The organism is Acuticoccus sp. MNP-M23 (genome assembly GCF_031195445.1).
Taxonomy (GTDB): domain Bacteria; phylum Pseudomonadota; class Alphaproteobacteria; order Rhizobiales; family Amorphaceae; genus Acuticoccus.
This window is the reverse complement of record NZ_CP133480.1, coordinates 2,332,617-2,387,661: the sequence shown is the minus strand read 5'-3', so window position 1 is coordinate 2,387,661 and position 55,045 is coordinate 2,332,617. Positions and strand designations below refer to the sequence as shown.

The window sequence follows — 55,045 nt, the reverse complement described above, 5'->3', positions numbered from 1 at the left end:
GCTCGACCCCGAATTCGACGGCATGCCGATCCTGCGGGAACGCCGCGACAACGCGAAGCTTGAGACCGTGCTATCCAACGCATTCGGTTTCGGCGGCACCAACGCGTGCCTGGTTCTGGCGCGCTACGATGGGTGAGACGATGTTGAAATCCTCCGGCCTGCTTGCTGGCAAGCGCGGCATCGTCATGGGTATCGCGAACGACCACTCCATCGCCTGGGGCATTGCCCGGCAGCTTCATGCCGAGGGCGCGGAGCTGGGCCTGACCTACCAGAACGACCAGTTCGGCAAGCGCGTCCGCCCGCTTGCGGCGCAGGTGAACGCCGCCTTTCTGGAACGGTGCGACGTGGAAGACCTTGCCACCGTCGACAACCTGTTCGACGCCGCGGCAAAGCACTGGGGTTCCATCGACTTTTTCGTCCACGCCGTGGCATTTTCCGACAAGAACGAGCTGAAGGGCCGCTACGCCGACACCACGCGTGAGAATTTCTCGCGCACCATGGTCATCTCGTGCTTCTCCTTCACCGAGGCGGCCAAGCGTGCCGCAGCGTTGATGCCCAACGGCGGCGCAATGCTGACGCTGTCCTACGGCGGCGCGGTCAAGGTCATGCCGAACTACAACGTGATGGGCGTTGCGAAGTCTGCGCTGGAATCCTCCGTGCGCTATCTCGCCGCCGATTTCGGCGCAGGCGGCGTGCGGGTCAACGCCATCTCGGCCGGCCCGGTGCGCACCCTTGCGGGGGCCGGCGTCACCGATGCGCGGCTGATGTTCAACTACCAGCGCAAGCACTCCCCGCTGGAACGCACCGTGGACATCGAGGAAATCGGCCGCGCGTCTGCCTACCTCCTCTCGGATTATTCGTCAGGCGTCACCGGCGAAATTCACTATGTCGATTCCGGCTACAACGTGATGTCCATGCCCAAACTCGATGAATTGCGGGCGGAGGAGCGGCGCGAAATCATCGAGGAAAAGGTCGAGGAAGTGCGGCCCGACATGATCCCCGGCAAGGCCTGAGGTGGCAGGGCCGCTGTTCGGCTGGCCCGCTGCACGCGCGGTCCCGCTGATCAAGATCTGCGGGATCAGGACCCCGCAGATGGCCGTCCACGCGGCCGAAGCCGGTGCCGACATGATCGGCGTCGTCCATTTTGCACCGAGCCCCCGCCACCTCGATGCTGCGGGCGCGGCCACGGTCGCAGACGCCGTGCGCGGCTCAGCGATGGTCGTCGCCCTTGTGGTCGATGCCGAGGACGCCGCGCTGGACACGTTGGTGGAGACCGCAAGGCCAGACGCGATCCAGCTCCATGGCAAGGAAACACCCGAGCGGGCCACCGCTATTGCCGCCCGATATCGCCTCCCCGTCTCCAAGGCCCACGGGATCGGGACTGCGGCCGATCTCCCCGCTATCACGACGTTCAACGCCCTTCCCGTGCTGGACGCCAAGCCCCCCAAAGGGGCCGACCGCCCCGGCGGCCACGGCGCCGCATTCGACTGGTCGATCCTCACCGAAATCGACCGCGCGCGGCAATTCATGCTGTCCGGCGGTCTGACGGCGGAAAATGTCGCAACCGCCGTTGCCACGGTCCGGCCCTATGCGGTTGACGTGTCGTCGGGTGTGGAGATTGACGGCGAAAAGGATGCAGGCCGGATTGTTGCCTTCATCGACGCGGTTCGGCGCGGCAGCGCTTCAGCGGGATAAAGACGTCGCTTCGCGCCGGAGTCTCACTTGAGGGTGCGAGGGCGTTCCCCCTCGCGCTCCTCCCGTTCGCCACGTGGCAGGGGTCAGATCAGTCGGGCGCTGCGCGACCGGCTGTTCTGACCCCTGGTTGGAGCGTGTACCGGGCTCGGCACGCGTCAAGGGTGAAGGCTTCGCCCGCTTGGCAGCGCCCTTGACCCGTGCCGATCCCTCGATAACCGCTCTTCAGCGGCGCCAGATGGTGAGGTCGACCTTCGCTGCGGTGTCGATGATCCGGGGCGGGGTGGCACCGAGGCCGCCATTGGCCAGGATTTTCGCGGCCGGGGTGCCGGTCTCGCAGGCGGCGAACAGGCCGCGGCCGTGCGGGAGGATCACGGCCGGATTTCTGGCAAGATGGAACTCGGCAAAGCCGCTGGCGCCCACAAGATCGAAAACACCCTGGCCGCCCGGCACGGCAACCTCGCCGCCACAAGGCAAGAGCGTCGCCAGGGCATCGGCAAGCGCAATGGCAGCGGGATTCAGCCACCATCCGTCCTCGCGCTGGTCAAGCCCGTTCGCCTGCGACGAAACGATGAGGCGGCGGCGGCCCCTGGTGTTGGGCGCAGCGTCGTGGCTGGTCCGGCCCAGAAGGACGAGATCGGCCCGGTCGAGCGCCGACTGGAACAGCGCCCAGTCGGCCTCGTTGCGCAAGTCGTCCGGGTAGGCGCCGGCAGAATCGGCGATCCGGTCGTCCGCCGAGACGATGGCGTGCCCGATCAGCCGGTGTGTCACACCGGTTGCCGCGGCAGCACCTGCCGTGCCGCTTGACCCCACGAGATCCTTCATGCTTTCAAGCCATCGGTAGGAGACGCGCCCGCCGGCGCCCATTTGCGCCCGGCTTTTAGCGCGTGCCGGCCCCCCAAGCCAAACCCCAGAGGTTTAATCGTGAGCGAGCGCCCCAATTCCTACCGCAACGGCCCGGACGAGCGCGGCCGCTTCGGCATCTTCGGCGGCCGCTTCGTCGCCGAAACCCTGATGCCGCTCATCCTCTCGCTGGAAAAAGCCTACGACGATGCGCGCGCCGACCCCGCCTTCGCCGCCGAGATCGAGAGCCTCGGCAAGGGGTACATCGGCCGCCCCTCGCCGCTTTATTTTGCCGAGCGGCTGACCGAGGAACTGGGCGGCGCGCAGATCTACTTCAAGCGCGACGAGCTCAACCACACCGGCAGCCACAAGATCAACAACTGCATCGGCCAGATCCTGCTCGCCAAGCGGATGGGCAAGACGCGGATCATCGCCGAGACCGGCGCGGGCCAGCACGGCGTTGCAACCGCCACGGTCTGCGCGCGCTTCGGCCTGCCGTGCGTCGTCTACATGGGCGCAAAGGATGTGGAGCGGCAGGCGCCCAACGTCTTCCGCATGAAACTTCTGGGCGCAGAGATTGTGCCCGTGGAAGCCGGCGCCGGCACCCTGAAGGACGCCATGAACGAGGCGCTGCGCGACTGGGTCGCCAACGTTGATGACACCTACTATCTCATCGGCACCGCAGCGGGCCCCCACCCCTACCCGCGGATGGTGCGCGACTTTCAGGCCGTGATCGGCACCGAGACCCGCGAGCAGATCCAGGAGATGACCGGGCGGCTGCCGGACCTCGTGGTCGCGGCAGTGGGCGGCGGCTCCAACGCCATCGGGCTGTTCCACCCCTTCCTCGACGATCCGGTGGACATCGTCGGCATCGAGGCTGGCGGGCTCGGGTTGGAAGCGGACGAGCACTGTGCCTCGCTGACCGCGGGGGCGCCCGGCGTCCTCCACGGCAACCGAACATACCTCCTGCAGGACAGCGACGGACAGATCCTCGAAGGCCACTCGATTTCCGCAGGGCTCGACTATCCGGGCATCGGACCGGAGCATTCGTGGCTGAAGGAGATCGGCCGCGTGTCCTACCTGCCCATCGGCGACGAGGAGGCGTTGTCGGCCTTCCAGCTTCTGGCGCGCACGGAAGGCATTTTGCCCGCGCTGGAGCCCGCTCATGCGCTCGCCCATGTCGCCAACGTTGCGCCGAAGATGGCGCGGGACAAGATCATCGTGATGAACCTGTGCGGCCGCGGCGACAAGGACGTGCACACCGTCGCCACCGCGCTCGAAGCGCGCAACGCGAAGGGCCACTGATGAGCCGGATCAAAGCCCGCTTCGACGCGCTTGCCCGTGAGGGCCGCGCGGGGCTCGTCACCTTCATCACCGCCGGCGATCCGGATGCCGCCACCACCGCAGAGGTGCTCGAAACGCTCCCCGCAGCCGGCGCGGACGTGATCGAGCTCGGCATGCCGTTCACCGATCCCATGGCCGACGGGCCGGCCATTCAGGCCGCCTCGCGCCGCGCGCTCGACGCTGGCGCCACCATGGACGGCACGCTGGCGCTGGTGCGCGGCTTTCGCAAGAAGGACGACACCACACCGCTGGTGCTGATGGGCTATTACAACCCCATCTACCATCGCGGCGTCGACAAGTTCATTGCCGAAGCCGTGGAGGCCGGGGTCGACGGACTGATCGTGGTCGACCTGCCGCCCGAGGAGGACGACGAACTGTGCCTCCCGGCGCGCACTGCCGGGCTGGACTTCATCCGTCTGGCAACACCCACCACCGATGCAGCCCGGCTTCCGGCGGTTCTCGCCAACACTTCGGGCTTTCTTTACTACGTCGCCATTGCCGGGATCACGGGCACGCGCTCGGCCGATGCCGCCATGGTCGGCACGTCGGTTGCGGCACTGAAAGCGGCCACCAGCCTTCCGGTGGCGGTGGGTTTCGGTATCAAGACGCCGGAGCAGGCGGCAGCCATTGCGCAAGTTGCCGACGCCGTGGTGGTAGGATCTGCGATCATCGACATTATTTCACGCAAGGAGCCCGATGTTGCGGGGCGCGTCCACGAGTTCGTGAGCGCGCTGGCCGCCGGCGTAAAACGGGGCAAGCGCGAGGCCGCAGCATGAACTGGATCAGCTCAGTCGTCCGTCCGAAGATCTCTTCGTTCTGGACCAAACGGGACACCCCGAAGAACCTCTGGATCAAGTGTCCCGAGACGGGCGAGATGGTGTTCCACCACGATCTGGAGAGCAACGGCTGGGTCGTCCCCGGCTCGGGCTTTCACATGCGCATGCCCGTGCCGGCACGCCTTGCAGCGCTGTTCGATGCCGGTGGCTTCGAGGCCATCCCCACCCCGCAGGTGGTGCAGGACCCGCTGAAGTTCCGCGACGAACGCCGCTATCAGGACCGCCTGAAGGATGCGCGCGCCAAGACCGGCCGCGAGGATGCGGTGACGCTCGCCAAAGGCACGATCGAGACGCTGCCTGTCACCGTTGCGGTGCAGGATTTCGGCTTCATGGGCGGTTCGCTCGGCATGGCGGCCGGCGAGGCCATTGTCACCGGGGCAGAGACAGCGCTGGCGTCGCGCACGCCCTACGTGCTGTTCGCGGCCTCCGGCGGCGCGCGGATGCAGGAAGGCATCCTGTCGCTGATGCAGATGCCGCGGACCACCGCTGCCATCATCGCACTGCGCGAGGCGGGGCTGCCATACGTGGTCGTCCTCACCAACCCCACCACCGGCGGCGTCACTGCGTCCTACGCCATGCTGGGCGACGTGCATATTGCCGAGCCTGGTGCGCTGATCGGCTTTGCCGGCCCGCGGGTGATCGAGCAGACCATTGGCGAGAAGCTCCCCAAGGGGTTCCAGCGGTCCGAATATCTGTACGACCACGGCATGGTCGACATGGTGGTGCACCGCCACGAGCTGCGCGCGACGCTTGCCCGGCTCCTGCGTGTCATGATGCATCAGGACCCGCCGCAGGACGGCGCGGTTGCGCTGCCTTCGCCTGAGACCATCCCCGAGCAGGCGTCGGAAGACCCGGTGGAGGCGATGGCGGACAACAGCGAGCCCGCACCGGCCAAAGCCTGAACCATGGACGCCAACAGTCCGATTCTGGAGCGCGTCGCCGCGCTCCACCCCAAACGCATCGACCTGTCGCTTGGCCGGCTGGAGCGGTTGCTGGACGCGCTCGGCAACCCCGAAGCGCGGCTGCCGCCGGTCATCCATGTGGCCGGCACCAACGGCAAGGGCAGCGTCACGGCGATGCTGCGCGCCATGGCCGAGGCCGACGGCAAGCGCACCCACGTTTACACCTCGCCGCATCTGGTGACCTTTAACGAACGCATCCGCCTGGCGGACGATGCCGGGGGCAACTACGTCTCCGATGAAGTCCTGACAGCGGCGCTGCAGACGGTGGAAGAGGCCAACGCCGGGCACGAGATCACCTTTTTCGAAATCACCACCGCGGCAGCATTCTTGCTGTTTGCCGACACGCCGGCCGACCTTCTGGTGCTCGAAACCGGCCTTGGCGGCCGGCTGGATGCCACCAATCTCGTCGAAAGGCCCATCGCCAGCGTCATCACCACCATCGGCTTCGATCACATGGGCTTTCTCGGCCAGTCGCTGGGAGAAATTGCCGCCGAAAAGGCCGGGATCATCAAGCCCGGCGTGCCCGTCATCTCTGCACCGCAAAAGGACGAGGTGGTCGCCGTCATCGAGCGCCACGCCGTCCGCGCGCGTTCACGGCTGCAGCTTGGCGGCACGGACTGGACCGTGGTCCAGGAAAGCGGACGGCTCGTCTATCAGGACGAGGACGGGTTGATCGACCTGCCCGCGCCGCGCCTGCCGGGACGGCATCAGGCGACCAACGCCGGCGTTGCCGTTGCAACCATGCGCGCGACAGGGTTTGTCACCGACCCTGCTGCACTGGAAGCCGGCGTTGTCGGCGCCAACTGGCCGGGCCGCCTTCAGCGCCTCACCAAGGGCCGGATTGTGGAATTTGCGCCGAGCGAGGCCGAGGTCTGGCTGGATGGTGGGCACAATGCCGACGCCGGCGAGGCCGTCGCCACCGCCATGGCCGACCTTGAAGACCGGGTGTCGCGCCCGCTCTTCCTCATTGCAGGAATGCTCAGCACCAAGGAGCCGGCGTCCTATTTCCGATCGTTCGAGGGGCTGGCGCGGCACGTGTTCACCGTCCGGGTGCCGGGTTCCGAAGCGTCCATCGACCCGGCGGCGCTGGCCCGCATCGTGGAGAACGGCGAACTCTCCGCCGAACCCGTGGCGTCGGTCAAAACGGCGCTGAAGCTCCTGTCGGAGAACTGGCGCTTCGAGCCGCCGCCCCGCATTCTGATCTGCGGCTCACTCTACCTCGTTGGCGATGTTCTGGCCCAGAACGGCACGCCCCCCACCTGAGCGGGATGTGCTAGCATTCATCCAAATCCAAAAGGAGACCCGCCATGGCGCTCGACGTTGATGCAGTGATCGACAGGCGGCGCCTCACGCGGCGGGTGGCCTTGTGGCGTGCACTGGCGGTTCTGGTGGTGCTGGGCGCCATTGGCGGCGCCTTCGCGGTCAAGGGCGACCTTGGCGGACCGCACGTGGCGCGCCTGGCGGTGACCGGCGCCATCACGTCGGACCGGCCGCTTCTCCAGTTGATCGAAAAGCTGCGCAAGGACGACAGCGTGGCCGGCGTTCTGGTTTCCATCGATTCGCCGGGCGGCACTTCGGTGGGCGGCGAGCGGCTTTACAATGCGCTGCGCGAAGTGGATGCGGTGAAGCCCGTGGTGGCCCACATCAACACGCTGGGCGCATCGGCAGCCTACATGACGGCGCTCGCCAGCGACCACATTGTCGCCCAGCGCACCAGCCTCACCGGCTCCATCGGTGTTCTCATCCAGTTCGGCCAGATCAGCGAGATGCTGAAGAGCCTCGGCATTGAGGTGCGGAAGGTGGATTCCGGCCCGCTGAAGGCTGAGCCCAACCCGTTCGAGCCCACCGATCCTGCGGCCATCGCCGTGCTGCAGGACGTGGTGAACGACACGTTCGACTATTTTCTCGGCCTGGTGATCGAGCGCCGCAACATGCCCGAAGCCAAGGCCCGCTCGCTTGCGGACGGGCGGATCTTCACCGGCGGACAGGCGCTCGCCGACGGTCTGGTGGATGAGATCGGCGACGAAGACGCCGCTGTCGCGTGGCTCGTCAAAGAAAAAGGATTGCGTCCCGATCTTCCCGTGCGAACCTACGCTCCCGATCGGGACAGTGGCCTGCCACTGGTCTCCCAGATGACCAACGCCGTGGTCGATCGCATCTTTGCGACTCTCGGGATCGCAATTCCTTCAAATGTTCCAATGGGTTCGGTTGACGGTCTGTGGTCCATTTGGCAGGGTTCCCCCTCCCCAGAGGGCAAGGTTTTCACAAAATGATAAAATCCGAATTGATAACCTTAGTTTCTATGCGCAACCCGCATCTTCTCCACAGGGAGGTGGAGGCGGCGGTGAATTGCGTGTTCGGCGAAATCAGCACGGCAATGAAAAATGGCGACCGCGTGGAGATCCGCGGCTTTGGCGCCTTCTCCATTCGCAAGCGCGATGCTCGCACAGGCCGCAACCCGCGCACCGGCGAGTCCGTCGATGTGGACGAGAAGGCCGTGCCCTTCTTCCGGCCCGGTAAGGAGCTGCGCGACCGGATCAACGATTTTGCTCTCAACGCCAAGCCGAAACCCCGCAAACGCGCTGCAAAGAAGTAGGCGATGATACGCGCCGTCCTCGGCGCTGCAGCATTGATGCTGGCACTGGCGGTGGTGGTCCTGTCCGCCGCCAACCGTCAGCCGGTCACCTTGACGTTGGACCCCTTCGGCAGCGATCCGGCCCTTGCCCTCACCGCCCCGCTCTATGCTTGGCTGTTCGGCGCCGTGGCCCTTGGCGTCGTCCTTGGCGCGTTGTCCCGCTTCGCCGCGCGCCGCAAGCGCGAAAAATGAAAACGGCGCGAGGGCCTGACCCTCGCGCCGTTTGTCGTTCCACCAGCCCGCAGGCGGGCGCGATCACATGTGGATCGCGTTACCATCCACGGCAAGGGCGGCTTCCTTCACGCTCTCGCTCAGCGTCGGGTGGGCATGGCAGGTGCGGGCAATGTCTTCCGCCGCAGCGCCGAATTCCATGCCGAGCACCGCTTCGCCAATCATCGTGCCGGCATCCGGGCCGATGATGTGCACGCCGAGCACACGGTCGGTCTTCTTGTCCGCCAGAATTTTGACGAACCCTTCGGTGGTGCGGTTGACCTTGGCGCGGCCGTTGGCCGTGAACGGGAACTTGCCGACCTTGTAGGCGGTGCCCTCTTCCTTCAGCACCTCCTCGGTTTTCCCGACCGACGCAACCTCAGGGTAGGTGTAGACCACGTTGGGGATCGCATCGTAGTTCACGTGGCCGGCCTGGCCTGCGATGATCTCCGCCGCCGCGACGCCCTCGTCCTCGGCCTTGTGAGCGAGCATCGGCCCGTCCTTCACATCGCCAATGGCGTAGACGCCTTCCACGTTGGTGCGGAAGTAATCGTCGGTCTTGATCCGGCCCTTGTTGTCCATCTCGACGCCGGCGGCCTCAAGGCCCAGCCCTTCGGTATAGGGCTTGCGGCCGATGGAGACGAGCACCACGTCGGCCTCGACCGTTTCCGCATCGCCGCCGTCGGCCGGCTCCAGCGTAACCTTCAGGACCGAGCCTGAGGCATCCACGCCCGCAACCTTGGTCTTGGTGCGGAAGTTCATGCCCTGCTTCTTGAGGATCCGCTCGAACTGGCGGGAGATTTCCTTGTCTTCCAACGGCACGATCCGGTCGAGGAATTCCACCACGGTCACGTCGGCCCCTAGGCGGCGCCACACCGAGCCGAGTTCAAGCCCGATCACGCCGCCGCCGATGACCAGCATCCGCTTGGGAACCTCAGGCAGCGTCAGCGCGCCGGTGGAGGAGACCACCCGCTTCTCGTCAATCTCGATGTTGGGCAGCCGCACAATGTCGGAGCCGCTGGCGAGGATGATGTTCTTGGCATCCAGTTCCTGCGGCTCACCCTCGTCCGGCGTCACCTTCACCTTGTTCTTGCCCGAAATGGCGCCGGTGCCGATGAAGGTGTCGATCTTGTTCTTCTTGAACAGGAACTCGACGCCCTTGGTGTTGCCCTCGACACCTTCGTCCTTGAACTTCAGCATCTTGGCGACATCGAGCTTCGGATCGACGGCGATGCCCATTTCGGCAAAGCCGTGCCGGGCTTCCTCGTACAGCTCGGATGCGTGCAACAGCGCCTTGGACGGGATGCACCCGACATTGAGGCAGGTGCCGCCGAACGTCGCCCATTTTTCGACAACAGCGGTTTTCAACCCGAGCTGGGCTGCGCGAATCGCTGCCACGTAACCGCCGGGCCCGGTGCCGATCACCACCACGTCGTAGGCCGCCATCATAGTGCTCCTTCGATAGATTGTGCGCCTGACGAGCCCATCGGCCCGGTTGCGCGAAGTGTCTGCCCCCTCAGGGAGCGGTGCCCCTCAGGGGACGATGCTGCGCCCGCCGGATACATCGACGATCGCACCGGTGGAATAGGACGCCGCGTCCGACATTAGCCAGGCAATCGCTTCGGCCACCTCTTCAGGTGTTCCCGCGCGGCCAAGCGGCAGCCCCGGCCCCACTTCGGCCGGCCGGTTCGGCACGCCCACATTGGCATGAAAGTCGGTGGCGATCACGCCCGGACGCACGGCATTGACCCGAATGCCCTCACCTGCCCACTCCAGCGCAAGCCCCACGGTGAACGTGTCGATGGCGCCCTTGGTGGCGGCGTAGTCGACGAACTGGTTGGCCGCCCCAAGCTTGGCCGCCGCCGACGAGATGTTGATGATCACGCCGCCCTTGCCGCCATTCTTGCGCGCCATGCGCTTGATGGCCTCCCGCGAGGCGATGATGACCGACGTGACGTTGAGGCGCATCAGCCGCTCGACCCGCTCGAACGTGAATGTCTCGATGGTGCCCACCTGATCGCCGACGCCGGCATTGTTGACGAGCGCGGTGACGGGGCCGAGCTTTTCCGCCGCTGCGAACACAGCATCGATGCCGGCTTCGGTGGACACGTCCGCCTGCACCGTGGTGCCGGTGCCGCCTGCGGCTTCGACGGACTTGAGCACGCTGTCGGCAGCGTCGGCACTGCTGTTGTAGTTGATGACCACAGCCCAGCCATCGGCAGCGATGCGGCGTGCGGCAGCAGCGCCGATCCCCCGCGACCCACCGGTGACGATGCAAACTCCACGCGCGCTCATTGAACCACTCCCGCACTGCCGGCCAGAAGCGGCCAGGCGACCATGAAAATTCCCGCCAGCGCCGCAGCCCAGATGACCGAGCGCACATACGCGATACCGAGGACATAGACCGGCAGATAGGCAATCCGCGCGATGATGTAGATCTGGGCCCCGAGCGCCGTGGTGGCATCCGCCACGCCGGCAACCACAACGGCAATGGCAACCGCGGCAAAAACCGGGAACGTTTCCAGCACGTTACGGCAGGCCCGGTCGGCTCGGCCGCTCCACACCGGCGGCTCACCTGGAACGCTGTCGCGCGGCCCTGCCCCCCATGCCGGACCGAATGCCAGAAGACGCGAACCACCCGCCAGCAGCAGCTGAACCACAACCAGCACGCCGGCGAAGGCCACTATTCTCAATTCGATCGGCATCGTCTCTCCTCGCTGGTCTCAGGATGGGTACGGACACCGGAGGGTATGACGGATGTCTCGGGCGCGCCGGTAGAATAACCGATCGCTCACGGTGAGGCGATCAAGTTCGGCGCGCACCTCGTCGGTTGATTCCTCGCGCGCGATCTTCTCGAAATTCCGATTGGCATCCAGTGTTTCGAAGGTGTTGAGGCGCGGCAGGCCGTCCGCACCGGCCAGACCGAGAATGGGCATCATCATGCGCACGTCTTCGTCGAGCGTGTCGGCAAATGCCACGTAATTGAACCGCTTGAGGTTGGTGATGGCCGTCTCGACCGCGTAATCCCGGTCCTGCAACCGAAAGCCCTGGCTCTGGTTGAGGTTAAGCGAACCCAACATCACCCGGACCATGTGGTTGTCGATGGAAACCGTCACTTCCGGTTCTTTTGATTTCAGGAACTCCAGCAGCGGGCGCTGACGCGCGATGCGCGGCCCCCGCAGATTCAGGCGCTCGACCACCTCGGGTTTGTGCGACCGCCAGAAATGATAGAGCGACACGATCCGCTCGCGGGGATCGCGCAGGACGGTGACGATCCGCTTGGGCCCCGGCACCGCGTCGACGCTGTGCTTGGTGAAGTGGCCATGGAAAAAGCGGTAGCTGCGCAAGGTGTCGGAGTTCAGCGTGCCGAGCACATCGTCACGCCGGTGAAACACCTCGTTTTCGGGAAAGTTGGATGCAAGCAGCACTGCCAGCGAAGATCCGGCGCATTTGGCAATGTGCAGGAACACGATGCGTTCGTTGACGCGCAGGCTGTGACGGCCCTGGCCCTGGGGCCCGCCGGCTGCGGCCGGCTTCTGCTTCGCGCGCGGCACGGGCTTGTTGCCCGGCCCTTCGCGCTTGTTGCCGGCGTCTGGCCCGCTTGCGCCAGACTTCGCCGATCCCGGCGCCGCTTCCTTATCGCTCAATAGTTTGCTCCCAGCGGCGAGAAATCAGTGCCGCGCAGGCAGTGCAGCGGCCCTGCGTGCAGAGGGAAGGCACGCAGCGCCGCAACAGGTTTTCGCTCAGAGATCCAGCAGCAGACGCTGCGGGTCTTCGATGGCTTCCTTGATGCGCACGAGGAAGGTGACCGCCTCCTTGCCGTCGACCACCCGGTGGTCGTAGCTCAGCGCCAGATACATCATCGGGCGGATCTTCACCTCGCCGTTGATGGCGACGGGGCGCTGCTCGATCCGGTGCATTCCGAGGATACCGGACTGCGGCGCGTTGAGGATCGGCGTCGACATCAGCGAACCGTAGATGCCGCCGTTGGTGATGGTGAACGTGCCGCCCTGCATCTCTTCAAGCTTGAGCTGACCGTCGCGCGCACGGCGGCCGAAGCCGGAGATGGTCTTCTCGATGTCGGCGAAGGACAGCTCGTCCGCGTCGCGCACGACGGGGACCACGAGGCCCTTGTCGGTGCCGACCGCAATGCCGAGGTGGTAGTAGTTCTTGTAGACGAGGTCGTTGCCGTCGATCTCGGCGTTGACCGCGGGCACGTCGCGCAGGGCCTGGACGCACGCCTTGGAGAAGAACGCCATGAAGCCGAGCTTCGTGCCGTGCTTCTTCTCGAACACGTCCTTGTACTGCTTGCGCAGATCCATCACGGCGGTCATGTCGACGTCGTTGAACGTCGTCAGCATGGCAGCGGTGTTCTGTGCGTCCTTCAGCCGCTTGGCGATGGTGCGGCGCAGGCGCGACATGGGCACCCGCTCCTCGCGGGCGGCGTCGTCCTCGCCGGAGGGGGCGCGCTTGGCGGCGGGGGCTTCGGCGCTGCTGCCGGTGGCACCCTTTTCGAGGGCTGCGATCACGTCGCCCTTCAGGACCTGGCCGCGCTTGCCGGTGCCTTCGACCTGGGATGCAGAAATACCGGCTTCCTTCATCGCCTTCTGGGCGGAGGGGGCAGCCGGCATGTCACCGGAAGACTCTGCAGGCGCAGCGGATTTTGTGGTGGCGCCACCCTTGTCGGTATCCTGTGCGGCACCGCCGGCACCGGCTTCGACCTTGGCGATCACGGCACCGACGCCGATGGTGTCACCCTCGGCAACCTCAAAGCTCTTGATGACGCCGGCAACCGGGGACGGCACTTCGACGCTGACCTTGTCGGTCTCGAGCTCGACGATCGCCTCGTCGGCAGCAACACTGTCGCCGACCTTCTTCATGAACTGGCCGACGGTGGCTTCGGTCACAGATTCGCCGAGCGCCGGCACGGTCACGTCCTGCACGTCACCGCCTGCAGATTTTGCCGGTGCGTCGGCCTTGGCGGGCGCTTCCGACTTGGCTTCGGCCTTGGGGGCGTCCGCCTTCTGCGTGCTGTTGCCCGCGCCTTCGCCGATCTGGCCGAGCAGCGCGCCGACTTCGACCGTTTCGCCCGGCTTGGCGGTGATTTCGGTGATCTTGCCAGCGGCAGGCGCAGGAACTTCGACCGAAACCTTGTCGGTTTCGAGTTCGAGCAGCGGTTCGTCAGCGGAAACGCTATCGCCCTCGCTCTTGTACCACTGCGCCACGGTCGCCTCGGTGACGGACTCGCCAAGGGTTGGGACGCGGATCTCGGTGCTCATGGGCTATTTCATCGGCTGTTTGTTGCGGTCGGGATGCAGGTGCGGACGTAATCGGAAAGCGACCGGCGCAGAACAAAAGGGCTCATCCGCGAACGCCTTTGTGCCCTTGCCCCGTGGTCATGGCAAGTCATTGTGACCACGAGGGTTGCGCCAGCCTCCACTAATTCGCTCAATCGAGCGCGTCGGACAGGAAGGCTTCCATCTGGGACTTGTGCCGCGCGGCAAGGCCGGTGGCGGGCGAAGCCGCCGCGGCACGGCCCGCGTAGGTGACGCGGTTCGACTTCATTTTCACCTGCTCCTGCTGGAGGCACCAGTCGAGGTAGGTGGCGATGAAGGTCCATGCGCCCATGTTGGCGGGCTCTTCCTGACACCAGACCAGCTCGGCGTTGGGGAAGCGCTTGATCTCGTTGATCACGGCTTTGGCCGGGAACGGATAGAGCTGCTCGACACGCAGGAGGTAAACGTCGTCGACGCCCTTCTCCTCGCGCGCTTCCAGAAGGTCGAAGTAGACCTTGCCGGTGCAGACCACCACGCGGCGGATCTGGTCGTCGGCCTTCAGCTTCACGTCGGTCTGGCCGCCGCATTCCGCGTCGTCCCACAGGATGCGGTGGAAGGTGGAGTCGGCGCCAAGCTCGGACAGCTTCGACACGCAGCGCTTGTGGCGCAGCAGGGACTTCGGCGTCATCAGGATCAGCGGCTTGCGCACTTCGCGCTTCAGCTGCCGGCGCAGGATGTGGAAGTAGTTCGCCGGCGTCGAGCAGTTGGCGACCTGCATGTTGTCCTCGGCGCACATCTGGAGCCAGCGCTCGAGGCGGGCGGAGGAGTGCTCCGGCCCCTGCCCTTCGTAGCCGTGCGGCAGGAGGCAGACGAGGCCCGTCATGCGCAGCCATTTGCGCTCGCCGGACGAGATGAACTGGTCGAACACCACCTGGGCGCCGTTGGCAAAGTCGCCGAACTGGGCTTCCCACAGGGTCAGGCAGTCCGGCTCGGCGAGCGAATAGCCGTACTCGAAGCCGAGCACCGCCTCTTCGGAGAGCATCGAGTTGATGACCTCGTAGCGCGCCTGATCCTCGCTCACGTTGTTAAGCGGAATATAGCGTTCCTCGTTCTCCTGGTCGTAGAGCACCGAGTGGCGCTGGGAGAAGGTGCCGCGCTCCACGTCCTGGCCGGAGAGGCGGACGGGGAAACCGTCCTTCAGGAGCGTTGCGAACGCCAGCGCCTCGCCGGTTGCCCAGTCGATGCCCTTGCCGCTTTCCATCATCTTGCGGCGCTGCTGCATGAAGCGGTTGATGGTGCGGTGGATGTGGAAGTCCTCCGGCACTTCGGTCAGCTTCTCGCCGATGGCCTTCAGCTCGTCTTCCGGCACGCCGGTCTGGCCGCGGCGCGGATCGTCGCATTCCTCGCCCGGCTTGATCGACTTCCAGCGCCCGTCCAGCCAGTCGGCCTTGTTGGGGATGAAGGACTGCCCGGCCTCGAACTCTTCTTCGAGGTGCTGGCGCCAGTCGGCCTTGGTCTTCTCGATGTCTTCGCTGGACAGCGCGTTCTCGTCCAGCAGGCGCTGGCCGTAGATCTCCAGCGTGGAGGGATGCTCGCGGATGACCTTGTACATCTTCGGCTGCGTGAACGCCGGCTCATCGCCCTCGTTGTGGCCGAAGCGGCGGTAGCAGAACATGTCGAGGACGACGGGCTTGTGGAATTTCTGGCGGAATTCCGTGGCGATCTTGGCGGCGTAGACGACCGCCTCCGGGTCGTCGCCGTTCACATGGAAGATCGGCGCCTCGATCATCTTCGCCACGTCCGACGGGTAGGGCGAGGAGCGCGAGAAATGCGGGTTGGTGGTGAACCCGATCTGGTTGTTGATGATGACGTGGATCGAACCGCCGGTGCGGTGCCCCTTGAGGCCGGAGAGGCCGAAGCACTCTGCCACCACGCCCTGGCCCGCAAACGCCGCGTCGCCATGAAGGAGGAGCGGCAGGACCATCGTGCGGTCGTGATCGTTGAGCTGGTCCTGCTTGGCGCGGACCTTGCCGAGCACCACGGGGTCGACGATCTCGAGGTGGGACGGGTTCGCGGTCAGCGACAGGTGGACGCTGTTGCCGTCGAACTCACGGTCGGACGAGGCACCGAGGTGGTACTTCACGTCGCCGGAGCCTTCCACGTCGTCGGGCTTGAAGGAGCCGCCCTTGAACTCGTGGAAGATGGCGCGCAGCGGCTTGCCCATCACCTGCGCCAGCACGTTGAGGCGGCCGCGGTGGGCCATGCCGAACGCAATGTCGCGCACACCGAGGTTGCCGCCGCGCTTGATGATCTGCTCCAGCGCCGGAATGACGGCTTCGCCGCCGTCGAGGCCGAAGCGCTTGGTGCCGGTATATTTGACGCCGAGGAATTTCTCGAACCCGTCCGCCTCGACCAGCTTGTTGAAGATGGCGCGGCGACCCTCCGGCGTGAAGCCGACGCCCTTGTCCGGCCCTTCCATCCGCTCCTGCAACCAGCCCTTCTCCGCGCTGTCGGAGATGTGCATGAACTCCACACCGAGGGTCGAGCAGTAGGTCCGCGTCAGGATATCGACCATCTGGCGCAGCGTCGCGAATTCGAGGCCGAGCATGTTGTCGATGAAGATTGGCCGGTCCATGTCGGCTTCGGTGAAGCCGTAGGCGGCCGGCGACAGCTCCTGGTCGCTGCGGCCGACAAGGCCGAGCGGGTCGAGCTTGGCGTGGTAGTGGCCGCGCATGCGGAAGGCACGGATCATCATGATGGCGCGGACGGAGTCGCGCGCGGCCAGCTGCACGTCGGCCTCGGCAATGTCGGCGCCGGTCTGCTGGGCCTTCTGCGCCACCTTCTGGGTGATGCGCTTCTGGACCTCGGCGGCCTCGCCCCAGTTGCCGTCCAGCGCGGAGACGAGTTCGCCGTTGGCGGGGATCGGCCAGTCTGACCGCTGCCATTTTGGCGCGCGCGCCTCGGCGACGACGTTCGCCTTGTCGTCCTTCAGGCTCTTGAAAAACGCCTGCCAGTCGGCATCCACGCTGTTCGGATCGGTCTGATACCGGGCGTACAGATCCTCCAGATACTGGGCGTTGCCGCCGTAGAGGAAGGAGGATTGGAGAAACGCGTCGTTCGCGTCCTGGCGGGCCATAAATTAACTGTCCTGGTCTTGGATTGGTCCACCCCATTGTACGGTTTTTTGGGGCAGAGCTGAACCGGTTACGCGCCGCAAACAAGCCACAGTCAAGGGGCAAGGCCTGCAACACCTATTATCAGATATGCGCTTTTATGATCGGGCTTTCCACCGTCCGCATGTCGGGTTTTGCATCAAAAAGCTCATTTAATGCCTCAGCGTAGATTGGCCGTGCCGGATCGGCGATCCCGAACAGCGTCATCGACGAGCGAAACTTGAGGTGATCGGGCGCTCCGAACAGGCGCAGCGGGTCCCGTTCGTCAGCGTCCAGCACCGCACGGGTGGCTGTGGCAAGGCGCGGGCCAAGCACCGGATGCGCCGCATAGGCGCGCGCTTCGGCGAGCGACCCGATGGCGTAGAACTGCGCGGTGCTGCTGCGGCCAAGCCCTGCCAGTTGCGGGAAGACGAACCACATGAAGTGGCTGCGCTTGAGACCGTCCCGCAGCTCGCGGCACGCGGCGTCGAACACGCCGTCCTGCGCCTTCAGAAAGCGTGCAAGGTCGTATGGGTCGCGGGGGAGCGCATCGTCCATCAGAGGGCACATGGGGTCTCGCGCCGTCAGGTCCACACGGCGCCGGGCTTGTTTTGCCGGCCAGCCCCCTGCGAAGGTTCGTCATCTGCAATCTTGTCAGGACAATCCGATGGCGAACCACGAAATCCCCGCGACTTACGACAACATGGTCTGGGGTTACTTCGACGCGGCAACGCCCCCGATCCTGCGCGTTGCCTCCGGCGATACCGTGCGCCTGCACTCCTTCCCCGCCGGCAGTCAGGCCACGCTCCATCCCGACCGGAGCCGCGTTCCGCCAGCCTACCTCGAAGCCATGGAGAAGCTGGAGCGCGGCGGGCCGCATTTCGTCACCGGGCCGGTATACGTCGACGGTGCAATGCCGGGCGATGTCCTCCAGATCGACATTCTGGAGTCGGTGGTGAACATGGACCACGGCCACATGTCGATCATGCCCAACCTCGGCACTGCCCCGGACGTTTTCACCGACTATGAAACCATCCACCCCGACGTGGACCTTGCCCGCGGCATGATGGTGATGCCGTGGGGCACCGAGATTCCGCTGGATCCGTTTTTCGGCGTCATCGCCGTTGCGCCGCCGGCGTCCTGGGGGCGGCATCCTTCGCCGGTCCCGCGCGCGTTCGGCGGCAACATGGACAACAAGGAGCTGCGCCCCGGCACCACGCTCTATCTGCCGGTCTTCAATGAGGGTGCGCTGTTTACGGCGGGTGACGGGCACGGCGTGCAGGGTGACGGCGAGGTCTGCGTTACGGCGCTCGAAACCGGCCTCACCGGCAGCTTCCGCCTCACCGTGCGCAAGGACCTTGCCTACAAGAAGCCGTTCGCCGAAAACGCGGAGCACCTCATTTCCATCGGCCTCAACGAAGACCTGGACGATGCTGCCCGCGAGGCCGTTCTGGAAATGGTCGACCGCATCTGCGAACGCACCAGTCTCACACCCAACCAGGCCTACATGCTGTGTTCCGTCGCCGCCGATCTGCGCGTCACCCAGCTTGTGGACGGCAACAAGGGCATCCACGCCATGCTGGCGAAGAAATATCTCTGACAGCGCCGTCAGGCGATGGCGAACCCGCCATCGCCTCGCGATCAGTGGGGCGTATAGCCGCGGCGGCGCTTGACCTGCGCCAGATCCCGGAGGGCATCCAGCGCGGGGCCGATGGAGGGGTAGAAGTCCCGCCGTGTGCGGCCGCCAACCCCGATGCGGCCCCACTGGCGCACCAGCACCCATTCGCCAAACAGCGTGCGCTCCACCGTCAGTGCGTAGAAACGGTGCTTGTTGCGCGTATGGTCGACACACCGCAGATGCAGATCCGTGGGGAACATGTCGAGCTGCATCGGGGTCGTCTCTCCTCGCCGCTGAGGACCGGGTTGGAGGCCATGCTAACCGGCGGCTGGCGCGCGATGGAGTCACCGCGCGCCGTCCTCCACGCCTATCTTGCGTTCACCGTGCTGCGCGAAAGGCAGCTTGCGCCTCTGCCATGAACGCACCGGTGGCAAGAGCCTCCGGAAGGCCGGCAACGGCGCCGAGCGCGGCCGGATCGTCTCCGGCGGCAAGCAGCGCGTCGCGGCGGGGGTCGTCCAGCACGCCGTCACGCGCAGCGCGGGCGGCATAGGCCATCCACAGCCCGGTGGCATAGGCGAACGGGGCAACATCCCCGCCCGCCGCCAGCGTTGCCGCGGCGGGCGCAAAGATGCGCTGGGGCAGCTTTTCGGTGCCGTCCATCGCGATCTGCCTTGTCTTGTGCAGGATTGCGCGGTTGGCGAACCGCGCCATCAGCGCACGGGCATAGGCGGCAAGGTCCACGCCCGGCACCGCCGGCAGCGTTTTTCGCGCAGCCTCGAAGTGCACGTCCACCCGCGCCGCCAGCACGGGGTCCGCCACAACATCGCGCACATGGTCGATGCCGTTCAGCTGGCCCATGTAGGCAATCAGCGAATGCGCGCCGTTGAGCATTCGGAGCTTCATCATCTCGTGGGGTGCAACGTCGGCCACGAACACCGCACCGCCGGCTTCCCAGGCCGGGCGTTCGGCCGCGAAATTGTCCTCCACCACAAACTGGGTGAACGGTTCGGTCTCCACCGCCGCGTGATCCGCAACCCCCAGGGCGCTTTCAGCGTCGGCAAACGTGGCTTCGGTGGAGGCAGGGGTGATCCGGTCCACCATGGAGGCCGGGAAGGTCGCCTCCAGCGCGGCATTGCCGGCCATCGCTTCCACCAGAGCGCCCAGAACGTGGCCATTGCCGGCAAGGTTGTCACACGACAGCACCGTCAGCGGGCCGGCCTTCGCTGCACGGCGCGCAAGCAGCGCCGCCGCCAGCAGGCCCGGCACACTGCGCGGCGCCGGAATGCCGGACGGCACCGCCGCAAGGTCGGCGGCGACGGCGGGATCGCTTTCGTCCAGTCCGCCTCCAGCGCCGCGGCCGTAGCCCTTTTCGGTCACGGTGAGGGTGACGAGGCGCGTCGCCGGATCGGTGAGGCGCGCCAGAATGCGGGCGCAATCCCCGGAAAGCGGCCCGAGCACGGGGCCGAGGTTGCCGACCACGCGGGGCGGCGTGTCATCGCCCCGCGTCAGCACGGAATAAAGCCCATCCTGCGGGTTCAGCGCATCGGCGGCATCCGGCCGCCGCAAGCTGACGCCGATGGTTCGCCAGTCGCCGCCATCGGCCTCCAGCGCAGCCTCGGTGTAGAGCGACTGGTGCGCCTTGTGGAACGCGCCGAGGCCGATGTGCACGATGCCGAAACCGTGCGCATCGCGATCGTACCCCGGCCCCCGCACGCCCTGCGGGAGCGGCGTTGCTGCCGAAAGCCTCATGGCCGCGACTGCAGCGCGACTTCCACGCCGCGCAGCTCTGCAAGGCCCTTGATCCGGCCCACCGTCGGGTAACCCGGCTGGGCGCCCCGTTTCAGATCGTCGGCAAGGTCGTGGCCATGGTCGGGGCGCATGGGGATCTCGGTATCCGCCCTCCCCTCTGCGGCACGGCGCTTCTCTTCGGCCACCACGGCGCGGATCACCGCCACCATGTCGACGTTGCCGTCCAGATGATCGGACTCGAAGAAGGCGGTGTAGGGCGCCTCGCCGGGCCCGTCCTGATGGCGCACGTTGCGCAGGTGCAGGAAGTGGATCTTCCCACCCAGCCGTTCGACCATGCCCGGAAGGTCGTTGTCTGCCCGCGCGCCAAGGGAACCGGTGCAGAACGTGATGCCGTTGGCGGGGCTCTCCACCGCGTCCACCATCCGCTGAAAGTCCGCCTCGGTGGACATGATCCGCGGCAGGCCGAGGAGCGGCACGGGCGGGTCATCCGGGTGGCAGCAGAGCTTCATGCCGAGCCGCTCGGCGGTCGGCACCACCGCCCTGAGGAACGCGGTCTGGTTTGCCGCGAGGGTTTCTGCCGAAATGCCGTCCCAAGCGGAGAGCGCCTCGCGCACGTCGTCCAGGGTCAGGCTGCGGTCGGTGCCCGGCAGGCCGGCGGTGATGGCGGCGGTCAGCCCCTTGCGGCGCGCATCGTCCATGGCCTCGAACCGTGCGGCGGCCGCATCGGCCAGCGCCTTGCCGTGCGCTTCGGCCGCGCCCTTGCGCTCGGCGATGAAAATGTCGAACGCGGCAAAATCGACGAGGTCGAACCGCATGGCGGTGCCGCCGTGGGGGAGTCGCCAGGCAAGGTCGGTCCGCGTCCAGTCGATCACCGGCATGAAATTGTAGCAGACGACGAAGATGCCCTGCGCGGCAAGATTCTCGAGGCTCTCGCACCACGCGGCGCAGTGGGCGTCGAACTCCGGCGCGTCGAGCTTGATCTCTTCGGAGACCGGCAGGCTCTCGACCACGCTCCAGACGAGGTCGCCGTCCTCGATCAATGTGCGGCGTTTGGCAATTTCCTCGGGCGACCAGACCGTGCCGGCGGGAACATGGTGGAGCGCGGAAACGACGCCCTTCGCGCCGGCCTGCGCCACGTCGGTCAGGCTCGTCTTGTCGGCAGGCCCGAACCATCGCCAGGTGTGCAGCATGTTTTCCTCCCCGTTCCCATAACTGGTATGGTAGTGATTGACTGGTATGGTAGCCGGATGCAATAGACCCTCGCCATGAGCACCGCCAAGCCCCTTCCGCCCGAAAAGGCCGCCGCCGACACGGCAGCGGACGGCCCCGCGGCGGTCGGGACAGGCGCCGCGCGCATTGCCGAGGCGCTGCGCCGCGCCATCGTGCGGTGCGAGCTTTCACCCGGCGACCGGCTGTCCGAAACCGAGGTCTCGCACCAGTTCGGCGTCAGCCGCCAGCCGGTGCGCGAGGCGTTCATCCGCCTCTCCGTCGCGGGGCTGGTGGAGGCGCGCGCCCGCTCCGGCACCCGTGTCCTGCCGGTGGACGAGGCCGTCATCCGCACCGCCCGCTTCGTGCGCGAGGCGGTGGAGGTGCAGGTGGTCCGCGCCCTCGTCGCCAAGGGGCTCGATGCGCCGGTCCACGCCGAACTCGACCGCCTGATCACGGCACAGGAGGCAGCGGCCGACGCCTCGCACTTTCTCGATCTCGATGAAGCGTTCCACCGCGTCCTCGCCGAAGCCGTCGGCATGGGCGAAGCCTACGCGATGATCGACGCCGTAAAAGCCCAGATGGACCGCGTGCGTTACCTCTCCATGGCCGAGCTGCACCAGCGGCGCCTGTGCGCCCAGCACCGCACCATCGTGGACGCCATCGCCGCCAGCAACGAGCCCGCCGCCGCAGAAGCCATGCGCGGCCATCTCACCGAAATCCTGCGGTCGCTGCCGGCGATCGTGGAGCGTTACCCCGCACTCTTCGCGGGCCACTCGCGGCCGCAGCACCGGCCGCCACACCGTTCAGGGAGGAAATCATGAAACTCACAAAACTCACGCTGACCGCAGCAGCGCTGCTGGTCGGCCTGTCCGCCGCCCACGCGGAAGACCTCACGCTCAAGCTCGGCCACCTCGCCAACGAGGAAAACGTCTGGCACAAGGCCGCGCTCAAGTTCGCCGAAGAGCTGAAGATGCGCACTGATGGCCGCATCGAGGTCGAGGTCTACCCCAACGAGTCGCTGGGCAAGGAAATCGACCTCATCAACGGCATGCAGCTCGGCACCGCCGACATGACCATCACCGGCGAGTCCCTGCAGAACTGGGCACCGATGGCAGCGCTGCTCGCCGTCCCCTACGCCTACACCTCGCTGGAGCAGATGGACGAAGTCGCGTCCGGCCCCATCGGCGACGAGATCGAGGCACAGATCATCGAGCGCGCGCAGATCCGCCCGATCGCCTACTTCGCCCGCGGCCCGCGCAACCTCACCTCCAACCGCCCGATCAAGACGCCTGACGAGCTCGACGGCCTGAAGATGCGCGTCCCCAACGTGCCGCTGTTCGTGGACGTGTGGAAGACGCTGGGCGCCCAGCCGACCCCGATGGCGTTCTCCGAGGTGTTCACCGCACTCCAGAACGGCACCATCGACGCGCAGGAAAACCCCATCGCGCTGATCCAGTCCGCCAACTTCAACGAAGTGCAGGACTACGTGAACCTTACCGAGCACGTCCGCTCGTGGATCTACCTCACCATCGCCGAGAACACCTGGAACAAGCTGTCCTCCGCGGATCAGGACGCCGTGATGGCCTCCGCCGCCGCCGCGCAGGAGTTTGAGCGCGAAGAGTTCATGAAGGCCGAGGACGCCATCCGTGCCGACCTCGAAGCAAAGGGCATGGAGTTCGTCGTCGTCGACAACGCCGCCTTCGCCTCCAAGGCCAAGGACGCCGTGCTTGCCAACGTGTCGGACGAAATCCGCCCGACGGTGGAAGAGCTGTTCGCCCAGTAAGGCTGAAGCGCCTTATCGCCAACGCGCCGGCCGCATCAGCTGCGGCCGGTCGCACTCCAGCGACCCCAGCGCGCAACCGGAACATGATGATGACAGATGAGAGGCACCCCGCCCGCCGGCACGGCATCGTCGCCCGCCTCGACAATGCGCTCACGGCCATTTGCCGCCTTGGCGCAGGGCTTTCGTTTGCGCTGCTGATCGCGTCGGTCACGCTGCAGGTGGTGAGCCGCACGCTGGGCTCCTCCCCGGTGTGGACCGAGGAAGTCACCCGCTTCGGCCTTCTCTACCTTGCCGCATTCGGCGCGGGGGCGGGCCTTCGCACCGGCGACCTCGTCAACGTCGACCTCTTTGCCGAGGCGATGCCGGCGCCCGTCGGCTGGGCGCTGCGGCTCCTGTCGGCCGTTGCCATCGTCGTCCTCAGCGCAATCCTGATCGAGCCGTCGTGGCGCTACACCGCCATCGGCGCGTTCCAGACCTCACCGGCGCTGGGCCTGCAGATGACGTACGTCCACGTCACCGTCCTCCTTCTCCTCGCCGTGCTCGGCCTTTTCGCCCTCTTCCGGGTGATCGGCATGCTCACCGGCTCCGACGACGGCCGCCCCCACATTCCCGCCGACGATCCCGGCACCCCGCGCGAACGCGCCGCCCCCGCCGCCGAAGGAAAGCTCTGATGGATCTCCTCATCCTGTTCGGCGGCTTCGGCCTTGCCATCCTGGCCGGCGTGCCGGTGGCGGTGTCACTGGGGATCGCGTCCGCCGGCTACCTCGCCTTTTCGGGGATGCCGCTCGTCGTCATCCCGCAGAAGATGTACGCCGGCATGGACGTGTTCGTGCTCCTGTGCATCCCCGGCTTCATCCTTGCCGGCAACCTGATGAACAACGGCGGCATCACCGAGCGGATCGTGCGCTTTGCCACCGCGCTGGTCGGCTGGCTGCGCGGCGGCCTCGGCCTCACCAACGTTGCGGGCTCCATGCTGTTTGGCGGCATTTCCGGCACCGCGGTTGCGGACGCTGCCTCCGTCGGCGGCATGATGATCCCCGGCATGGTGCGCGCCGGCTATCCCGCGCCGTTTTCCGCCGCAATCACCGCCGCCTCCTCCACCGTCGGCCCGATGATCCCGCCCTCCGTCCCGATGATCATCGTCGGCGCGCTGTCTGGCATTTCGGTCGGCAAGATGTTCCTGGCAGGCGCCGTCCCCGGCATCCTGATGGGCATTGCAATGATGGTGACGTGCTACCTCATCGCCCGCCGCCGCAATTTCCCGCGCGAGCCGTGGCAGGGGTTCGGCGAACTCGGCCGCGCCTTCGCCTCCGCATTCTGGGCGCTGGCGATGACCGCGCTCATCATCGTCGGCCTCCTGTCCGGCTACGCAACGCCGACCGAGACCGCCGTGGTCGCCTGCATCTACGCAACCTTTGTGGGCCTCTTTATCTACCGCGAGCTGCCGGTGCGAAAGATCCCCAAGATCATCGTCGACAGCGCCGTTTCCTCCGCCGCGATCCTGGCGCTGGTGGGCTTTGCCAACGTGTTCGGCTACATCCTCGCCGCCGAGCGCATCCCGCAGATGATCGCCTCCACGGTGCTCTCGATCACCGACAACAAGTTCCTCGTCATCCTTCTCATCAACGTGCTGCTCCTCATCATCGGCACGTTCATGGAGACCATTGCGGCGCTGATCATCCTGTTCGTGCCGCTCCTGCACCTTGCCACCTCGGTCGGCATCGACCCGCTGCACTTTGCAACATTTGCAGTGCTGAACCTGATGCTGGGCTTGACGACGCCGCCCGTGGGGGTGTGCCTGTTTGTCTGCGCCAACATCGCGCGGTTGCCGCTGGCGCCCGTGGTGCGGGCAATCCTGCCGTTCCTGCTGACCAACATCGGCGTCCTGCTCGCAGTGTCCTACATTCCGGCACTCTCGACCTGGCTCCCCAACACCCTGATGGACTGACCCCATGACAACCCGCGTTCTGAAGCTCCACGCCAAAGGCGACATCCGCGTCGAAGACGAGGCCATCGCCGCCCCCGGCAAGGGCGAGGTGGTGGTCGCCATGGAGCGCGGCGGCATCTGCGGCTCGGATCTGCACTACTTCCATTCCGGCCGCGCGGGTGCCTCCATCGTGCGCGAGCCGATCATCCTCGGCCACGAGGTTGCCGGCCGGATTGTGGAGGCAGGGCCCGGCACCGACGCCCCCATCGGCGCGCTGGTGGCGGTCAACCCGTCGCGCCCGTGCGGCGAATGCCGCTTCTGCCGCGAGGGCGTGCGGCACCAGTGCCTCAACATGCGCTTCCTCGGCTCGGCGATGTTCCTGCCGCACGAGCACGGCGGCTTTCGCGACAAGATGGTGGTGGACGCCGCCCAGTGCGTGGTGATGGAGAACGCCTCCGCGGGCGCTGCTGCCTGCGCCGAGCCGCTGGCCGTCTGCCTGCACGCCGCCCACGTCGGCCCGTCGCTGATGGGCCGCCGCGTGCTGATCACCGGCGCCGGCCCCATCGGCGCGCTGATGACCGGCGTCGCCAAAGCCGCAGGCGCCGCCGAAATTGTCGTCACCGACCTTGCCGAGGCCCCGCTCGACGTCGCGCGGAAAATGGGCGCCACCGAGGCCGTGGTTGCCGCCAAGGGCGCGCTCGACCGCTGGGCGCCCGAAAAAGGCCAGTTCGACGTTGCGTTCGAGTGTTCGGGCGCCGGGCCTGCCATTGCCTCAGCGCTCACCGTGCTGCGGCCCGGCGGCACGCTGGTGCAGGTCGGCATTGCCGCGGAGGCAACGCTGCCGCTCGGCATGCTGGTCGCAAAAGAGATCCAGTATTGCGGCTCGTTCCGCTTCGACGCGGAGTTCGGCGAATCGGCGCGGATGATCGACACCGGCCGGATCGACGTGACGCCGATCCTCACCGCCACCATGCCGCTGGAAGGCGCGCTCGAAGCGTTTGGCCTCGCCGCGGACCGCCAGCGCGCCGTCAAGGTTCAGCTCGCCTTCGCCGGCTGAGGAGGGCGGGCGAAACCAAACGCTTGCCTCAACCGTTTCGGTTGAGGACCAACGAAACAGGTGGGCTGCTGACATGGGCCGGTCAGGCGACGGAGAACCCCACTCCCTCGGCGACATCATGGACCAACTCGAGGAGCCGGCGGACGGCGGCGACGTCTCGATCAACGAGGTGCTCGCCGTATTCGACGACCGGTCGAGCGGCGTCCTCATCACCATGCTGGGGCTCGTCGCAGCGCTGCCAATAATCGGCGGCATCCCCGGCATGTCGATGATCGTTTCGGTGCTTCTCATCGCCGTGCTGATCCAGTCCGCCGTCGGCGGCTCCGGGATCCGCCTGCCGGGACGGCTGGGGCGGTATTCATTCCCGGAGGATGGCTTCCGCAACGGGATCGCGAACGGCCGCAAGTTCACAGGCAAGGTGGACCGCGTCCTCACGCGCCGCCTCACATTTCTTACCGGCTCCAGGGCAGCGCGGCTTGCGATCAAGATCGCCGTCGCAATCCTCGCGGTCGCGATGTTTCCGCTCGAGGTGGTCCCTTGGGGGGTCACCGCGCCCGCCGCCGGCATCGTCGCGTTCGGCCTCGCGATGATTGCGCGCGACGGACTCTTCGCGCTCTTCGGCTACGCGCTTGCCGCCGTCACCGCCTACCTCTTCACCTGGTTCGTCTGACGCCGGGTCCGGCGGGCGGGCAAAAGTTCGTCGCGCCCCTTCCGGTTTGGCGCTAACTCACTGGCAAGAACCAATGAGGAGCGCTCCATGAAACGATCCCGCGTCAACGCCATCATGGCCGAAGCGGACGAGATGATCCGCAGCCACGGCTTCGTCCTGCCCCCCTTCGCATACTGGTCGCCAGACGAGATGAAACAGCGGGTCGCCGGCACCCGCATCAAAGCCTCGCGCATGGGCTGGGACATCACCGACTATGGCAAGGGCCGGTACGACGAGATGGGCCTCTTCCTCTTCACCCTGCGCAACGGCGAACTTTCCGACCTCACCGCCGGCCGGGGCATGTGCTACGCGGAAAAACTGCTGATCTCGAAGAAGGATCAGATCTCGCCGATGCACACCCACGTCATCAAGGCCGAAGACATCATCAACCGCGGCGGCGCGGGTCTGGCGATCAAGCTGTGCGGCGCGCACGCTGACGGCACCTGCGACGAAACTGCCGGCGTGACGGTGCTGTGCGATGGCGTCCCGCGCGAGGTGGCCGCCGGCGACACCATCGTCCTTTCGCCCGGCGAGAGCGTCACGCTCCTCCCCGGCCAGTATCACGAATTCTGGGGCGACGGCGGCGCGGTGCTGATCGGCGAGGTCTCCACCGTCAACGACGACGTGACCGACAACGTGTTCCGCGACCCCATCGGCCGCTTCGCCGAGATCGAGGAAGACGAGGCGCCGACGCACCTGCTGGTCTCCGACTACGACACCCTCCTGAAATAGAGGCGCAAACGAAAAAGACCGGCTGCGGAGCACCGCAGCCGGTCTTTTGAAATTCAGCGTTTGGGGTGGATCAGCCCTTCAGCAGCGCCGCCAGCGTCTTGCCAAGCTGTGCAGGGGACGGCGACACCTTGATGCCGGCCGCTTCCATCGCCGCAATCTTGTCTTCCGCGCCGCCCTTGCCGCCGGAGATGACAGCGCCGGCGTGGCCCATGGTGCGGCCCGGAGGCGCCGTGCGGCCCGCGATGAAGCCGACGGTGGGTTTCTTGCGGCCCTTCTTCGCCTCGTCGGCGAGGAACTGGGCGGCATCCTCTTCGGCCGAGCCGCCGATTTCACCAATCATGATGATGGATTCGGTCTCGTCGTCGGCGAGGAACATTTCCAGGATGTCGATGAACTCGGTGCCCTTGACCGGGTCGCCGCCGATGCCGACCGCGGTGGTCTGGCCGAGGCCTTCGGCAGTGGTCTGGAACACGGCTTCATAGGTGAGCGTGCCGGAGCGCGACACGATGCCGACCGAACCGTCCTTGAAGATGGAGCCGGGCATGATGCCGATCTTGCACTCGTCGGGCGTCATCACGCCAGGGCAGTTGGGGCCCAGCAGGCGGGACTTGGAGCCCTCGAGACGGGCCTTGACCTTGACCATGTCCATCACCGGGATGCCCTCGGTGATGCAGACGATGAGCGGCACTTCCGCTTCGATCGCCTCGATGATCGCAGCGCCCGCGCCTGCCGGCGGCACATAGACCACGGAGGCGTCGGCGCCGGTTGCGCTCTTGGCTTCGGCGACGGAGGCGAAAATGGGGAGGGGCTTGGCGTCGCCGTTGGCGCCGGTCCAGGTTTCTCCGCCCTTCTTGGGGTGAACGCCGGCCACCATCTGCGTGCCGTGGTAGGCGAGGGCCTGTTCCGTGTGGAACGTGCCCGTACGCCCCGTCAGGCCCTGGACGATGACTTTGGTGTTCTTGTCGACGAGGATGGACATGGCTTCTCTTGCGGCTCGCGGAGGATGCCCATTCGCTAGAGCAAACGGGCTCCAATCTCAACCGCCAACGCATGCCGCGGCGCCGAATTGGTCAGCGCCGCGGCAGTTTAGGCCTTATTCGATCACGCCGCACGCAATCCGGTCGCCGGCAGCGCCCGCAGGCTGGCTGGTGTAGTCGTCCGGCCCGGAGTGGATCATCACGGCCGAACCGTCCGCATCGGCCAGGGGGTTGCTGCCATTGGCGTCGGTGCTGATCGTCGCCGTGAAGACCTCGACCGCAACGATGCCGTCATTGGCAACATGGACGTTGGGAAGGTCCCCTGCATGGGGGCCACCCTTGGCCAGAATGCCGTGCTCCATGCCGCCGGTGTAGTGGCCGCCGGCGGACTTGAAGCCGTCTGCGGGATCGCATTCGCCGGTTTCGTGAATATGGAAGCCGTGCTTGCCTTCCGGCACACCTTCAAGGTTTGCCACAATGTGCGTGATGCCGGACGGCGTCGCGCTGAAGGTGACGGTGCCCAGGATCTCGCCCTTGGTGTCCTTCACTGTGGCGGTCATGTCCGGTGCGCTCTGGTCCGCGGCGCCGGCAGGCCCGGCAAGCAGCGCGGCAGACAGAACGAAAGCCGACGCAGCAGTGGTGATCTTGCCGATCATGGCATTCTCCTCGTTGTGTTGTTGTGAGGAAAACCGATCGGCCGCCGCTTCGTTGCGTCATTGCCGCGGGTGCGACAATGGTTATCGGCGGTGCTCAGCCGGCGCGGCGCGAGGCGAACCGGCGCGCAACAAGCATCGCCGCAAGCGTGATCACGCCAATGAATGCAAGGGCCGCCATCATCAGGGGGATGGCGCGGGCGAGGTAGATGTCCGCGTTGTCACTGTCGACCGGCGTGGCACCGACGGTTCCCTGCGGGCAGCCTGCTTCCAGATACCCCCACAGCACCACGAACAGCGCGGCGACAAAGATCGCCCACGCGCGGGACGCGACGCGCCAACGCGCGGCACGAAGTGCGTAAAACACACCCGACGCAACCGCCGCCGAAAGAAGCGAGAAGGCGACAAGCTCGCCGGGGCTCAGCAGCATCGAAAGTTCGCCGAACGCTGCCGGAACGCGCGCGGTGCACGACCCGATCATGGTCGAAGACCCGCAAGGCGCGCACACCCGGCCGCCTTGGCCGGCCGGGCGGGAATGCGCGGCAGATCAGTTTTGTCTGCCGCGCCCACCGTCAGCCCTTGACGGCTTTCACGATCTTCTGGGCGGCATCGTCGAGGTCATCGGCGGACTGCACGTCGAGGCCGGACTCGGAGAGGATTGCCTTGCCCTGCTCCACATTGGTGCCTTCGAGGCGGACCACCAGCGGCACCTTCAGCCCCACTTCCTTGACGGCGGTGACCACGCCCTCGGCAATCACATCGCAGCGCATGATGCCGCCGAAGATGTTGACGAGGATGCCCTTCACGTTGGGGTCGGCGGTGATGATCTTGAACGCCGCGGTCACCTTCTCGGTGGTGGCGCCGCCGCCGACGTCGAGGAAGTTGGCGGGCTCGGAGCCGTAGAGCTTGATGATGTCCATGGTCGCCATCGCCAGGCCTGCGCCGTTGACCATGCAGCCGATGTCACCATCCAGCGCAACGTAGGCGAGGTCGTACTTGGAGGCCTCGATTTCCTTGGCGTCTTCCTCGGTGGTGTCGCGCAGCGCCGCAATGTCCTCGTGGCGGAAGATGGCGTTGCCGTCGAACGAGACCTTGGCGTCGAGGACGCGGATGTGGCCGCTCTCCATCACGATCAGCGGGTTGATCTCGAGGAGGCTCATGTCCTTCTCGGTGAACGCCTGGTAAAGCTGGCGGGCGAGCGTGCCCATTTCGCCCTTGGCCGGCTCTTCCAGCTTCAGCGCCTCGACGATTTTCGCAATGTCCGCATCGGTGACACCGGCGGCGGGGTCGACGGCGATGGTGTGGATCCGCTCCGGCGTTTCCTCGGCCACGGCCTCGATGTCCATGCCGCCTTCGGTGGAGACGACGAACGCCACCTGCCCGACGGTGCGGTCGACCAGCATCGAGAGGTACAGCTCGCGCGAAATGTCGGCGCCGTCTTCGATGTAGAGGCGGTTGACGACCTTGCCTGCCGGGCCGGTCTGCTTGGTGACCAGCGTGTTGCCCAGCATTTCCGCGGCGTGCGCTGCGGCTTCCTCGACGGTCTTGGCGAGGCGGACGCCGCCCTTGGCGTCAGGCCCCAGCTCCTTGAACTTGCCCTTGCCGCGCCCGCCGGCGTGGATCTGGCTCTTCACCACGTACAGCGGTCCGGGGAGCTTGCCGGCAGCTTCGGCCGCCTGCGACGCGTCGGTGATCGCGACGCCTTCGGCGACCGGTGCCCCGAACGTCTTGAGGAGCTCTTTGGCCTGATATTCGTGGATGTTCATTGAAGTGTGCTCCTCGGGGCAGCCTGATCAGCGGTGTATGGGCAGGAATTAGCAGAAGTTTCGCGCGATGCCATCGCCCAATCGCCCTCAGGGCCGATCGGCTTCACAAGCCTCGCACCAGCCGGCGTGCCGAAAGTGGCGGAGGCGCTGGCCTCTCGGTGCATCGCGGCCTAGGACGCCGCGCCATGGAAACGGGCCTCGGCCAAGGCCGGGGCCGGGACGCAGAGGGTGCGCGAGGTGCTCAGCACCCGTCCAGCGCCGCGTCGATGGCCTTGGCGGAGCCGGAGAGGCTTATGGTGAAGGCGTCGCCCTGGCGCAGCGGCGGGCTGAAATCGTAAGTCAGCTTGCTGCCGCGGCGCATCGCGTCCACCAGCGCATCGTTTTTCGACAGGACGGACGAGGCTTGCCACGCACCGTCGCGCTCCGAAAAATCCAGCCGGGCGCTGCGAAGGTACGGTTCGCCGTCCACCTGAAAACGGATGTCAGGCATGGCGGCGGGCTCTTCCACGGCAAACAAAGCGGGGCGAATCCTCACCCGCTCATTTTCCACGCAGACAACCTCGAAACCGACGGCGTCGGTCTCGGGAATGCCCCACTTGGCAAAAGCGCCAACGGTCCCGACATCGGCAAACCAGCGCGGTTTTTCATCTGCGGCGGCGACGCTGGACCAAACCAGCATCACCGCCAGCGCGATCGCTCTAACCAAGGCTGCTGTCGATCCCGCGGCAGGCCTCGACCAGCGATTTCACCGAGCCGACCGACGCGTCGAAGCCGTCCTTCTCGCTGCCTTCGAGCTTGATTTCGACAACCCGCTCCACGCCGCCGGAGCCGATCACCACCGGGACGCCCACATACATGCCGTCAACGCCGTACTGGCCGGAGAGGAAGGCGGCCGCGGGCAGAACGCGCTTCTTGTCGCGCAGGTAGGACTCGGCCATCTGGATGGCGGATGCAGCGGGGGCGTAGAAGGCGGAACCCGTTTTCAGGAGGCCGACGACCTCTGCGCCACCGTCGCGCGTGCGCTGGATGATGGAGTCGAGCTTTTCCTGCGTGGTCCAGCCCATTTCCACCAGATCCGGCAGCGGAATGCCGCCAATGGTGGAGTAGCGTGCCAGCGGCACCATCGTGTCGCCGTGGCCGCCCAGAACGAATGCGCTGACGTCCTCGACCGAGACGGAGAATTCTTCGGCGAGGAAGGTGCGGAAGCGGGCCGAGTCGAGCACGCCGGCCATGCCGACAACCATGTTCTCCGGCAGGCCGGAGAATTTCTGCAGCGCCCACACCATCGCGTCCAGCGGGTTGGTGATGCAGATGACGAACGCGTTCGGCGCATGGGTCTTGATGCCCTCGCCCACCGCTTTCATGACCTTGAGGTTGATGCCCAGAAGGTCGTCGCGGCTCATGCCGGGTTTGCGCGGCACGCCGGCGGTGACGATGATCACGTCGGACCCGGCAATATCGGCATAATCGTTGGTGCCGGAAATGGCGGAATCGAACCCGTCCACCGGGGACGACTGCATGATGTCGAGCGCCTTCCCCTGGGGGGTGCCCTCAGCAATGTCGAACAGGACGATGTCACCAAGCTCTTTCAGGCCAGCAAGGTGAGCAAGCGTTCCGCCGATCTGTCCGGCGCCGATCAGTGCAATTTTTGCGCGCGACATCGGGAATCCTCGTAAGATTGTTTGATGGAATGTTGGCTATCGCACTCGTATCCTGCATTCAAGTGCGCACAAAAATCAACCATAGGGTGTAGTCTCGACACCGTGGAGATAGCTTGCCGAGCGCATTTCGTAGAGACGCGAGGCGGTGCGGTCGAACGCAAAAGCCTCCTGTTCGGCGCCGCCGCCATCGGTATCGAGCAGTCTGGCCGGTTCCGCCGCAGCGCTGATCACCAGACGCACGCTCTGGTCGTAAAGCACGTCAATCAGGTTGATGAAACGGCGCAGACTCTCCCGTCTTGCGCGTGTCAGCACCGGAACATCCTCGATAAAGAGCGTGTGGAAGCGGTTCGCGATGGCCATGAAGTCGCCTGCGCTGCGGGGCGCGTCACACAGCTCCGCGAACGAAAAGCGCGCCATGCCACCTGCCACGCGGGGCGCATGGATCGTGCGGGATCCGACCTTGACGTCGGCGCCGGTCTCCTCGCGGTCCCCCATCGCCGCAATCCAGGTGCGCTCGAAGCCCTTGTCGCCTGTCTGGAAGTACACCTGCCGGTCCTCCAGCCGGTTGAGGCGATAGTCGGTCGCCGCATCCAGCTGCACCACTTCCACATGGTCGCGCAGGACACGGATGAACGGCTCGAACAGCGCGCGGTTGAGCCCGTCGCGGTAAAGGTCGTTGGGCGCGACGTTGGAGGTCGCCACCAGGGTCACCTTCTTCTCGAACAGCCGTGTGAAGAGGCGCGAGAGGATCATCGCATCGGCAATGTCGGTGACGGCAAATTCGTCGAAGCAGAGGAGGTGCGATTCCGCGGCAATCTCGTCCGCTGCGGTGAGCACTGCCTCGTCGGCCCCTTCCTTGCGCAGCCGCGCGATGCGGCCGTGAGCGTCTGCCATGAACTTGTTGAAGTGGAGCCGCCGCTTCGCCTTCACCGGCGCAGCCTCGTAGAAAATGTCCATCAGCATGGTCTTGCCACGGCCCACCGAGCCCCAGAGGTAAAGCCCCCGCACCGAAGCGGTTCTTCCCAGGCGCCGCCGGAAAAATGGCGCAATGCCGCCGCGCGTGGCGTTGGCAAGATCGTCGAGCACGTCGTCGAGCGCGCAGGCGACCGCCACCTGCGCCGCATCGCGGTCAAGATCGCCGTCCGCGACGAGCGCGTCGTACGCGCTCAGCACGGCGTGGCTGTCGTCGCTGGTGTCATGCGCGCGCTCGCGCTGTTGGGTAAGCGCCAACTCACACTCCTTAATGCCTATGCGAGGCGGCTTCTGTGCCCCGCCCCCACTGGGGCTAGCCAATATAGCGCCCGCGTCAAGAACTTCGCACGCCCTGTCAACGCGTTGCCGGGCCGAGGGGTCCGTACCGGGGCATGATCGCCGAGACATGACTGCCACGCGTTAACGCTTTGCAAGGCTATTGCCGGGCCACCGGCGTTCCGGCGGTTGCGGCCCCGCACGGCGCGCGATAACCCACAGCCACAACGCACGGAGACTGTGATGGCGGAATACGAGCTGATCTTGACGGAGCGTGACGGCGCTGTCGGCATCGTGACGCTCAACCGCCCCAAGGCCCTCAACGCGCTCAACGCGCACCTTGTGGACGAGATTGTCGCCGCGCTCCGTGCATTCGATGCCGACCCCGACATCGGCTGCATGATCCTCACCGGCTCCGAACGCGCGTTCGCCGCCGGGGCCGACATCAAGGAGATGGCGTCGCTCAGCTTCGCGGACGCCTACCTTGCAGACTTCATCGCCCGTTGGGACCAGATTGCCACCATGCGCAAGCCGCTGGTTGCGGCGGTGGCCGGGTTTGCGCTCGGCGGCGGGTGCGAAGTGGCGATGATGTGCGACACCATCATTGCGGCGGACACCGCAAAATTCGGCCAGCCTGAAATCAATCTCGGCGTGATGCCGGGCGCCGGGGGCACGCAGCGCCTCACCCGTGCCGTCGGAAAAGCCAAGGCGATGGACCTTTGCCTGACCGGCCGGATTATGGATGCGCATGAAGCTGAGAGATCGGGGCTTGTGGCGCGCGTCGTTCCGGCCGATAAGCTCCTTGATGAGGCCAAGGCAATGGCGGCAGGAATTGCAAAGCAGTCCCTCCCCGCGCTGATGGCCACGAAGGAGAGCGTGAACCGTGCCTTTGAAACCGGGCTTGCCGAAGGCGCCCGTTTCGAGCGGCGCGTTTTCCATGCTCTGTTCTCGACAGAGGACCAGAAAGAAGGGATGGCGGCTTTCGCTGAAAAGCGAAAACCTTCCTTCAAAAACCGCTAAGGCCTTGACGGCCGCCCCGCAATCGGCTAGCCGCGCGGGTCACATTTTTTTATGGGCCGCATGGCGGCCGTCTGGGAAGCTAAATGGCGAATACGAAATCCGCGCAGAAGATGGTGCGCAAACTCGAGAAGCGTACGATGGTGAACGGAGCGCGCCGTTCGCGCATGCGCACCTTCGTGCGCAAGGTTGAAGACGCGATCACGGCCGGCGACGCCGAAGCGGCGCAGAGCGCCTTTCGCAACGCACAGCCCGAAATCATGCGTGCCGCTCAGAAGGGAATCCTTCACAAGAACACCGCCTCTCGCAAGGTGTCGCGCCTCGCAAGCCGGGTCAAAGCGATCGCCTGACGACGCTGCGGCGCGAAGCACCGCCTCTGGCGCGGTCTTCTCGTGAACTGAGATCAATATCCTAACCCAAGAAGCGCGGACCGTTCGGTTCGCGCTTCTTGCGTTTCGGGCGCCAAGCGCTGCTCGGACGATCACGAGGCGCACCTCACCGCGAACGGCCGGCTGCATCATATTCCAGACCCATGGAAGTGCACTTTCGACGTTTACCCAGGTTGTCCACGCTGTTAGCTGGCAACCAATTTAGCAACCTCCGATTGGGCGCAGGGCTTTCACGCGAATCCGCGGTCCTGACGAAACCAGAACCGGTAGATACTCTAATAATTCAAGGTGAAAGCACGGGATTTCAATTGAGCCGGCTAATACGCGAGGAACACGCTCGCCGAGAGCAACTAAAGCGTCATTTTTGGCAGATTTTTTTTTAACCTGACGCATGATTGTGCAACCGCTGCCGCACCATTATCGAACCCGTTCTTGGAACAGGGGATTTCCATCCTGCTCGCTTGCTTTCGCCGCGGCCAGACTGGCGATTTGCGAATCAGACACGGTGTCAAGTCCTTGTCTGTCAGACGGACCCGTGGTTAATGGAGGTCATCGCGGGGAGCAGTTGTCCCCTCGGAAATCAGCCCCCATTTGGCACATGCCGGGGGTGGACGATGTCGAAAGGGCCTATCCAATGCAGCGAGTGAAGAACACGAAGAAAAATCGCTCATTGCAAGCTAGGTCAGCAGCGCCAGGTAGACTGACGCCAACCTTGTAACGGACTAGAGTTTCTTTAAAAACTTGCGGACTACGCTGGGGCTACATGCTCCAGGCGGGAGAGTTTTGCCTGATGACTGACATACCGGACGTAAGACCAGCAGAAGCAATGGAGGCCGTAAACGGCTCCGCGCCTGCGATGGTTGTCGATGTGCGCACGCGAGCCGAATGGGCCTACGTTGGCATTGTCGACCTGTCCGCAGCCAGCACCCAGCCGGTGCTGATCGAATGGCAGACGTTCCCGGACATGACGGTTGACCCGGCATTTGGCGATGCGCTGGCGCATGCCTGCCCGGACAAGGAGACCGCCCTTTATTTCCTGTGCCGGAGCGGGGCGCGCAGCCTTGCTGCAGCGCGGGAAATGGCGGGGCGCGGATACGCGAAGGTCTTCAACATCGCGGACGGCTTCGAAGGGCCGCCCGACGAATTGGGCCACAGAGGACACGTTGCGGGATGGAAGGCTGAAGGCCTCCCATGGCGCCAGTCCTGACACACTGATCAGAGTAGATTTCCGAGTTTTTCGACTGGCGCGGCCCGGCGTCGGTACGAGGAAGGCGTGTTTGCGCCGGGCCGAATGAGACACGTGCTCTTGTCCCTACGTGAAAAGAAGGAAGGTGGATTATGACAGGTGTTTTGCCGGTTAAAGAAAACGACGACAGCGACAAACGCCAAGGCGTTTGGAACGAGATCAAGCAGATGATGCGTTCCTCTTATGGGGAAGACATCTATTCGTCGTGGTTCGAGCGGCTTGAATACGCTGGCTTTGCCGGCGGCGTGGTGACGCTGTCGACGCCGACGCAGTTCATCAAGCACTGGAACCAGAACAACTATGGCAACGACATTCTGAAGCGGTGGCAGTCCTCCGACAAGGCCATCGAGGAAGTGCGCTTTGCCGTGCGCAGCTTCCCGCTGAAAAAGGCTGATTCCGGGTCCGCATCCGCGCCCCACAAGTCGGGCCAGGCGCAGACCGCAGCAACCGCACCCCGCCGCCAGATCGACCCTCCGTCCGCGCCGGCCAACAGCGCCGCCGGGCTGGAAGGCTCAGCGCTCGAGCCGCGCTATACCTTCACGGAATTCGTTGAAGGCCCCAGCAACGCGCTTGCCGTCGCTGCAGGAAAGAAGGTGGCGTTTGCCCAGCCAGGCGAGCGGATCCAGTACAACCCGCTCTACGTCTCCGCCCCGGTCGGGCTCGGCAAGACTCACCTTCTCCAGGCGGTCGCACAGGCCGCCCTGGCCAAGAACCCCAACATGCGGGTGCTCTACCTCACCTCCGAAACGTTCATGTACAAGTTCGTCTCGGCGATGCGGAACAAGACGACCCTCACCTTCAAAGACATTGTGCGCGATATCGACATGCTGGTGATCGACGATCTCCAGTTCCTCAATGGCGCCCGCGTTCAGGAGGAGTTCGGCCACACCATCACCTCCCTGCTCGACGCCCAGCGGCAGGTGGTGATTGCCGCCGACCGCGCGCCGGCGGACCTCGACGGCCTCGAAACGCGCATCTCGTCCCGCCTCGGCGGCGGCCTGGTGGTGGAACTGGAGGTGCCGGACTACGCCATGCGCCGCAAGATTCTCGACAGGCGCATCGCAACCCAGAGGGCGCAGTTCGACGACCTCGACTTTCCCGATGATGTGGTCGATTTCGTGGCCCGCTCCGTCACCACCAACGGCCGCGATCTCGAAGGTGCCGTGAACCGCCTCGTGGCGCACAACCAGCTGACCGCCCAGCCCATCAACATCAAGATGGCCGAGAACGCGCTGCGCGATCTCCTGCGCGCACGGGAAACGAAAAAGCCCAAGATCGAGGACATTCAGCGCGTCGTCTCGCAGCATTATGGCGTGTCCAAGCAGGATCTGGTGTCCGCCCGCCGGACCCGCACCATCGTCATGCCGCGCCAGATCGCCATGTTTCTTTCCAAGATCCTGACGCCGCGATCCCTGCCCGAGATCGGCCGCCGCTTCGGCAACCGCGATCACACGACCGTCCTTCATGCGGTGCGCAAGATCGACGGTCTCCTCGAAAAGGACGCCCAGCTCGCCGAAGACATCGAGACGCTGAAGCGCCTTCTCGACCAGTAGGCCCGGCCTCGCCTCACCGATTGCGCGGGAGGGCCCTTGCCCTCCCGTTCGCAGTCTCTTGTCGCAAATTGGTGGGCAATGGCCCGAAATGCGGGCATCACGGCCGGAGCGAGCCTGCCGGGTCTTGCACGCCAAGGTCTTGTCTGGTCAACGTAACGGCCCCCGCGGATTTGCCGCAATCGCCTACGGAACCGTCATGCGTGCGACCCTCGAACGGGCTCATCTCCTCAAGCCTCTGTCCCACGTCCAGCGCGTCGTCGAACGGCGCAACACGATCCCGATCCTGTCCAACGTGCTGATCCGCGCCGATGGCGCCTCGATCACGCTGAAGGCGACAGATCTGGACCTCGAGATCGTCGAGACGGTGGAAGCCGCGGTGGACCAGCCGGGCGCCATCACGGTGCCGGCGCACATGCTGCACGACATCGTGCGCAAGATCCCCGAAGGCGCCCGCATCTCGCTGGATACCAATCCCGACGGTTCCACCATGACGCTGACGGCGGGCCGCTCCCGCTTCGCGCTTCAGATGCTGCCGGAGACCGACTATCCGGACATTACGGCGGGCGAGTTCACCCACCGCTTCCAGCTCGCTGCCGCCGATTTCAAGTGGCTGATCGAGCGCACCCAATTCGCCATCTCCACAGAGGAGACGCGCTACTACCTCAACGGCATCTACTTCCATGCCGCCGAAACGCCCGATGGCCTCCGCCTGCGCGCCGTTGCGACCGATGGGCACCGCCTTGCCCAGGCGCAGGTGACCGCGCCCGAGGGCTGCGAGGGCATGCCCGGCATCATCGTCCCGCGCAAAACCGTGGGCGAATTGCAGCGGCTGATGGAAGACCCCGAAGCCAAGCTGACGGTGGAGCTGTCCGACACCAAGATCCGCGTGACGTTCGCGAACGTGGTGCTGACGTCCAAGCTGATCGACGGCACCTTCCCCGACTACGACCGCGTGATCCCCAAGAACAACACCAAGATGATGCAGGTTGACCGGGTGGACTTCCAGTCCGCTGTCGACCGCGTCTCCACCGTCTCGTCCGAACGCGGCCGTGCGGTGAAGCTGTCGCTGGGCGACGGAGCCCTTACGCTTTCCGTCATCAACCCGGATTCCGGCACCGCGACCGACGAGCTGATTGTCGATTTTGACGCCGAGCCGCTGGAAATCGGCTTCAACTCCAAATACCTGCTCGACATCACCAGCCAGCTGACCGCCGAGAATGCGTCCTTCGCGTTCGCGGACCCCGGCTCCCCCACCCTCATCCACGACGGCGACGCATCGAAGACGCTTTACGTTCTGATGCCGATGCGCGTCTGACCCGGGACGGGTGGATACGGTTCGCCTCACCAGGCTGACGCTGACCGACTTTCGCAACTACGCGACCGCGACCTTCGAGACGCGCGCCGGGCACGTTGTGTTCACCGGCCCCAACGGCGCCGGCAAGACCAATATTCTGGAAGCGATTTCGCTGCTCTCCCCCGGCCGGGGCCTGCGCCGCGCCACCTACGCGCAGATGGGCCGTCAGGGCTCGCTTGGCCGCTGGGCAATCAATGCGCGGCTTGCAAAGGACGGCGAGGAGACCGGCGTCGGCATCGGCCTCCCCCCCGGCGGCTCGACCCGTCAGGTCCGCATCGACGGCGACGACCGCCGCCCCGACGACCTGACCGACATCCTGCGCGTCCTGTGGCTGACGCCAGCGATGGATGGCCTCTTCACCGGCGCCGCCACCGACCGCCGCCGCTTTCTCGACCGCATGGCGCTTGCCCTCTACCCCGACCATGGCCGCCGCGCGAACGCCTACGAACGTGCCACCCGCCAGCGCAACAAGATGTTCGAGGACCGGGTGCACGACAGCGGCTGGTTTCAGGCCGTTGAACGCGAGATGGCCGAACATGGCTCCGCGCTCGCCAGCCACCGCGCATCGCTGGTGGCCCAGCTGAATGCCCGGCAAGCCGAGCGCGCCAAGGGCGGCAACGATTTTCCGGAGGCGGTCCTCGAAATCACCGGCGATGAGGGCGACAGCGACGGCGCAGCCTTCGCCGCCCGCCTCGCCGAACGCCGGGAACGCGACCGCGCCGCCTGCCGCGCGCTGTCCGGCCCCCATCGCGCCGACCTCGACGTCCTCCACCGCGACAAACAGATGCCCGCCGCCCTCGCCTCCACCGGCGAACAGAAGGCGCTCCTCATCGGCCTCGTTCTCGGCCACGCGGCCCTCGTCGCCCGCCTCTCCGGCGACCCACCGCTCCTGCTCCTCGACGAAGTGGCCGCCCACCTCGACCCGATGCGCCGCGCGGCGCTCTACGACACCCTCGACGGGCTGGGGGCACAGACTTTCATGACCGGGACGGACCCTGCGCTGTTCGAGGCGCTCGGCGCGCGGGCGGATCGGTTCTTTGTTGCGGCGGGGCGCATTGTGGCGGCTCCTGCGGGTTGAGAGGCCGTGAGCGAGGGATTTCCTCCCTCGCGCTCCCTCCATCTCGCCGATGGGCAGGGGTTCAGGGCAGATGGCCGCTTCGCGTCCGTCTGTCCTGATCCCCTGGTTCGAGCGTTGGGCGGGCTCGGCACGCGTCAAGGGTGAAGGCTGCGCCCGCCGCTTTGCGGCGCCCTTGACCCGCGCCGAGCCCTTGGGGCGTTCATGTGTTGCGTTTTGGTGAAGGGGCGGCTATATCCCGCGTCTCTCACGACAAGGTCGCCCGGCCTCTCTGGTGCTTCATGCCAGATCGTTCGGGCATGCCGCGGCGACCGCCACCGACGGAGTATGAAATGCCCAAGATGAAGACCAAATCGGGCGCGAAGAAGCGCTTCAAGCTTACCGCTTCAGGCCACGTCAAGGCGGGTCAGGCTGGCAAGCGTCACGGCATGATCAAGCGTTCCACGAAGTTCATTCGCAAGGCACGCGGCACCACTGTTCTTCACAAGGCCGATGCCAAGCGGATTGTGAAGAATTTCATGCCCAACGCATAAGGAGACGCCAGAATGTCACGCGTCAAACGCGGCGTCACTGCACACGCCAAGCACAAAAAAGTCCTGAAGCTTGCGAAAGGCTATTATGGCCGCCGCAAGAATACGATCCGCGTCGCCAAGCAGGCGGTGGAGAAGGCCGGCCAGTACGCTTACCGCGACCGCAAGGTCAAGAAGCGCAACTTCCGCGCACTCTGGATCCAGCGCATCAACGCGGCCGTCCGCCCCATGGGCCTCACCTACGCCCGCCTGATCGACGGTCTGTCCAAGGCCGGCATCGAAGTCGACCGCAAGGTGCTCGCAGACCTCGCCATGCATGAGCCGGCCGCGTTCGCCGCCATCGTGGATCAGGCCCGCGCCGCACTGCCGGAAAGCCAGCGCGGCACGCAGAACGCGTAACACGCCGGCCTTTCGGCCAGACGATCGAACCCCGTGCCGCTCACCCGGCGCGGGGTTTTTCGTTGGGCGACTACCAGGGGACGGGCTCGCCCTTCCAGTCGAAGAAGCGGCCTGTGTCGGCCGGCGTCAGGCCATCGATCACGTTCAGCAGATTGTGGGCAGCCTCCGCCGGCGGCACCGTCTTGTGGCGGCCGGCGTAATCTGCGGTGAAGGGGGTGGCCACCGTGCCCGGGTGAAGCGCGACCAGGACTGCCTCGCGGTGGGAACGGGCAAGCTCGATCGCCGCCGTGTGGACAAGCTGGTTCACCGCCGCCTTGGCGGTACGGTAGCTGTACCAGCCGCCGAGCCGGTTATCGCCGATGGAGCCGACACGGGCCGACAGCACCGCAACGGCAGATGGCCTGTCCCGCGGGATCAGCCGCCAGATGTGCTTCAGCACCAGAGCCGGACCCATGGCGTTGACCGCGAACTGGGCGGCAAGCGCCTCGGGCGTCAGGTCCCGGATGGTCTTTTCGGGGGGTTGTCCGGCCGCTTCCAGCGCGCCTGTGGCGACGATGATCCGCTCATACGTGCCGCTCAGCGGTCCCGTCGCGGCTTCGATCGCCGCTTCGTCCGTAACGTCCAGTCCGTCGGCGGAGCGGGACAGGCGCGTGATTTCGGCGCCTTGCTGCGCCATCGCGGTGCACAGCGCAGCACCGATGCCGCCGCTGGCACCGACCACGAGCGCCCGCACCTCAGGCGGTCGGCGCGCGGGCGGGCTTCCAGGTGGTCCCGAAGACGCTGTCCCAGATGGTGGTGGTGACGCCGAAATTCACCGTCTCGTCGCGGTGATGGTGGATCGCGTGATGGCGCTTCAGCAACGCGGCCCACGCATTCTTCATGGGCAGGTGATGGCAGGCGACGTGGACGTACTCGTAGGCCTGATAGCCGAGGAGCACGCCGGCATTGACCGCCAGCACCATGGCCAGCGGAAAGCCGATCAGCGCCAGAAACGCACAGTATGCGGTCATCAGATAGATGATGATCTTCAGCTGCTTCTTGATGTTCTTGCGCTCGTTCATCGGTGCGTCGTGATGCGAGCGGTGAGTCGGGAAGCATTTGCGAATCGTCTTCTGGAGTTTGTCTTCCGGCTCCCAGTGCAGCATCCAGCGGTGGAGCAGATATTCGAGAAAGGTCCAGAACAGGAGGCCGGCGAACACCAATGCCAACGTCAGCAGCGGGCGCCCGCCGATGATCATCGCCGCAATGGTATAGATGAGTGCCATGCCTGAGCTGACGGCAACGATCTCGCGCAGACCGGACATCCCGATGATCGAGATGGGGGTCGCACGGGCTGTCCGCTCCACAGGGACCGACTCACTCACCGTCATGGAAAACCTCACAATCAACTCTCGCGCGACGTATAGGCGATTTTCGTGCCATCCGCCAACAGCCTGCGCTAACACACCGGGCGCGCTGGTGCACAAGCGACACGCCGGCGCACCATCGTTGCGGTGCGGCGACGCACCCGGCGCCGGTTCGCTTTCGCGCCCCGCAGGCTCTGTTACTCTGACCCGGTAAAACTTCAAGGTACGATTGCGATGGATGCGGCTTCCAGCCAGCCAGACGAGCTTGCAACGCTCGAAGCGGAGATTGATGCGGCGATCAGCGGCGCTGCCGACGAGGCGGCGCTCGACGCAGTGCGCGTTTCTGCCCTCGGCAAGAAGGGCAGCGTTTCGGAAAAGATGAAGACGCTGGGCAAGATGAGCCCGGACGAGCGTCAGGTGATGGGGCCGGCGCTGAACGGCCTCAAGGCCCGCGTCGGCGACGCCATTGCCGCCCGCCGCGATGCGCTGGCCGCCGAAGCGCTCACCCGCCGGCTCGAAGCCGAGCGTGTGGACGTGACGCTGGCGCCGCCCAAAAGCGCGCTGGTGGAAGGCCGGGTCCACCCGATCAGCCAGACCATGGACGAGCTTTTCGCGATCTTCGCCGACCTCGGCTTCTCGGTCGCCGAAGGGCCGGACATCGAGACCGACGACCTCAACTTCACCAAGCTCAACTTCCCCGACGGCCATCCGGCGCGCGACGAGCACGACACGTTCTTCTTCCCCCAGCGGGAGGACGGGACGCGGCGCCTCCTGCGCACGCACACCTCGCCGGTGCAGATCCGCACGATGCTGAACCAGAAGCCGCCGATCCGCATCATCGCGCCCGGCCGCACCTATCGCAACGACTCGGACCAGACCCACACGCCGATGTTCCATCAGGTGGAGGGCCTCGTCGTCGACGAGACCGCCCATGTGGGGCATCTGAAGTGGGTGCTGCGGGAATTCTGCAAGGCGTTCTTCGAGGTGGAGGACGCCTCCATGCGCTTCCGCGCGTCCTACTTCCCGTTCACCGAGCCGTCCTACGAGGTCGACATTCGCTGCCGCCGCACCAAGGACGGCATCGAGCTTGGCGCAGGGGACGACTGGCTGGAAATTCTTGGCAGCGGCATGGTGCACCCCAACGTGCTGGCCAATTGCGGCATCGACCCCGACAAGTACCAGGGCTTCGCGTGGGGCATGGGGATCGACCGCATCGCCATGCTGAAGTACGGGATGCCGGACCTGCGCGCCTTCTTCGATGGCGACGCACGCTGGCTGTCCCACTACGGCTTCGCGGCGTTCGACCGTCCGTCGCTGGCTGGAGGCCTCAGCAAATGAAAATAAGCGCCATTGTTGCCGTTGCCCTCGGCGCCTTGGCGCTTGCGTCCTGCACACCCGCACCGCCGACCGACGTTTCGGTGAAGACCTACAAGGTCTCGGGCACAACGCTGTCGACCCTTGAGCGCTCGCTGGCGATCCATGGCCCTGCGGTGCCCGGGCTGAAGGGACGCGCCTTTGCGGCGGTGGAAACCTCGTTCATGCACAGCTTCGACGTGAACAAGACCGGCGCATCCTGCCGCTATAATCGCAACGGGCGGGTGGGCCTGCGCTCGGAAGTGATCCTGCCGGAATGGCGCCAGCGGGACAGGGCTGCCCCCGAGCTGCGGGTCAAGTGGGACATCATCAGCCAGTATGCGGTGATCCACGAAGCCGGGCACATCAAGATCAGCCAAAAGTATGCGCGGGAGCTGGAATCGGCGTACAAGCGGGCGAGCGCCCCGACTTGCGAAGCGCTGGAGGCCAACATGGTCAAAGTCGCCAATTCGATCCTTGTGAGGCACGGCGCCGAACAACAGCTCTTCGACGAAACCGACGCCCCGCGCTTCCAGGCGTATCTGCGCCGGCTCGGCTACTCCTCCGGCGCCTGACATCAAGCGTCCCCTCCGCCTTTATCCGACAATGACCGCGACCTGAAAAAACGATGAAATTCACCTTGTCCTGGCTGAAGGACCACCTTGAGACGGACGCACCGCTCCAGGAGATTCTGAGCCGCCTTACCGTCATCGGCCTCGAAGTGGAGGGCGTGGAAGACCGCGCCGCGGCTCTCGCGCCGTTCCGCATCGCCCGCGTCGTCAGCGCCACGCAGCACCCGGACGCGGACCGCCTGCGCGTCCTCACCGTGGACCCCGGGGACGGCTCGTCCGTCCAGGTGGTCTGCGGCGCGCCTAATGCCCGCACCGGCCTGGTCGGCGTGTTTGCAGCGCCTGGCACCCACATTCCCGGCACGGGGGTGGACCTGTCCATCGGCTCCATCCGCGGCGTGGAAAGCCGCGGCATGATGCTGTCCGAGCGCGAGATGGGCCTTTCGGACGAACACGACGGCATCGTCGACCTGCCGGACGACGCGCCGGTCGGCACCCCTTATGCGGACTGGGCCAAGCTCGGCGATCCTGTGATCGACATCGGCGTCACCCCCAACCGGGCCGACTGTCTCGGCGTGCGCGGCATTGCGCGCGATCTGGCCGCCGCCGGCCTCGGCACGCTGAAGCCGCTCGACATTCCGGCGATTTCCGAAGGCGGCTCCCCTGCCCCGTCCGTGACGCTGGAATTCCCAGGTGGCGAGACGCTCTGCCCGGCATTCGCGCTGCGGCTGATCGAGGGCGTTGCCAACGGCCCGTCGCCGGACTGGATGAAGCGCCGGCTGATGGCCATCGGCCTTCGCCCGATCAACAAGCTCGTCGACGTCACCAACTACATGACGCACGATGTCGGCCGCCCGCTCCACGTGTTCGACGCCGACAAGGTTGCCGGGAACCTCGTGGTCCGCCGCGCCGCCGAGGGCGAAAGCGTCGAGGCGCTGGACGGCAAGACCTATACGCTGACCCCCGCCATGTGCGTGATTGCCGACGATAACGGCATCGAATCGCTGGCCGGCATCATGGGCGGCGAGGCATCCGGCTCCAGCGAGACCACCACGCGCGTCCTGGTGGAATCGGCGCTGTGGGAACCGATCAACATCGCCAGGACCGGCCGTGCGCTCGGCATCCAATCGGATGCCCGCCACCGCTTCGAACGCGGCGTGGACCCCGAGTTCATGGCCCCCGGCCTCGACATGGCGACGGACATGATCCTGAAGCTGTGCGGCGGCACTGCCGGCCCGGTCACGCTGGCCGGCAAGGCGCCCGACCTCACGCGGACGATCAGCTTCCCGCCAACCGAGGTGAAGCGGCTTTCCGGGCTCGACGTACCGGAGGATACCGCCGCCGACGTGCTCACAAAACTCGGCTTCACCGTCGACCGCAGCGCCACCCCGTGGGAGGTGACGACGCCGTCGTGGCGCGCCGATGTCGAGGGCAAGGCGGATCTGGTGGAAGAGGTCGTGCGGATCGTCGGCATCGACGATGTGGTGCCGACGCCGCTGTCACGCCCCGCGACGGTGACGCAGCGCGTTCTGACCACCCGCCAGAACCGGGTCTCCACCGGGCGCCGGGCGCTGGCCGCCCGCGGGATGACCGAGGCGGTCACGTGGTCGTTCATCACGGCGGCGGACGCGAAGGCATTCGGCGGCGGTGCGCCGGAGCTTGCGCTGGAAAACCCTATTGCCGAGGCCATGTCCGACATGCGGCCGACGCTCCTCCCCGGCCTCATCCGTGCCGCGACCCGCAACGTCAACCGCGGCCATCCGGACGTTTCCCTGTTCGAGGTGGGCCAGGTGTTTGCCGGTGACGAGCCGGGCGACCAGACCACCATGGCCGCTGGCGTGCGCCAGGGCCGCACGGGCGCGGCAGGCACCGGGCGCCACTGGTCGCACGATGCCGGCAGCGTCACGGCATTCGACGCCAAGGCTGACCTTCTGGCTGTGCTGGAGGCCATCGGCGGCCCGGCTTCAAGCGCCGAGACCACGCGCGATGCGCCCGCCCACTACCACCCCGGCCGCTCCGGCGTGCTGCGGCTCGGCCCCAAGGTGCTGGGCGCGTTCGGCGAGCTTCACCCGGCACTGCTGGCCGAGATGGACGCGCCCGAACGCCTCGTTGCGTTCGAGCTGACCCTGGAAGCCGTGCCCGAGCCGCGCCGGAAGGCCATCCGCAAACCGCCCTTCCGCGCGTCGGACCTGATGCCGGTGCGGCGTGATTTCGCCTTCCTGGTCGAAGAGGCCGTGGATGCCCGGACGATAGTGAAAGCGGCGATGGGCGCACGCAAGGATCTGGTGACCGACGTGACGGTGTTTGACGTTTATCGCGGCAAGGGCGTCGCGGAGGGCTACAAGTCGGTCGCCGTCGAGGCGACCCTGCAGCCTTCGGACCGGACATTGACCGACGCCGATATCGACAAGGTGGCCGAGGCCATCGTTGCCGCCGTCGCCAAGGCAACAGGTGCGACACTGCGAAGCTGACGGCAGAGCGCCCCCGCCCGCTTGCCGGACGGGGGTGGGACAGTTACCAAGACACGGTCTCGCCCCCGCGGCGGGACCCATCCGCCGCCCGCCACAGAATTCGGGCGCGGCATCGACAACGCGATCGACACCAGCGGCCACGCCGCCCGGTGCTCAGGGACGGAATACAGGCAGAGCCATGGCATCCATCATCACGCTGCTCCTCACGATCATTGAGATGTACACCTGGATCGTGATTGCCTCGGCGGTTTTCTCCTGGCTCTACGCATTTAATGTCGTGAACCCGCGCAACCAGTTCATCTCCACGGTCGGCAACGTGCTTTACCGGCTGACCGAGCCCGTGCTCGGCCGCATCCGCAGCGTGCTGCCCGCCATGGGCGGGCTGGACCTTTCACCGCTGCTGCTGCTGCTCGGTCTGTTCTTCCTCCGGGTGCTCATCATCAACAACGCCGGCGCGCTGATCGGCTGATCGCGCTCAACCCGGCGCAAAGCCCGGCGGAATGTCCGCCGTCACCGTCAGCGCCATCGCCTTGAAAAGGTCGCCCATCTCGCCGGGGCCGACGCCGGCGAGGCGGTTCACCGCGGCGCGGATCTCGTCCTGCGTTTCGGTCGATGCGCCGGTGCCCAGCTGCCCGGCCCGCTCGACCAGCCCCAGCGCCACCAGAAATGCGCCCTGCCCCACCGGCCCGTGGGCCTTTGCGCCGCCGCGCGCCGCGGCCCGCCCCAGCGCGCCGAAGTCCACGTGGGCGGAGAGGTCCACCTCGCCCGGCCGGTCCAGCACCTCGGCATGGTCGTGCCGGTGGACGGCCTGCAGCGTCTCGCCGCCGATGGCGTCCGCGTAGCCATAGTCCACAATGAGCGCGGCGCCCTTGCCGTGGGTGGTCAGCGTTTCGGCAATGTCTCTGGCGATCGCCTCGCCCATGGCGCACACCTCGCGCACGGCCCCGTCGGGCGCCTCGCCCGTTACAGGCGCCGGAAACGGGCTGAGGCCAAACAGCAGCCTGTCGCCCTCAACACCCACGGTCCGCTCGAACCAGCGGCTATCCTGGCGCACGAACTGGCGGATCGGCAGAGCGTCGAAAAATTCGTTGGCGACCAGATAGAGCGGGCGCTCGCGCGGCGGACGGTCGGCAAATGACAGGCGCGGGTGCAATCCGCCGATGGTCTCAGCCTGGCGCTTGCGCAGCCGCTGCGAGCTTTCCACCAGCACCACCCGGCTTGCTGCAATGAACCGCGGGTCCCGCCGAACCACCCGCAGGATGTCGGCCATCAGGGTGCCGCGGCCGGGGCCCAGCTCCACAAGGTCGATCCCGTCCGGCGCACCGTCCGCCCGCCACCGGTCCAGAAGCCAGGCGCCGACAATCTCGCCGAACATCTGGCTGATTTCCGGCGCGGTCACAAAGTCGCCGCTGGCACCGAACGGTTCCTGCCGGGCGTAATAGCCGTCCGGATCGCCGACACAGGCAGCCATGTAGTCTGCCACCGAGATCGGCCCGGTCAGCGCAATGCGCCGCTTCAGCCGCTCCTCCACCGGGGTCACAAGGCAGGCCGCTGCATCGCGCGAACGATCAGGATTGCGCCGATCAGCACCATCGGCACGGACAGGAGCATCCCCATGGTCAGCCCGCCGAAGAAGAACCCCAGCTGCGCATCCGGCATGCGGAAATTCTCGCCGACGATCCGCGCCAGCCCGTAGCCGGCGCCGAACAGGCCGCACGCCAGCCCCGGCCGCCGCAATGCACCGAGCCGCACTGCAATGCCAAGCACCAGAAGCAGGAGCGCTCCCTCCATCGCGGCCTGATAAAGCTGGCTCGGGTGCCGCGGCTCCGGCCCTGCACCCGGAAACACCATAGCCCACGCCACATCGGACGGCCGGCCCCAGAGCTCGCCGTTGATGAAGTTGGCGATCCGCCCGAACAGGAGCCCCACCGGCACGATGGTACAAAGGATGTCGAATAGCGCCAGCCCCGCAATCTTCCGCGAGCGCGCGAACAGGAGGCCGGCGACAAGCACGCCGATCAGCCCGCCATGGAACGACATGCCGCCCTCCCACACCTTCAGCGCATCGAGCGGGTGGGACAGGTAGTAGGCCGGATTGTAGATGAGGACGAAGCCGAGCCGCCCCCCGGCGACGATGCCAAGGGTCGCCCAGGTCACCAGATCGTCGATGTCGCGCAGGTCCGGATGGGGCCGGCTCCCCCAGAGGGAGGGTGCCGAAACAAGACGGCGCGCGTAGTACCAGCCGAGCATGATGCCGGCGATATAGGCCAGCGCATACCAGCGGATGGCGATCGGTCCGAGCGAGATCGCCACTGGGTCGAACACCGGAAACGGCAGGACAAGGCTCATCAAAGGGTTTCCCGGTACGCTTTGCCGCAAGTTGGTGGGCATGGGCTTCGCAAGAGAGGCACTCTCCTATATCGCAACAGTTCGCATCACCAAGTTGCAGTCAGCGCCACACGGCCCGTCTTGTGCCCGCCTGCCGGTGCGACCATAGTTGATGTGGCCGCCTAGCGTTTTTCCGGCGGCCTGACGGAGAGGGTTATGACCCAGACCAACAATCGCCTGATCGACGAGATCGCCCGCCTCGCGACGGACGCTGCCGCCGTTGCACAGGGCGCCCGCCGCGAGGTGGAAACCGTGGTGCGCGCCCAGATCGAGCGCCTGCTGGCCGAAGCCAACGTCGTCAGCCGGGACGAGTTCGAGGCTGTGAAGGCCATCGCCACCCGCGCCGCCGACGAAAACGACGCGCTGCGCGCGCGTGTGGAAGCGCTCGAGGCCCGTCACCAGGGTGACACGCAAACCGCGCCAAGCTCCAACGCTGCGCACTGAATGTTGAACGGGGCCGTGGACCACCGGCCCCTCCACCTTTTCCTGCGGGACCTTATTTGATCTGCTGTCCTGAGGACGGCGAGAGATTCGGGGTCCCGCACCCTACCGACGCCGTCACAAGGCGCTTGCCCTGGCCAAGGGGCAACCCTCGCGGGCTCCGGAAAGGATCAGCGATGAGCTTGATCGACCACGACGATTTCACGTTAACCGCCAATCCCATCGATCGGATCGAGGAGGTCGCCAACGGCAACGACTGGACCTACGAGCGCGCTGGCGACGATGAGATCACCATCTCGATTGCGGGCCGCTGGAGCGCCTACCACGTCGCCTTCACCCACATGGAGGAATTTGAAAGCCTTCATATCGCCGTTGCATTCGACCTCAAGGTCACCGAACCGCGCTACACCGAAGTCGTCCGCCTGCTCGCCCTTGTCAACGAACGGATGTGGATGGGTCACTTCGACCTGTGGTCCAAGGAAGGCGTCGTGATCTTCCGCCACACCCAGCTCCTCAACGGCGAAGAGGTGCCCGCCTCCGAACACGTGCAGGCGCTGCTCAGCCACGCGGTGGAAACCTGCGACAGCCACTATCAGGCGTTCCAGTTTGTTGTCTGGGCCGGTAAGTCGGCGCAGGAAGCGCTCGAGGGCGCGCTATTCGAGACCGCCGGCGAAGCCTGAGCGGCACAATGCACCCGCGGCGCTTCGCCGCGCGATGAAGGATGGACGATGACGGCGAAACTAACGGCAGAACGGCCTCTGGTTCTGGTCGGTGCCGGGAATATGGGCGGCGCCATGCTGGAAGGCTGGCTGGCATCCGGGATCGAACCCGAACTGATTGTCGTGGTCGACCCTGCTGCGGATCGTACGGTGCACCCGTTCGACACCCCCGGCCTGACCGTGATGGACAAAGCGCCCCAAACGCCGGCCGGCGTTATCTTCATTGCGGTAAAACCCTATCTCGTTGCCGACGTTCTGCCGACGATGAAGAGCGCGCATGACGAGCGGACCATGCTGGTCTCCATTGCCGCCGGCGTTCCCATTGTTAAGCTGCAGGCGATCGGGCCGGGTCCGGTCGTGCGCGCCATGCCCAACACGCCCGCCAGCATTGGCGAGGGCGCGACGGTTGCCGTGGCCGACGGCACCAGCGAGGGCGAGAGGGCGCTGGCCGACACGCTCCTTTCCGCCATCGGCAAGACGTGGTGGCTCACCGAAGAGCCGCTTCTCGATGCGGTGACCGGCGTGTCCGGTTCCGGCCCCGCCTACGTCTTCCACATGGTTGAGGCGCTGACAGCTGCCGGCATTGCCGAAGGCTTGCCGGCAGACCTTGCGGCGGGCATCGCGCGGCAGACCGTGGTCGGCGCCGGTGCGCTTCTTGGGCGCAGCCCGCTTGAACCGGGCACGCTTCGTGAGAATGTGACGTCCAAGGGCGGCACCACAGCAGCCGCGCTCGGCGTCCTGCAAGACAGCGGCGCCCTCACCGAGTTGATGACCGAAGCCGTGAAGGCTGCGGCCGCGCGCTCCCGCGAATTTGGCAGCTGAGCGGGCGGGACGCGGCGGAAGAGACAGGAACCCTCGCCTTGACCGACAGCCCGACGCGCCAGACCACCCGCACCGACACCGCCAGAGATGACATCGTCGACGCGATGATGGCCCTCCTCGCCGACCGCCCCTACGAGGACGTGACCCTGCGCGCCATTGCGCAGGAGGCCGGTGTCTCGCTCGCTGTTCTCAACATGCACTTTTCCAGTCGCGGCGCGATTCTGGAGGCGTTCGCGCGGCGGATCGACAACGAAGTGCTGCAGAACGGCTTTGCGGACATGGTGGGCGAAACACCCCGTGACCGGCTGTTCGATGTGTTGATGGCGCGGCTCGACGCTCTTGCCCCCCATCGCGCCGCACTGAAGGCGCTGATGCGCGCCGTCACGCGGGACCCCGGCCTTGGCGTGGGCCTCAACGCCGTTGGCGCACGCTCGCAGGGCTGGATGCTGGCCGCGGCCGGGCTTTCGGCGCCGGGGTGGCGCGGCCGCATCGCGGTGCAGGCGCTGACCGTGGGGTTCGCCCGTGTCCTGCGCGTCTTCATCGATGAGAGCGACCCCGGCATGCCGCGCACCATGGCAAAGCTCGACAAAGAATTGCGCGACCTGGAAGCCGGCCATGACCGCCTGAAACGCATCTTCGGCGGTGCCCTGCGGCGCGACGGTGCCGACGAGCCGGCGGACACCGCTCCCGCACCGGAATTCGCGAGCGCCCCCGCCGCATCAACCGTCGCTGCGGAAGAGACTGCACCGGACCCCACAGCATCTCACCCGGGTGAACCGGCGAAGGAGAGCACGGGCGGTGATGCAGCGTTCGCCGGAGCGCGTGAAGGCGGCCCGGCCGCCGCCGAACCTTCGGATAGCACCGCAGCGTCAGACCGACCCACCCCAACGGAGCCCACGTGAGCCAGATCAATTTTGACGACTTCATGGCCGTCGACATCCGTGTCGGCACCGTCATCGACGCCGAACCATTTCCCGAAGCGCGCAAGCCCGCCATCAAGCTCCGGATCGACTTTGGCGGTGAAATCGGCGTGAAGAAGTCTTCCGCGCAGATCACCGTCCACTACACGCCGGAGGCTCTGGTGGGCCGCAAGGTGATGGCAGTGGTGAACTTCCCGCCCCGGCAGATCGGCCCGTTCATGTCCGAAGTCCTGACGCTGGGCTTTGAAGACGCCGAGGGCGCCATCGTCCTTGCCGCACCCGACAAGGACGTGCCGGACGGCGCCCGGCTGATGTAGCGGCTGCGCGCTCTACATCACCATGACGCGGATGAACTGGGCGACGCCGGCAACGACACAGACGCCAGCCACCCAGAGCAGCATGAACCAGAGGAGCTTGGAGGCCACTTAGTGGTAGCCCTTTTCCGGGTCCAGCTTGCCGCGGAACACCCAGTATGCGTAGGCGGTATAGGCCAGGATGATCGGGATCAGCACCACCGCCCCCACAAACATGAACAGCTGCGATTTGTAGGGTGAGGCCGCGTCATAGATCGTGACGCTGGTGGGGATGATGTAGGGCCACATCGATACCCCGAGGCCGAGGAACGTCACGAAGAACAGCGCCAGCGCGATGACGAAGGGCCAGTAGTCGTGCTGGTGAACGTGGAGCGCGCGGAACAGCAGGAGCGTCAGACCGGCGACGAGAAGCGGCACGGGCGCTGCGAAGATGATGTTCGGCCAGGACAGCCAACGGTCGAAGTAGCCGTTGTTCAGGTATGGCGTGAACAGGCTGACGAGGACGATGAACGCCACCGTGGCAAGGCCGAAGCCCCAGGCCAGCTTGCGCGAGACCTCCTGCGGCTCACCCTCGAGCTTCATGTTGAGCCACGTTGCGCCCAGAAGCGCATAGCCGCAGACCACCGCAATCCCACACACAACGCTGAACGGGGACAACCAGTCGAGCCAGTGGCCGCCATAGGCGCGCCCGTCGACTGCGATGCCCTCCAGCAGTGCGCCGAGGATGATGCCCTGGCACAAAGCGGCCAGCGTCGAGCCGCCGATGAAGGCCGTGTCCCAGAGGACGCTGAGCCGCTTGGTGCGCCAGCGGAATTCGAACGCCACCCCGCGGAACACCAGCGCCAGAAGCATGGCGATGATCGGCGGATAGAGCGCCGGCATGATGATGGCGTAGGCGAGCGGAAAGGCGGCGAACAGGCCGCCGCCGCCCAGAACCAGCCAGGTCTCGTTGCCGTCCCACACCGGGGCGACGGAATTCATCAACAGGTCGCGGTCCTGCTTCTTCGGGAAGAACGGGTAGAGGATGCCGAGCCCGAGGTCGAACCCGTCCAGCGCCACGTAGATGAAGATGGCGGTGGCCAGAAGGATTGCCCACGCCACCGTGAGGTTGAGCGAGATGTTGAGGCCGATGTCGAGCGCCGTGTCGGGGGTCATCGTCGTCTCCTACTCGGCCGGTGCGGGATCTTGGGTGCCGGAATCGGCCACTTGCGCAGCCGGGGTGACGCCGGCGGTCCGGATCGGCCCGTCGCCCTCTCCGACGCCTTGCTCACCCAGCTTGGGCGGCTCGGCCATCAGCCGGAAGATGTAGTAGACGCCGATACCGAACACGATCGTGTAGATGACGATGTAGGCAAGGAGCGACGCGCCCACGGCAGGCGCTGCCACCGGGGATACGCTGTCCGCCGTGCGCAGGAGGCCGTAGACCGTATAAGGCTGGCGGCCCATCTCCGTGGTGATCCAGCCTGCAATCACCGCGACGAGCCCGGACGGTCCCATCACCAGCGCCAGCCGGTGCAGCCACTTGTTTGTGTAAAGGGTCTTCTTCCAGCGCGTGAAAAGGCTGAAGACGCCGGTGATGAACATCAGGACGGCAATGCCCACCATCACCCGGAACGCGAAGAACACCGGCGCCACTGGCGGCTGGTCGTCCATCGCGACCGTGTCGAGGCCGTCGAGCGGCGCGTCGAGCTGGTGCTTCAGCATCAAAGAGGAGAGCTTGGGAATGCAGACGGCGTAGTCGAGCCGCTGGGCCTCCTGATCCGGAACGCCGAACAGGCAGAGGGGGGCGCCGTCGGGATAGCTCTCGAAGTGGCCTTCCATCGCCATGATCTTGATCGGCTGGTGTTCCAGCGTGTTGAGGCCCTGATGGTCGCCGAGGAACATCTGGACCGGGGTGACGAGCGCTGCCATCCACATGGCCATGGAGAACATGGTGCGCACGCCGGGGTTGTTGATCCGACCGCGCAGGAGGTGGTAGGCGCCGACCCCGCCGACGATGAAGGCGGTGGTGAGATAGGCCGCCGTGACCGTGTGCATCAAACGCGGAATGAAGGACGGGTTGAAGACGATCGCCCACCAGTCCGCCGGCAGGAACTGGCC

General features: G+C 65.9%; 59 protein-coding genes (2 of these 59 only partly in view). 35 read left to right on the top strand and 24 right to left on the bottom strand.

The window, feature by feature from the left end; genetic code table 11:
* The 3 genes in view from fabB to RDV64_RS11195 are tightly spaced (at most 1 nt apart) and all read left to right on the top strand, a layout consistent with a single transcriptional unit that may run on beyond the window.
* Positions 1 to 136, top strand: partial view of a beta-ketoacyl-ACP synthase I gene (gene fabB / locus RDV64_RS11205; protein ID WP_309199340.1) — the 3' end only. 1,085 nt of this gene lie to the left of the window's left edge; only the last 136 of its 1,221 coding nucleotides appear in the window; its start codon lies off the left edge, out of view; it ends in the stop codon at positions 134 to 136.
* Positions 129 to 1,013 carry an enoyl-ACP reductase FabI gene (gene fabI / locus RDV64_RS11200; protein ID WP_309199339.1) on the top strand — a complete coding sequence of 295 codons (885 nt, stop codon included), beginning with the start codon at positions 129 to 131 and terminating at the stop codon, positions 1,011 to 1,013. Before fabB ends, fabI begins: the two co-directional genes overlap by 8 nt.
* A gap of 1 nt (position 1,014) precedes the next feature.
* Positions 1,015 to 1,695, top strand: coding sequence for a phosphoribosylanthranilate isomerase (locus RDV64_RS11195; RefSeq protein WP_309199338.1), 681 nt, complete (start codon positions 1,015 to 1,017; stop codon positions 1,693 to 1,695).
* 222 nt (positions 1,696 to 1,917) lie between these two features.
* Here RDV64_RS11195 and RDV64_RS11190 read toward each other — a convergent pair whose 3' ends face one another.
* A complete protein-coding gene (locus RDV64_RS11190) occupies positions 1,918 to 2,517 on the bottom strand; it encodes a hypothetical protein (RefSeq protein ID WP_309199337.1) in 600 nt (199 codons plus the stop codon).
* A gap of 99 nt (positions 2,518 to 2,616) precedes the next feature.
* On the opposite strand from RDV64_RS11190, the gene trpB reads away from it, so the two are divergent.
* Genes trpB through RDV64_RS11155 form a run of 7 tightly spaced genes read left to right on the top strand, consistent with a single transcriptional unit; the run spans position 2,617 to position 8,504 of the window.
* The gene (gene trpB / locus RDV64_RS11185) at positions 2,617 to 3,840 is read left to right on the top strand and encodes a tryptophan synthase subunit beta (protein ID WP_309199336.1); all 1,224 of its coding nucleotides are present in this window, start codon (positions 2,617 to 2,619) and stop codon (positions 3,838 to 3,840) included.
* On the top strand, positions 3,837 to 4,655 hold the full coding sequence (trpA, locus tag RDV64_RS11180; protein WP_309199479.1) for a tryptophan synthase subunit alpha: 819 nt from the start codon (positions 3,837 to 3,839) through the stop codon (positions 4,653 to 4,655). Before trpB ends, trpA begins: the two co-directional genes overlap by 4 nt.
* Entirely contained in the window at positions 4,652 to 5,617 is a 966-nt protein-coding gene (gene accD / locus RDV64_RS11175; protein WP_309199335.1) for an acetyl-CoA carboxylase, carboxyltransferase subunit beta, read from the top strand. The genes trpA and accD overlap by 4 nt, the downstream gene beginning before the upstream one ends.
* A gap of 3 nt (positions 5,618 to 5,620) precedes the next feature.
* The gene (locus RDV64_RS11170) at positions 5,621 to 6,940 is read left to right on the top strand and encodes a folylpolyglutamate synthase/dihydrofolate synthase family protein (protein WP_309199334.1); all 1,320 of its coding nucleotides are present in this window, start codon (positions 5,621 to 5,623) and stop codon (positions 6,938 to 6,940) included.
* 44 nt (positions 6,941 to 6,984) lie between these two features.
* A complete protein-coding gene (sppA, locus tag RDV64_RS11165) occupies positions 6,985 to 7,950 on the top strand; it encodes a signal peptide peptidase SppA (RefSeq protein ID WP_309199333.1) in 966 nt (321 codons plus the stop codon).
* The gene (ihfB, locus tag RDV64_RS11160) at positions 7,947 to 8,273 is read left to right on the top strand and encodes an integration host factor subunit beta (RefSeq protein WP_309199332.1); all 327 of its coding nucleotides are present in this window, start codon (positions 7,947 to 7,949) and stop codon (positions 8,271 to 8,273) included. The genes sppA and ihfB overlap by 4 nt, the downstream gene beginning before the upstream one ends.
* 3 nt (positions 8,274 to 8,276) lie before the next feature.
* Positions 8,277 to 8,504: a hypothetical protein gene (locus RDV64_RS11155; protein ID WP_309199331.1), complete on the top strand. Its 228-nt coding sequence runs from the start codon at positions 8,277 to 8,279 to the stop codon at positions 8,502 to 8,504.
* Between the two features lie 63 nt (positions 8,505 to 8,567).
* On the opposite strand, the gene lpdA is transcribed toward RDV64_RS11155, so the two are convergent.
* The 7 genes from lpdA to RDV64_RS11120 form a co-directional block, all read right to left on the bottom strand.
* Positions 8,568 to 9,968 (bottom strand): dihydrolipoyl dehydrogenase, encoded by a 1,401-nt coding sequence (gene lpdA / locus RDV64_RS11150; protein ID WP_309199478.1) that lies wholly within the window; start codon positions 9,966 to 9,968, stop codon positions 8,568 to 8,570.
* An 87-nt stretch (positions 9,969 to 10,055) separates the two neighbouring features.
* Positions 10,056 to 10,817: an SDR family oxidoreductase gene (locus RDV64_RS11145; RefSeq protein ID WP_309199330.1), complete on the bottom strand. Its 762-nt coding sequence runs from the start codon at positions 10,815 to 10,817 to the stop codon at positions 10,056 to 10,058.
* Complete coding sequence (locus RDV64_RS11140) at positions 10,814 to 11,227, bottom strand: MAPEG family protein (RefSeq protein WP_309199329.1); 414 nt, start codon at positions 11,225 to 11,227, stop codon at positions 10,814 to 10,816. Before RDV64_RS11140 ends, RDV64_RS11145 begins: the two co-directional genes overlap by 4 nt.
* 18 nt (positions 11,228 to 11,245) lie before the next feature.
* Positions 11,246 to 12,169 (bottom strand): sulfotransferase domain-containing protein, encoded by a 924-nt coding sequence (locus tag RDV64_RS11135; RefSeq protein ID WP_309199328.1) that lies wholly within the window; start codon positions 12,167 to 12,169, stop codon positions 11,246 to 11,248.
* Positions 12,170 to 12,265: 96 nt separating this feature from the next.
* A complete protein-coding gene (gene odhB, locus RDV64_RS11130) occupies positions 12,266 to 13,801 on the bottom strand; it encodes a 2-oxoglutarate dehydrogenase complex dihydrolipoyllysine-residue succinyltransferase (protein WP_309199327.1) in 1,536 nt (511 codons plus the stop codon).
* A gap of 169 nt (positions 13,802 to 13,970) precedes the next feature.
* Positions 13,971 to 16,934: a 2-oxoglutarate dehydrogenase E1 component gene (locus tag RDV64_RS11125; RefSeq protein WP_309199326.1), complete on the bottom strand. Its 2,964-nt coding sequence runs from the start codon at positions 16,932 to 16,934 to the stop codon at positions 13,971 to 13,973.
* Positions 16,935 to 17,055: 121 nt separating this feature from the next.
* Entirely contained in the window at positions 17,056 to 17,520 is a 465-nt protein-coding gene (locus RDV64_RS11120) for a DUF1810 domain-containing protein (protein WP_309199325.1), read from the bottom strand.
* 97 nt (positions 17,521 to 17,617) lie between these two features.
* On the opposite strand from RDV64_RS11120, the gene RDV64_RS11115 reads away from it, so the two are divergent.
* Positions 17,618 to 18,550 carry an acetamidase/formamidase family protein gene (locus RDV64_RS11115; protein ID WP_309199324.1) on the top strand — a complete coding sequence of 311 codons (933 nt, stop codon included), beginning with the start codon at positions 17,618 to 17,620 and terminating at the stop codon, positions 18,548 to 18,550.
* A 41-nt stretch (positions 18,551 to 18,591) separates the two neighbouring features.
* Here RDV64_RS11115 and RDV64_RS11110 read toward each other — a convergent pair whose 3' ends face one another.
* The 3 genes from RDV64_RS11110 to uxuA all read right to left on the bottom strand — a co-directional run bounded on the left by RDV64_RS11110 (position 18,592) and on the right by uxuA (position 21,507).
* Positions 18,592 to 18,840 carry a WGR domain-containing protein gene (locus RDV64_RS11110; protein ID WP_309199323.1) on the bottom strand — a complete coding sequence of 83 codons (249 nt, stop codon included), beginning with the start codon at positions 18,838 to 18,840 and terminating at the stop codon, positions 18,592 to 18,594.
* A gap of 106 nt (positions 18,841 to 18,946) precedes the next feature.
* Entirely contained in the window at positions 18,947 to 20,317 is a 1,371-nt protein-coding gene (locus tag RDV64_RS11105; RefSeq protein ID WP_309199322.1) for a mannitol dehydrogenase family protein, read from the bottom strand.
* Positions 20,314 to 21,507, bottom strand: a complete 1,194-nt coding sequence (uxuA, locus tag RDV64_RS11100) for a mannonate dehydratase (protein ID WP_309199321.1) — start codon at positions 21,505 to 21,507, stop codon at positions 20,314 to 20,316. The genes RDV64_RS11105 and uxuA overlap by 4 nt, the downstream gene beginning before the upstream one ends.
* 75 nt (positions 21,508 to 21,582) lie before the next feature.
* Between uxuA and RDV64_RS11095 the strand changes: the two genes are divergently transcribed.
* From RDV64_RS11095 to RDV64_RS11065, 7 genes are all read left to right on the top strand, one after another.
* Positions 21,583 to 22,347: a GntR family transcriptional regulator gene (locus tag RDV64_RS11095; protein ID WP_309199320.1), complete on the top strand. Its 765-nt coding sequence runs from the start codon at positions 21,583 to 21,585 to the stop codon at positions 22,345 to 22,347.
* Positions 22,344 to 23,309: a TRAP transporter substrate-binding protein gene (locus RDV64_RS11090; RefSeq protein ID WP_309199319.1), complete on the top strand. Its 966-nt coding sequence runs from the start codon at positions 22,344 to 22,346 to the stop codon at positions 23,307 to 23,309. The genes RDV64_RS11095 and RDV64_RS11090 overlap by 4 nt, the downstream gene beginning before the upstream one ends.
* Before the next feature lie 89 nt (positions 23,310 to 23,398).
* Positions 23,399 to 23,980, top strand: a complete 582-nt coding sequence (locus RDV64_RS11085) for a TRAP transporter small permease (protein ID WP_309199318.1) — start codon at positions 23,399 to 23,401, stop codon at positions 23,978 to 23,980.
* The gene (locus RDV64_RS11080) at positions 23,980 to 25,257 is read left to right on the top strand and encodes a TRAP transporter large permease (protein WP_309199317.1); all 1,278 of its coding nucleotides are present in this window, start codon (positions 23,980 to 23,982) and stop codon (positions 25,255 to 25,257) included. Before RDV64_RS11085 ends, RDV64_RS11080 begins: the two co-directional genes overlap by 1 nt.
* Positions 25,258 to 25,261: 4 nt before the next feature.
* Positions 25,262 to 26,293 (top strand): L-idonate 5-dehydrogenase, encoded by a 1,032-nt coding sequence (locus tag RDV64_RS11075; protein ID WP_309199316.1) that lies wholly within the window; start codon positions 25,262 to 25,264, stop codon positions 26,291 to 26,293.
* 118 nt (positions 26,294 to 26,411) lie between these two features.
* Positions 26,412 to 26,963, top strand: coding sequence for an exopolysaccharide biosynthesis protein (locus RDV64_RS11070; RefSeq protein ID WP_309199315.1), 552 nt, complete (start codon positions 26,412 to 26,414; stop codon positions 26,961 to 26,963).
* A gap of 87 nt (positions 26,964 to 27,050) precedes the next feature.
* Complete coding sequence (locus tag RDV64_RS11065) at positions 27,051 to 27,734, top strand: D-lyxose/D-mannose family sugar isomerase (RefSeq protein ID WP_309199314.1); 684 nt, start codon at positions 27,051 to 27,053, stop codon at positions 27,732 to 27,734.
* Between the two features lie 70 nt (positions 27,735 to 27,804).
* Here the strand turns inward: RDV64_RS11065 and sucD are convergent, their stop codons facing one another.
* From sucD to zapE, 7 genes are all read right to left on the bottom strand, one after another.
* Positions 27,805 to 28,713, bottom strand: a complete 909-nt coding sequence (gene sucD, locus RDV64_RS11060) for a succinate--CoA ligase subunit alpha (protein WP_309199313.1) — start codon at positions 28,711 to 28,713, stop codon at positions 27,805 to 27,807.
* Between the two features lie 114 nt (positions 28,714 to 28,827).
* Positions 28,828 to 29,367 (bottom strand): superoxide dismutase family protein, encoded by a 540-nt coding sequence (locus tag RDV64_RS11055; protein ID WP_309199312.1) that lies wholly within the window; start codon positions 29,365 to 29,367, stop codon positions 28,828 to 28,830.
* 94 nt (positions 29,368 to 29,461) lie between these two features.
* Positions 29,462 to 29,794 (bottom strand): hypothetical protein, encoded by a 333-nt coding sequence (locus tag RDV64_RS11050; RefSeq protein WP_309199311.1) that lies wholly within the window; start codon positions 29,792 to 29,794, stop codon positions 29,462 to 29,464.
* 142 nt (positions 29,795 to 29,936) lie between these two features.
* Positions 29,937 to 31,130: an ADP-forming succinate--CoA ligase subunit beta gene (gene sucC / locus RDV64_RS11045; protein ID WP_309199310.1), complete on the bottom strand. Its 1,194-nt coding sequence runs from the start codon at positions 31,128 to 31,130 to the stop codon at positions 29,937 to 29,939.
* A gap of 241 nt (positions 31,131 to 31,371) precedes the next feature.
* A complete protein-coding gene (locus RDV64_RS11040; protein WP_309199309.1) occupies positions 31,372 to 31,836 on the bottom strand; it encodes a hypothetical protein in 465 nt (154 codons plus the stop codon).
* The gene (gene mdh / locus RDV64_RS11035) at positions 31,829 to 32,791 is read right to left on the bottom strand and encodes a malate dehydrogenase (RefSeq protein ID WP_309199308.1); all 963 of its coding nucleotides are present in this window, start codon (positions 32,789 to 32,791) and stop codon (positions 31,829 to 31,831) included. Before mdh ends, RDV64_RS11040 begins: the two co-directional genes overlap by 8 nt.
* Positions 32,792 to 32,866: 75 nt before the next feature.
* A complete protein-coding gene (zapE, locus tag RDV64_RS11030) occupies positions 32,867 to 34,021 on the bottom strand; it encodes a cell division protein ZapE (RefSeq protein ID WP_309199307.1) in 1,155 nt (384 codons plus the stop codon).
* Positions 34,022 to 34,282: 261 nt separating this feature from the next.
* Here zapE and RDV64_RS11025 point away from each other — a divergent pair, with 261 nt between their 5' ends.
* From RDV64_RS11025 to rplT, 8 genes are all read left to right on the top strand, one after another.
* A complete protein-coding gene (locus tag RDV64_RS11025) occupies positions 34,283 to 35,059 on the top strand; it encodes an enoyl-CoA hydratase (protein ID WP_309199306.1) in 777 nt (258 codons plus the stop codon).
* An 83-nt stretch (positions 35,060 to 35,142) separates the two neighbouring features.
* On the top strand, positions 35,143 to 35,406 hold the full coding sequence (gene rpsT / locus RDV64_RS11020; protein WP_309199305.1) for a 30S ribosomal protein S20: 264 nt from the start codon (positions 35,143 to 35,145) through the stop codon (positions 35,404 to 35,406).
* An 829-nt stretch (positions 35,407 to 36,235) separates the two neighbouring features.
* Positions 36,236 to 36,652 carry a rhodanese-like domain-containing protein gene (locus tag RDV64_RS11015; protein ID WP_309199304.1) on the top strand — a complete coding sequence of 139 codons (417 nt, stop codon included), beginning with the start codon at positions 36,236 to 36,238 and terminating at the stop codon, positions 36,650 to 36,652.
* 131 nt (positions 36,653 to 36,783) lie between these two features.
* A complete protein-coding gene (gene dnaA, locus RDV64_RS11010) occupies positions 36,784 to 38,244 on the top strand; it encodes a chromosomal replication initiator protein DnaA (protein WP_309199303.1) in 1,461 nt (486 codons plus the stop codon).
* Positions 38,245 to 38,440: 196 nt separating this feature from the next.
* Positions 38,441 to 39,559, top strand: coding sequence for a DNA polymerase III subunit beta (gene dnaN, locus RDV64_RS11005; RefSeq protein WP_309199302.1), 1,119 nt, complete (start codon positions 38,441 to 38,443; stop codon positions 39,557 to 39,559).
* 10 nt (positions 39,560 to 39,569) lie between these two features.
* On the top strand, positions 39,570 to 40,676 hold the full coding sequence (recF, locus tag RDV64_RS11000) for a DNA replication/repair protein RecF (RefSeq protein ID WP_309199301.1): 1,107 nt from the start codon (positions 39,570 to 39,572) through the stop codon (positions 40,674 to 40,676).
* Positions 40,677 to 41,005: 329 nt separating this feature from the next.
* A complete protein-coding gene (gene rpmI / locus RDV64_RS10995) occupies positions 41,006 to 41,206 on the top strand; it encodes a 50S ribosomal protein L35 (protein ID WP_309199300.1) in 201 nt (66 codons plus the stop codon).
* A gap of 12 nt (positions 41,207 to 41,218) precedes the next feature.
* Positions 41,219 to 41,602: a 50S ribosomal protein L20 gene (gene rplT / locus RDV64_RS10990; protein WP_309199299.1), complete on the top strand. Its 384-nt coding sequence runs from the start codon at positions 41,219 to 41,221 to the stop codon at positions 41,600 to 41,602.
* Between the two features lie 70 nt (positions 41,603 to 41,672).
* Here the strand turns inward: rplT and RDV64_RS10985 are convergent, their stop codons facing one another.
* Both RDV64_RS10985 and RDV64_RS10980 read right to left on the bottom strand, forming a co-directional pair.
* The gene (locus RDV64_RS10985; protein WP_309199298.1) at positions 41,673 to 42,335 is read right to left on the bottom strand and encodes an SDR family NAD(P)-dependent oxidoreductase; all 663 of its coding nucleotides are present in this window, start codon (positions 42,333 to 42,335) and stop codon (positions 41,673 to 41,675) included.
* Position 42,336: 1 nt separating this feature from the next.
* On the bottom strand, positions 42,337 to 42,972 hold the full coding sequence (locus RDV64_RS10980; protein WP_309199297.1) for a sterol desaturase family protein: 636 nt from the start codon (positions 42,970 to 42,972) through the stop codon (positions 42,337 to 42,339).
* 210 nt (positions 42,973 to 43,182) lie between these two features.
* Between RDV64_RS10980 and pheS the strand changes: the two genes are divergently transcribed.
* From pheS to RDV64_RS10960, 4 genes are all read left to right on the top strand, one after another.
* The gene (gene pheS, locus RDV64_RS10975) at positions 43,183 to 44,286 is read left to right on the top strand and encodes a phenylalanine--tRNA ligase subunit alpha (protein ID WP_309199296.1); all 1,104 of its coding nucleotides are present in this window, start codon (positions 43,183 to 43,185) and stop codon (positions 44,284 to 44,286) included.
* Positions 44,283 to 44,876: a DUF922 domain-containing protein gene (locus RDV64_RS10970; RefSeq protein ID WP_309199295.1), complete on the top strand. Its 594-nt coding sequence runs from the start codon at positions 44,283 to 44,285 to the stop codon at positions 44,874 to 44,876. The genes pheS and RDV64_RS10970 overlap by 4 nt, the downstream gene beginning before the upstream one ends.
* Positions 44,877 to 44,929: 53 nt before the next feature.
* Complete coding sequence (gene pheT / locus RDV64_RS10965) at positions 44,930 to 47,341, top strand: phenylalanine--tRNA ligase subunit beta (RefSeq protein ID WP_309199294.1); 2,412 nt, start codon at positions 44,930 to 44,932, stop codon at positions 47,339 to 47,341.
* A gap of 178 nt (positions 47,342 to 47,519) precedes the next feature.
* The gene (locus tag RDV64_RS10960) at positions 47,520 to 47,810 is read left to right on the top strand and encodes a YggT family protein (protein ID WP_309199293.1); all 291 of its coding nucleotides are present in this window, start codon (positions 47,520 to 47,522) and stop codon (positions 47,808 to 47,810) included.
* A gap of 6 nt (positions 47,811 to 47,816) precedes the next feature.
* On the opposite strand, the gene RDV64_RS10955 is transcribed toward RDV64_RS10960, so the two are convergent.
* Together RDV64_RS10955 and lgt are read right to left on the bottom strand one after the other, a co-directional pair.
* Entirely contained in the window at positions 47,817 to 48,881 is a 1,065-nt protein-coding gene (locus RDV64_RS10955) for an SAM-dependent methyltransferase (protein WP_309199292.1), read from the bottom strand.
* A complete protein-coding gene (gene lgt, locus RDV64_RS10950) occupies positions 48,878 to 49,690 on the bottom strand; it encodes a prolipoprotein diacylglyceryl transferase (protein ID WP_309199291.1) in 813 nt (270 codons plus the stop codon). Before lgt ends, RDV64_RS10955 begins: the two co-directional genes overlap by 4 nt.
* 195 nt (positions 49,691 to 49,885) lie before the next feature.
* On the opposite strand from lgt, the gene RDV64_RS10945 reads away from it, so the two are divergent.
* The 5 genes from RDV64_RS10945 to RDV64_RS10925 all read left to right on the top strand — a co-directional run bounded on the left by RDV64_RS10945 (position 49,886) and on the right by RDV64_RS10925 (position 52,948).
* Complete coding sequence (locus tag RDV64_RS10945) at positions 49,886 to 50,173, top strand: accessory factor UbiK family protein (protein ID WP_309199290.1); 288 nt, start codon at positions 49,886 to 49,888, stop codon at positions 50,171 to 50,173.
* 173 nt (positions 50,174 to 50,346) lie between these two features.
* Positions 50,347 to 50,850 (top strand): YbjN domain-containing protein, encoded by a 504-nt coding sequence (locus tag RDV64_RS10940; RefSeq protein WP_309199289.1) that lies wholly within the window; start codon positions 50,347 to 50,349, stop codon positions 50,848 to 50,850.
* A 48-nt stretch (positions 50,851 to 50,898) separates the two neighbouring features.
* Entirely contained in the window at positions 50,899 to 51,711 is an 813-nt protein-coding gene (gene proC / locus RDV64_RS10935; RefSeq protein WP_309199288.1) for a pyrroline-5-carboxylate reductase, read from the top strand.
* Positions 51,712 to 51,749: 38 nt separating this feature from the next.
* Positions 51,750 to 52,613 (top strand): TetR family transcriptional regulator, encoded by an 864-nt coding sequence (locus RDV64_RS10930; RefSeq protein ID WP_309199287.1) that lies wholly within the window; start codon positions 51,750 to 51,752, stop codon positions 52,611 to 52,613.
* The gene (locus RDV64_RS10925; protein ID WP_309199286.1) at positions 52,610 to 52,948 is read left to right on the top strand and encodes a tRNA-binding protein; all 339 of its coding nucleotides are present in this window, start codon (positions 52,610 to 52,612) and stop codon (positions 52,946 to 52,948) included. The genes RDV64_RS10930 and RDV64_RS10925 overlap by 4 nt, the downstream gene beginning before the upstream one ends.
* A 108-nt stretch (positions 52,949 to 53,056) precedes the next feature.
* Here RDV64_RS10925 and cydB read toward each other — a convergent pair whose 3' ends face one another.
* Positions 53,057 to 54,100 (bottom strand): cytochrome d ubiquinol oxidase subunit II, encoded by a 1,044-nt coding sequence (gene cydB / locus RDV64_RS10920; protein ID WP_309199285.1) that lies wholly within the window; start codon positions 54,098 to 54,100, stop codon positions 53,057 to 53,059.
* A gap of 9 nt (positions 54,101 to 54,109) precedes the next feature.
* A protein-coding gene (locus RDV64_RS10915) for a cytochrome ubiquinol oxidase subunit I (RefSeq protein ID WP_309199284.1) crosses the window boundary here: on the bottom strand, positions 54,110 to 55,045 show its 3' portion. The gene runs 492 nt beyond the window's last position; the window shows 936 of its 1,428 coding nt (coding positions 493-1,428); the start codon falls outside the window, past its right edge; it ends in the stop codon at positions 54,110 to 54,112.

What these genes read in the sequence shown, in the direction of transcription:
- RDV64_RS11110 (WP_309199323.1), bottom strand. Translation starts at nt 18,840, where the DNA reads ATGCAGCTCGACATGTTCCCCACGGATCTGCATCTGCGGTGTGTCGAC.
- RDV64_RS11140 (WP_309199329.1), bottom strand. Translation starts at nt 11,227, where the DNA reads ATGCCGATCGAATTGAGAATAGTGGCCTTCGCCGGCGTGCTGGTTGTG.
- RDV64_RS10970 (WP_309199295.1), top strand. Translation starts at nt 44,283, where the DNA reads ATGAAAATAAGCGCCATTGTTGCCGTTGCCCTCGGCGCCTTGGCGCTT.
- uxuA (WP_309199321.1), bottom strand. Translation starts at nt 21,507, where the DNA reads ATGCTGCACACCTGGCGATGGTTCGGGCCTGCCGACAAGACGAGCCTG.
- dnaA (WP_309199303.1), top strand. Translation starts at nt 36,784, where the DNA reads ATGACAGGTGTTTTGCCGGTTAAAGAAAACGACGACAGCGACAAACGC.
- pheT (WP_309199294.1), top strand. Translation starts at nt 44,930, where the DNA reads ATGAAATTCACCTTGTCCTGGCTGAAGGACCACCTTGAGACGGACGCA.
- RDV64_RS10940 (WP_309199289.1), top strand. Translation starts at nt 50,347, where the DNA reads ATGAGCTTGATCGACCACGACGATTTCACGTTAACCGCCAATCCCATC.
- RDV64_RS11055 (WP_309199312.1), bottom strand. Translation starts at nt 29,367, where the DNA reads ATGATCGGCAAGATCACCACTGCTGCGTCGGCTTTCGTTCTGTCTGCC.
- RDV64_RS11115 (WP_309199324.1), top strand. Translation starts at nt 17,618, where the DNA reads ATGGCGAACCACGAAATCCCCGCGACTTACGACAACATGGTCTGGGGT.
- RDV64_RS11120 (WP_309199325.1), bottom strand. Translation starts at nt 17,520, where the DNA reads ATGTGCCCTCTGATGGACGATGCGCTCCCCCGCGACCCATACGACCTT.
- sucD (WP_309199313.1), bottom strand. Translation starts at nt 28,713, where the DNA reads ATGTCCATCCTCGTCGACAAGAACACCAAAGTCATCGTCCAGGGCCTG.
- RDV64_RS11090 (WP_309199319.1), top strand. Translation starts at nt 22,344, where the DNA reads ATGAAACTCACAAAACTCACGCTGACCGCAGCAGCGCTGCTGGTCGGC.
- RDV64_RS10960 (WP_309199293.1), top strand. Translation starts at nt 47,520, where the DNA reads ATGGCATCCATCATCACGCTGCTCCTCACGATCATTGAGATGTACACC.
- pheS (WP_309199296.1), top strand. Translation starts at nt 43,183, where the DNA reads ATGGATGCGGCTTCCAGCCAGCCAGACGAGCTTGCAACGCTCGAAGCG.
- RDV64_RS11190 (WP_309199337.1), bottom strand. Translation starts at nt 2,517, where the DNA reads ATGAAGGATCTCGTGGGGTCAAGCGGCACGGCAGGTGCTGCCGCGGCA.
- RDV64_RS11145 (WP_309199330.1), bottom strand. Translation starts at nt 10,817, where the DNA reads ATGAGCGCGCGTGGAGTTTGCATCGTCACCGGTGGGTCGCGGGGGATC.
- RDV64_RS11105 (WP_309199322.1), bottom strand. Translation starts at nt 20,317, where the DNA reads ATGAGGCTTTCGGCAGCAACGCCGCTCCCGCAGGGCGTGCGGGGGCCG.
- accD (WP_309199335.1), top strand. Translation starts at nt 4,652, where the DNA reads ATGAACTGGATCAGCTCAGTCGTCCGTCCGAAGATCTCTTCGTTCTGG.
- RDV64_RS11080 (WP_309199317.1), top strand. Translation starts at nt 23,980, where the DNA reads ATGGATCTCCTCATCCTGTTCGGCGGCTTCGGCCTTGCCATCCTGGCC.
- sppA (WP_309199333.1), top strand. Translation starts at nt 6,985, where the DNA reads ATGGCGCTCGACGTTGATGCAGTGATCGACAGGCGGCGCCTCACGCGG.
- fabI (WP_309199339.1), top strand. Translation starts at nt 129, where the DNA reads ATGGGTGAGACGATGTTGAAATCCTCCGGCCTGCTTGCTGGCAAGCGC.
- RDV64_RS11125 (WP_309199326.1), bottom strand. Translation starts at nt 16,934, where the DNA reads ATGGCCCGCCAGGACGCGAACGACGCGTTTCTCCAATCCTCCTTCCTC.
- sucC (WP_309199310.1), bottom strand. Translation starts at nt 31,130, where the DNA reads ATGAACATCCACGAATATCAGGCCAAAGAGCTCCTCAAGACGTTCGGG.
- RDV64_RS11015 (WP_309199304.1), top strand. Translation starts at nt 36,236, where the DNA reads ATGACTGACATACCGGACGTAAGACCAGCAGAAGCAATGGAGGCCGTA.
- proC (WP_309199288.1), top strand. Translation starts at nt 50,899, where the DNA reads ATGACGGCGAAACTAACGGCAGAACGGCCTCTGGTTCTGGTCGGTGCC.
- RDV64_RS10945 (WP_309199290.1), top strand. Translation starts at nt 49,886, where the DNA reads ATGACCCAGACCAACAATCGCCTGATCGACGAGATCGCCCGCCTCGCG.
- RDV64_RS11075 (WP_309199316.1), top strand. Translation starts at nt 25,262, where the DNA reads ATGACAACCCGCGTTCTGAAGCTCCACGCCAAAGGCGACATCCGCGTC.
- RDV64_RS10980 (WP_309199297.1), bottom strand. Translation starts at nt 42,972, where the DNA reads ATGACGGTGAGTGAGTCGGTCCCTGTGGAGCGGACAGCCCGTGCGACC.
- ihfB (WP_309199332.1), top strand. Translation starts at nt 7,947, where the DNA reads ATGATAAAATCCGAATTGATAACCTTAGTTTCTATGCGCAACCCGCAT.
- RDV64_RS11085 (WP_309199318.1), top strand. Translation starts at nt 23,399, where the DNA reads ATGACAGATGAGAGGCACCCCGCCCGCCGGCACGGCATCGTCGCCCGC.
- odhB (WP_309199327.1), bottom strand. Translation starts at nt 13,801, where the DNA reads ATGAGCACCGAGATCCGCGTCCCAACCCTTGGCGAGTCCGTCACCGAG.
- cydB (WP_309199285.1), bottom strand. Translation starts at nt 54,100, where the DNA reads ATGACCCCCGACACGGCGCTCGACATCGGCCTCAACATCTCGCTCAAC.
- RDV64_RS11050 (WP_309199311.1), bottom strand. Translation starts at nt 29,794, where the DNA reads ATGCTGCTGAGCCCCGGCGAGCTTGTCGCCTTCTCGCTTCTTTCGGCG.
- lpdA (WP_309199478.1), bottom strand. Translation starts at nt 9,968, where the DNA reads ATGGCGGCCTACGACGTGGTGGTGATCGGCACCGGGCCCGGCGGTTAC.
- rpsT (WP_309199305.1), top strand. Translation starts at nt 35,143, where the DNA reads ATGGCGAATACGAAATCCGCGCAGAAGATGGTGCGCAAACTCGAGAAG.
- RDV64_RS11065 (WP_309199314.1), top strand. Translation starts at nt 27,051, where the DNA reads ATGAAACGATCCCGCGTCAACGCCATCATGGCCGAAGCGGACGAGATG.
- dnaN (WP_309199302.1), top strand. Translation starts at nt 38,441, where the DNA reads ATGCGTGCGACCCTCGAACGGGCTCATCTCCTCAAGCCTCTGTCCCAC.
- RDV64_RS11095 (WP_309199320.1), top strand. Translation starts at nt 21,583, where the DNA reads ATGAGCACCGCCAAGCCCCTTCCGCCCGAAAAGGCCGCCGCCGACACG.
- RDV64_RS11155 (WP_309199331.1), top strand. Translation starts at nt 8,277, where the DNA reads ATGATACGCGCCGTCCTCGGCGCTGCAGCATTGATGCTGGCACTGGCG.
- RDV64_RS11025 (WP_309199306.1), top strand. Translation starts at nt 34,283, where the DNA reads ATGGCGGAATACGAGCTGATCTTGACGGAGCGTGACGGCGCTGTCGGC.
- rplT (WP_309199299.1), top strand. Translation starts at nt 41,219, where the DNA reads ATGTCACGCGTCAAACGCGGCGTCACTGCACACGCCAAGCACAAAAAA.
- RDV64_RS11070 (WP_309199315.1), top strand. Translation starts at nt 26,412, where the DNA reads ATGGACCAACTCGAGGAGCCGGCGGACGGCGGCGACGTCTCGATCAAC.
- lgt (WP_309199291.1), bottom strand. Translation starts at nt 49,690, where the DNA reads ATGAGCCTTGTCCTGCCGTTTCCGGTGTTCGACCCAGTGGCGATCTCG.
- mdh (WP_309199308.1), bottom strand. Translation starts at nt 32,791, where the DNA reads ATGTCGCGCGCAAAAATTGCACTGATCGGCGCCGGACAGATCGGCGGA.
- rpmI (WP_309199300.1), top strand. Translation starts at nt 41,006, where the DNA reads ATGCCCAAGATGAAGACCAAATCGGGCGCGAAGAAGCGCTTCAAGCTT.
- RDV64_RS11170 (WP_309199334.1), top strand. Translation starts at nt 5,621, where the DNA reads ATGGACGCCAACAGTCCGATTCTGGAGCGCGTCGCCGCGCTCCACCCC.